This window comes from Pseudomonas sp. B2021 (genome assembly GCF_018135665.1).
In the GTDB taxonomy this organism is placed as follows: domain Bacteria; phylum Pseudomonadota; class Gammaproteobacteria; order Pseudomonadales; family Pseudomonadaceae; genus Aquipseudomonas; species Aquipseudomonas lactis.
The window spans coordinates 910,376-954,426 of record NZ_SMOF01000001.1 but is presented as its reverse complement, the minus strand read 5'-3'; the positions used below and the strand labels follow the sequence as shown (position 1 = coordinate 954,426).

General features: G+C 61.7%; 41 protein-coding genes. 27 read left to right on the top strand and 14 right to left on the bottom strand.

What is annotated here, in order from left to right:
- Positions 1-167 precede the first annotated feature (167 nt).
- Both E1K68_RS04165 and E1K68_RS04160 read right to left on the bottom strand, forming a co-directional pair.
- A complete protein-coding gene (locus tag E1K68_RS04165) occupies positions 168-1,661 on the bottom strand; it encodes a CoA-acylating methylmalonate-semialdehyde dehydrogenase (protein WP_003188273.1) in 1,494 nt (497 codons plus the stop codon).
- A 39-nt stretch (positions 1,662-1,700) separates the two neighbouring features.
- Complete coding sequence (locus E1K68_RS04160; RefSeq protein ID WP_003188272.1) at positions 1,701-3,050, bottom strand: aspartate aminotransferase family protein; 1,350 nt, start codon at positions 3,048-3,050, stop codon at positions 1,701-1,703.
- Between the two features lie 126 nt (positions 3,051-3,176).
- Between E1K68_RS04160 and E1K68_RS04155 the strand changes: the two genes are divergently transcribed.
- From E1K68_RS04155 to E1K68_RS04130, 6 genes are all read left to right on the top strand, one after another.
- Entirely contained in the window at positions 3,177-4,097 is a 921-nt protein-coding gene (locus tag E1K68_RS04155; protein ID WP_003188270.1) for a LysR family transcriptional regulator, read from the top strand.
- 88 nt (positions 4,098-4,185) lie between these two features.
- Positions 4,186-5,580, top strand: coding sequence for a nucleobase:cation symporter-2 family protein (locus E1K68_RS04150; protein ID WP_212613815.1), 1,395 nt, complete (start codon positions 4,186-4,188; stop codon positions 5,578-5,580).
- Positions 5,581-5,667: 87 nt separating this feature from the next.
- Entirely contained in the window at positions 5,668-6,327 is a 660-nt protein-coding gene (locus E1K68_RS04145) for a TetR/AcrR family transcriptional regulator (protein WP_003188268.1), read from the top strand.
- Positions 6,328-6,339: 12 nt separating this feature from the next.
- On the top strand, positions 6,340-6,921 hold the full coding sequence (locus tag E1K68_RS04140; RefSeq protein WP_003188267.1) for a YigZ family protein: 582 nt from the start codon (positions 6,340-6,342) through the stop codon (positions 6,919-6,921).
- A gap of 56 nt (positions 6,922-6,977) precedes the next feature.
- Positions 6,978-7,664, top strand: coding sequence for an SDR family oxidoreductase (locus tag E1K68_RS04135; RefSeq protein ID WP_003188266.1), 687 nt, complete (start codon positions 6,978-6,980; stop codon positions 7,662-7,664).
- Positions 7,665-7,874: 210 nt separating this feature from the next.
- Positions 7,875-9,233, top strand: coding sequence for an 8-oxoguanine deaminase (locus E1K68_RS04130; protein ID WP_192002931.1), 1,359 nt, complete (start codon positions 7,875-7,877; stop codon positions 9,231-9,233).
- 74 nt (positions 9,234-9,307) lie between these two features.
- On the opposite strand, the gene E1K68_RS04125 is transcribed toward E1K68_RS04130, so the two are convergent.
- Positions 9,308-10,399 (bottom strand): calcium:proton antiporter, encoded by a 1,092-nt coding sequence (locus E1K68_RS04125; protein ID WP_003188263.1) that lies wholly within the window; start codon positions 10,397-10,399, stop codon positions 9,308-9,310.
- A 193-nt stretch (positions 10,400-10,592) separates the two neighbouring features.
- Here E1K68_RS04125 and E1K68_RS04120 point away from each other — a divergent pair, with 193 nt between their 5' ends.
- The gene (locus E1K68_RS04120) at positions 10,593-11,546 is read left to right on the top strand and encodes an adenosine deaminase (protein WP_014716772.1); all 954 of its coding nucleotides are present in this window, start codon (positions 10,593-10,595) and stop codon (positions 11,544-11,546) included.
- 127 nt (positions 11,547-11,673) lie between these two features.
- Here E1K68_RS04120 and E1K68_RS04115 read toward each other — a convergent pair whose 3' ends face one another.
- The 3 genes from E1K68_RS04115 to E1K68_RS04105 form a co-directional block, all read right to left on the bottom strand.
- On the bottom strand, positions 11,674-13,044 hold the full coding sequence (locus tag E1K68_RS04115; protein ID WP_212613814.1) for an MFS transporter: 1,371 nt from the start codon (positions 13,042-13,044) through the stop codon (positions 11,674-11,676).
- 200 nt (positions 13,045-13,244) lie between these two features.
- The gene (locus tag E1K68_RS04110; protein ID WP_034134632.1) at positions 13,245-13,931 is read right to left on the bottom strand and encodes a helix-turn-helix transcriptional regulator; all 687 of its coding nucleotides are present in this window, start codon (positions 13,929-13,931) and stop codon (positions 13,245-13,247) included.
- A 153-nt stretch (positions 13,932-14,084) separates the two neighbouring features.
- Positions 14,085-14,996 (bottom strand): LysR family transcriptional regulator, encoded by a 912-nt coding sequence (locus E1K68_RS04105; RefSeq protein ID WP_003188255.1) that lies wholly within the window; start codon positions 14,994-14,996, stop codon positions 14,085-14,087.
- 117 nt (positions 14,997-15,113) lie between these two features.
- On the opposite strand from E1K68_RS04105, the gene E1K68_RS04100 reads away from it, so the two are divergent.
- The 3 genes from E1K68_RS04100 to E1K68_RS04090 all read left to right on the top strand — a co-directional run bounded on the left by E1K68_RS04100 (position 15,114) and on the right by E1K68_RS04090 (position 16,885).
- Positions 15,114-15,407 (top strand): putative quinol monooxygenase, encoded by a 294-nt coding sequence (locus E1K68_RS04100; RefSeq protein ID WP_003188253.1) that lies wholly within the window; start codon positions 15,114-15,116, stop codon positions 15,405-15,407.
- A gap of 138 nt (positions 15,408-15,545) precedes the next feature.
- Complete coding sequence (locus tag E1K68_RS04095; RefSeq protein WP_212613813.1) at positions 15,546-16,559, top strand: zinc-binding alcohol dehydrogenase family protein; 1,014 nt, start codon at positions 15,546-15,548, stop codon at positions 16,557-16,559.
- A gap of 146 nt (positions 16,560-16,705) precedes the next feature.
- Positions 16,706-16,885, top strand: a complete 180-nt coding sequence (locus E1K68_RS04090) for a hypothetical protein (RefSeq protein ID WP_003188250.1) — start codon at positions 16,706-16,708, stop codon at positions 16,883-16,885.
- Positions 16,886-16,893: 8 nt separating this feature from the next.
- Here the strand turns inward: E1K68_RS04090 and E1K68_RS04085 are convergent, their stop codons facing one another.
- Both E1K68_RS04085 and E1K68_RS04080 read right to left on the bottom strand, forming a co-directional pair.
- Positions 16,894-18,087, bottom strand: coding sequence for a multidrug effflux MFS transporter (locus E1K68_RS04085; RefSeq protein ID WP_003188248.1), 1,194 nt, complete (start codon positions 18,085-18,087; stop codon positions 16,894-16,896).
- A gap of 87 nt (positions 18,088-18,174) precedes the next feature.
- Positions 18,175-18,372 (bottom strand): cation transporter, encoded by a 198-nt coding sequence (locus E1K68_RS04080; RefSeq protein WP_003188247.1) that lies wholly within the window; start codon positions 18,370-18,372, stop codon positions 18,175-18,177.
- 147 nt (positions 18,373-18,519) lie between these two features.
- Here E1K68_RS04080 and E1K68_RS04075 point away from each other — a divergent pair, with 147 nt between their 5' ends.
- The 3 genes from E1K68_RS04075 (at position 18,520) to cueR (ending at position 21,704) form a co-directional block, all read left to right on the top strand.
- A complete protein-coding gene (locus tag E1K68_RS04075) occupies positions 18,520-18,900 on the top strand; it encodes a hypothetical protein (RefSeq protein WP_094775235.1) in 381 nt (126 codons plus the stop codon).
- A 204-nt stretch (positions 18,901-19,104) separates the two neighbouring features.
- On the top strand, positions 19,105-21,306 hold the full coding sequence (locus E1K68_RS04070; RefSeq protein WP_094775234.1) for a heavy metal translocating P-type ATPase: 2,202 nt from the start codon (positions 19,105-19,107) through the stop codon (positions 21,304-21,306).
- Positions 21,303-21,704, top strand: coding sequence for a Cu(I)-responsive transcriptional regulator (gene cueR, locus E1K68_RS04065; RefSeq protein ID WP_003188242.1), 402 nt, complete (start codon positions 21,303-21,305; stop codon positions 21,702-21,704). The genes E1K68_RS04070 and cueR overlap by 4 nt, the downstream gene beginning before the upstream one ends.
- Positions 21,705-21,854: 150 nt before the next feature.
- Here the strand turns inward: cueR and E1K68_RS04060 are convergent, their stop codons facing one another.
- Together E1K68_RS04060 and E1K68_RS04055 are read right to left on the bottom strand one after the other, a co-directional pair.
- Entirely contained in the window at positions 21,855-22,754 is a 900-nt protein-coding gene (locus E1K68_RS04060) for a PA4780 family RIO1-like protein kinase (protein ID WP_003188241.1), read from the bottom strand.
- 134 nt (positions 22,755-22,888) lie between these two features.
- On the bottom strand, positions 22,889-24,166 hold the full coding sequence (locus tag E1K68_RS04055; RefSeq protein ID WP_212613812.1) for an acetyl-CoA C-acetyltransferase: 1,278 nt from the start codon (positions 24,164-24,166) through the stop codon (positions 22,889-22,891).
- A 113-nt stretch (positions 24,167-24,279) separates the two neighbouring features.
- On the opposite strand from E1K68_RS04055, the gene E1K68_RS04050 reads away from it, so the two are divergent.
- The 4 genes from E1K68_RS04050 to E1K68_RS04035 all read left to right on the top strand — a co-directional run bounded on the left by E1K68_RS04050 (position 24,280) and on the right by E1K68_RS04035 (position 30,462).
- Positions 24,280-25,632, top strand: coding sequence for a 3-oxoacyl-ACP reductase (locus E1K68_RS04050; protein ID WP_212613811.1), 1,353 nt, complete (start codon positions 24,280-24,282; stop codon positions 25,630-25,632).
- A gap of 2 nt (positions 25,633-25,634) precedes the next feature.
- The gene (locus E1K68_RS04045) at positions 25,635-26,483 is read left to right on the top strand and encodes a MaoC/PaaZ C-terminal domain-containing protein (protein ID WP_212613810.1); all 849 of its coding nucleotides are present in this window, start codon (positions 25,635-25,637) and stop codon (positions 26,481-26,483) included.
- A gap of 301 nt (positions 26,484-26,784) precedes the next feature.
- The gene (locus E1K68_RS04040; RefSeq protein ID WP_212613809.1) at positions 26,785-28,593 is read left to right on the top strand and encodes a collagen-like triple helix repeat-containing protein; all 1,809 of its coding nucleotides are present in this window, start codon (positions 26,785-26,787) and stop codon (positions 28,591-28,593) included.
- Between the two features lie 186 nt (positions 28,594-28,779).
- Positions 28,780-30,462, top strand: coding sequence for a POTRA domain-containing protein (locus tag E1K68_RS04035; RefSeq protein WP_057709649.1), 1,683 nt, complete (start codon positions 28,780-28,782; stop codon positions 30,460-30,462).
- A gap of 131 nt (positions 30,463-30,593) precedes the next feature.
- On the opposite strand, the gene E1K68_RS04030 is transcribed toward E1K68_RS04035, so the two are convergent.
- Positions 30,594-30,998 (bottom strand): response regulator, encoded by a 405-nt coding sequence (locus E1K68_RS04030; protein WP_212613808.1) that lies wholly within the window; start codon positions 30,996-30,998, stop codon positions 30,594-30,596.
- A gap of 52 nt (positions 30,999-31,050) precedes the next feature.
- Positions 31,051-31,245 carry a Flp family type IVb pilin gene (locus tag E1K68_RS04025; protein ID WP_020302460.1) on the bottom strand — a complete coding sequence of 65 codons (195 nt, stop codon included), beginning with the start codon at positions 31,243-31,245 and terminating at the stop codon, positions 31,051-31,053.
- 336 nt (positions 31,246-31,581) lie between these two features.
- Between E1K68_RS04025 and cpaB the strand changes: the two genes are divergently transcribed.
- From cpaB to E1K68_RS03985, 8 genes are read left to right on the top strand one after another with little or no spacing between them, the layout of a single operon-like run.
- The gene (gene cpaB, locus E1K68_RS04020) at positions 31,582-32,526 is read left to right on the top strand and encodes a Flp pilus assembly protein CpaB (RefSeq protein WP_212613807.1); all 945 of its coding nucleotides are present in this window, start codon (positions 31,582-31,584) and stop codon (positions 32,524-32,526) included.
- 19 nt (positions 32,527-32,545) lie between these two features.
- The gene (locus tag E1K68_RS04015; RefSeq protein ID WP_212613806.1) at positions 32,546-33,751 is read left to right on the top strand and encodes a type II and III secretion system protein family protein; all 1,206 of its coding nucleotides are present in this window, start codon (positions 32,546-32,548) and stop codon (positions 33,749-33,751) included.
- A complete protein-coding gene (locus E1K68_RS04010) occupies positions 33,748-34,941 on the top strand; it encodes a pilus assembly protein (protein ID WP_034134625.1) in 1,194 nt (397 codons plus the stop codon). The genes E1K68_RS04015 and E1K68_RS04010 overlap by 4 nt, the downstream gene beginning before the upstream one ends.
- On the top strand, positions 34,938-36,209 hold the full coding sequence (locus E1K68_RS04005) for a CpaF family protein (RefSeq protein WP_003188227.1): 1,272 nt from the start codon (positions 34,938-34,940) through the stop codon (positions 36,207-36,209). The genes E1K68_RS04010 and E1K68_RS04005 overlap by 4 nt, the downstream gene beginning before the upstream one ends.
- Before the next feature lie 9 nt (positions 36,210-36,218).
- Entirely contained in the window at positions 36,219-37,100 is an 882-nt protein-coding gene (locus E1K68_RS04000) for a type II secretion system F family protein (RefSeq protein WP_212613805.1), read from the top strand.
- Position 37,101: 1 nt separating this feature from the next.
- Positions 37,102-37,989, top strand: coding sequence for a type II secretion system F family protein (locus E1K68_RS03995; RefSeq protein WP_003188224.1), 888 nt, complete (start codon positions 37,102-37,104; stop codon positions 37,987-37,989).
- Positions 37,990-37,999: 10 nt separating this feature from the next.
- Positions 38,000-38,725: a tetratricopeptide repeat protein gene (locus tag E1K68_RS03990; protein WP_003188222.1), complete on the top strand. Its 726-nt coding sequence runs from the start codon at positions 38,000-38,002 to the stop codon at positions 38,723-38,725.
- Between the two features lie 10 nt (positions 38,726-38,735).
- A complete protein-coding gene (locus E1K68_RS03985) occupies positions 38,736-39,005 on the top strand; it encodes a DUF3613 domain-containing protein (RefSeq protein ID WP_003188221.1) in 270 nt (89 codons plus the stop codon).
- A 119-nt stretch (positions 39,006-39,124) separates the two neighbouring features.
- On the opposite strand, the gene E1K68_RS03980 is transcribed toward E1K68_RS03985, so the two are convergent.
- Positions 39,125-39,910: a response regulator transcription factor gene (locus E1K68_RS03980; protein ID WP_003188220.1), complete on the bottom strand. Its 786-nt coding sequence runs from the start codon at positions 39,908-39,910 to the stop codon at positions 39,125-39,127.
- A gap of 71 nt (positions 39,911-39,981) precedes the next feature.
- Positions 39,982-40,485, bottom strand: coding sequence for a prepilin peptidase (locus E1K68_RS03975; RefSeq protein WP_003188219.1), 504 nt, complete (start codon positions 40,483-40,485; stop codon positions 39,982-39,984).
- Positions 40,486-40,556: 71 nt separating this feature from the next.
- On the opposite strand from E1K68_RS03975, the gene E1K68_RS03970 reads away from it, so the two are divergent.
- Together E1K68_RS03970 and E1K68_RS03965 are read left to right on the top strand one after the other, a co-directional pair.
- Positions 40,557-40,994, top strand: a complete 438-nt coding sequence (locus tag E1K68_RS03970) for a TadE family protein (RefSeq protein WP_003188217.1) — start codon at positions 40,557-40,559, stop codon at positions 40,992-40,994.
- Positions 40,991-43,732, top strand: coding sequence for a PAS domain-containing sensor histidine kinase (locus E1K68_RS03965; RefSeq protein WP_003188216.1), 2,742 nt, complete (start codon positions 40,991-40,993; stop codon positions 43,730-43,732). Before E1K68_RS03970 ends, E1K68_RS03965 begins: the two co-directional genes overlap by 4 nt.
- Positions 43,733-44,051 lie beyond the last annotated feature (319 nt).

Here is a 44,051-nt window from a genome sequence, read left to right as displayed (position 1 = left end):
TTGTTTACCAAGGAGTTTTCCGTTTCGACTGCGCCGGAAGTGGGGCGAATTATAGGCTTCCAGAATCTGCCGTCAACCTTCTTTTTCACATTTCTGTCATATAGGTCAAAAAAGCCCCAATGACGCAAAGGCCGGCCCCAAGGGGCCGGCCTTCTACCTACCGAGCCTTACAGACTAGGAAAGGCGAATTGCGACGCTTCATGGCTGGCCCGTTGCGGCCAACGCTGGGTGATCGCCTTGCGACGGGTATAGAAACGAACCCCGTCCGGACCATAGGCATGCAAATCGCCAAACAGCGAACGTTTCCACCCGCCAAAGCTGTGATACGCAACCGGCACTGGCAGCGGCACGTTAACGCCCACCATGCCGACTTCAATCTCATCACAGAACAGACGCGCCGCTTCACCGTCACGGGTGAAGATGCAAGTACCGTTGCCGTATTCATGCTCGTTGATCAGCTGCATCGCCGCTTCCAGGCTATCCACCCGCACTACGCATAGCACCGGCCCAAAGATCTCTTCTTTATAGATACGCATCTGCGGGGTGACGCGGTCAAACAAGCTACCGCCAAGGAAGAATCCTTGCTCATGCCCGGCAACACTCAAGCCACGGCCATCAACCACCAACTCGGCACCCGCCGACACACCGTCTTCTATATAACCACTGACTTTATCCCGCGCCTGCCCCGTCACCAACGGGCCCATATCCAGCCCGCAAGAAGTGCCCGCACCAATCTTCAACGCCTTGACCTGCGGCACCAGCTTGGCGATCAACGCATCCGCCACCTGATCGCCCACGCACACCGCCACCGAGATCGCCATGCAACGCTCACCGCAGGAACCATAAGCTGCGCCCATCAGGGCACTCACCGCGTTATCCAGGTCTGCATCCGGCATCAGCACCGCGTGATTCTTCGCCCCGCCCAGCGCCTGCACACGCTTGCCACGTTTGGTCGCTTCGGAATAGATGTACTCGGCAATCGGCGTAGAGCCTACAAAACTCAAGGCTTTGACTTCCGGCGCTTCGATCAGCGCATCCACCGCGCCCTTGTCGCCATGCACCACACTGAGCACGCCTTTAGGCAGCCCGGCTTCCTGCAACAGCTGCGCGATCAACAACGTCGAACTCGGGTCGCGCTCTGAAGGTTTAAGGATGAAACAGTTACCGCAGACGATCGCCAGCGGGTACATCCACAACGGCACCATCGCCGGGAAGTTGAACGGGGTGATACCCGCCACCACGCCCAACGGCTGGAAATCCGACCACGCATCGATGTTCGGCCCTACGTTGCGGCTGTATTCACCCTTGAGAATCTCCGGTGCCGAGCACGCGTATTCCACGTTCTCGATCCCACGCTTGAGCTCACCCGCTGCGTCTTCCAAGGTCTTGCCATGTTCTTCGCTGATCAACTGCGAGATCCGTGCTTCGTTCTGCTCCAGCAATTGCTTGAAACGGAACATCACTTGGGCACGCTTGGCTGGCGGCGTATTGCGCCAGGCCGGAAACGCAGCCTTGGCCGAATCAATCGCCTGTTGAATGGTTTCACGACTGGCCAACGGCACCTGGTGAATCACCTGGCCGGTAGACGGGTTATAGACGTCGGCACTACGACCGCTGTCGTTGACCAGTTCACCGTTGATCAAATGCTGGATAAGGCTCATGCAGGGCTCCTGAAAAATTGTTCTATATAGAAGGAGAAATCAGTCGATCTTGTTCAGCACTTCGCCGACCGCGTCAAACAGACGGTCCAGGTCCTGCGGCTTGCTGTTGAAGGTTGGGCCGAACTGCAGGGTGTCACCGCCAAAACGCACATAGAAACCGGCCTTCCACAACGCCATGCCGGCCTCGAATGGGCGCACGATGGCATCCCCATCGCGCGGGGCAATCTGGATCGCACCGGCCAGGCCGTAGTTGCGAATGTCGATCACATTCTTGCTGCCTTTCAAACCGTGCAGCGCATTCTCAAAGTGCGGCGCGACTTCAGCGACGCTCTGCACTAGGTTTTCTTTCTGCAACAGGTCCAATGCCGCCAATCCCGCCGCGCAAGCCACCGGGTGCGCCGAGTAGGTGTAGCCGTGGGGGAATTCCACGGCGTATTCCGGCGTCGCCTGGTTCATGAAGGTCTGGTAGATCTCGCTGCTGGCAATCACCGCGCCCATCGGGATAGCGCCGTTGGTGACTTGCTTGGCGATGCACATCAGGTCCGGGGTCACGCCGAAGCTGTCGGCACCGAACATCGAGCCGGTGCGGCCAAAGCCTGTGATCACTTCGTCAAACACCAACAGGATATTGTGCTGGTCGCAAATTTCGCGCAGGCGCTTGAGATAACCCTGCGGTGGCACCAATACTCCAGCGGAACCGGCCATCGGCTCGACAAACACGGCGGCGATGTTCGACGCGTCATGCAGCTCGATCAGCTTGAGCAACTCATCGGCCAAGGCAATACCACCCTGCTCCGGCATACCCCGGGAGAAGGCATTGCTGGCCAGCAAGGTGTGAGGCAGATGGTCAACATCCATCATCGCCTGGCCAAACAGCTTACGGTTACCGTTCACACCGCCCAGGCTGGTACCGGCGATGTTCACGCCGTGGTAACCCCGGGCGCGACCAATCATCTTGGTCTTGGTGGCCTGGCCTTTCAGGCGCCAGTAGGCCCGCACCATTTTCACCGCTGTATCGGCGCATTCAGAGCCCGAATCGGTAAAGAACACATGATTGAGGTTGCCTGGGGTCAGGTCGGTGATCTTTTCCGCCAACTGGAAGGACAACGGATGACCGTACTGAAAGCCTGGGGAGTAGTCCAAGGTGCCCAATTGCTTGGCGACCGCTTCCTGGATTTCCTTGCGCGTATGCCCGGCGCCACAGGTCCACAGGCCCGACAACGAATCATAGACCTTGCGCCCCTTGTCATCGGTCAACCAGCTACCTTCAGCGGCCACGATCAGGCGAGGATCACGCTGGAAGTTGCGGTTGGCGGTGTAAGGCATCCAGTGCGCATCCAGCTTCAATTGGCTGGCCAGGGACGATGGGGCGTTTTCGGGCATGTTCATCAGCAAAACCTCGCAGGGCAAAAGGCAGCGTCGGGATTGAAAAAGCGTTGTTGCAGCTAAATTGCCACGGGGATAAAGTCGGTGAAATCCAACTCTTCTAACCTTCAGTCAGGACTTCACTAAACTATGAGCAGCCGTCGTCCCGACCCTTTGGCACAAGTCAGTGACTTCGATATTCGCCTGCTGCGCATCTTTCGCAGCGTGGTGGAGTGCGGCGGCTTCTCGGCAGCGGAAACCGTCCTTGGCATCGGGCGCTCGGCCATCAGCCAGCAGATGAGCGACCTTGAGCAACGGCTCGGGCTGAGGCTCTGCCAACGTGGCCGTGCCGGGTTTTCCCTGACGGAAGAAGGCCGCGAGGTTTATCAATCTGCCCTGCAACTGCTGAGTGCCCTGGAAAGTTTTCGCACCGAGGTCAACGGCCTGCACCAACATTTGCGCGGAGAGTTGATCATTGGCCTCACCGACAACCTGGTGACCCTGCCCCATATGCGCATCACCCACGCATTGGCGCAGCTGAAGGAACGCGGCCCGGACGTGCAGATCCAGATCCGCATGATCGCCCCCAATGAAGTGGAGCAAGGCGTACTCGACGGTCGCCTGCACGTCGGTGTGGTGCCCCAGGCCAGCGCACTGTCGGGCCTGGAATACCAGCCGCTGTACAGCGAACGCTCCTTGCTCTATTGCGCGGTCGGTCACCCGCTGTTTTACGCCGATAACAAGCAACTCGACGACGAACGCATCGATAGCCAGGACGCCATCGCCCCCACCTTCCGCTTGCCCGCGGAGATCCAGGCCCATTACCAGGCGCTCAACTGCACCGCCAGCGCCTCAGACCGTGAAGGCATGGCGTTCCTGATTCTCACCGGGCGCTATATCGGCTACTTGCCCGATCATTACGCCAGCCTGTGGGTACAACAAGGCCGACTGCGTGCGCTGAAACCGGCTACACGTTTTTACGATTTGAGCCTGGCATCGGTCACGCGCAAGGGCCGTCGCCCTCATTTGGTGCTGGAAAGTTTCCTCGAAAGCCTGGCCGCCACCCGCTAAATCGGGCGCTACACAAAAAGCTGAGCACCTGGACAGCTTTTTGCAAGGGCTCAAGGACCTTGAACCGTCCGCCTTGAGTTAACCCGCCATGCCTCCAGAATCCTCCAGCCCCAGCGACCTGATCTACGGCCTCAATGACCGCCCGAAACCACTGCCTGCTCTACTCGCGGCCTTGCAACATGTACTGGCGGCATTCGTCGGCATCATCACGCCGCCGCTGATCATCGGCTCCACCCTCGGCCTCACCGCTCACTTGCCCTACCTGATCAGCATGGCGTTGATGGTTTCCGGCGTAGGCACCTTCATCCAGGCACGCAGGCCGTTTGACATCGGTGCCGGTATGATCTGCCTGCAAGGCACCAGCTTTGCGTTTCTCGGCGCGGTGTTGTCAGCAGGCTTTCTGGTCAAGCAACGCGGTGGCAGCCCGGAAGACATTCTGGCGATGATCTTCGGCGTGTGCTTCTTCGGCGCGGCAGTGCAGATCGTATTGAGCCGCTTTATCGGCCAGCTGCGCCGCGTGATCACACCGCTGGTGACCGGCATTGTGATTACGCTGATCGGCATCAGCCTGATCAAAGTGGGCATCACCGACCTCGGCGGCGGTTTCAATGCACCGGACTTCGGCGCCCCCGCCAACCTGGCGCTGGGCCTGTTCGTGGTACTGACGATCATCCTGCTCAACCGCTCGAACACGCCCTGGGTACGTTTGTCGGCCATCATCATCGGCCTGGCCCTGGGCAGCCTGGCGGCGTGGTTCAGCGGCAAACTGATTCCCCAGGCGTTGCCTGACTTGCCATTGGTCAGCCTGCCTACACCATTCCGCTTTGGTTTCAACTTCGACTGGAGCGCCTTCCTGCCGATTGCGTTGATTTATCTGATCAGCAGCATCGAAACCGTCGGCGATCTCACCGCCAATTGCATGATTGCCCGCCAGCCCATCAGCGGCCCTTCTTATATAAGCCGGCTCAAGGGCGGCGTGCTCGGCGATGGGGTGAGCTGCATGATCGCCGCCACTTTCAGCGCCTTCCCCAACACCACGTTTGCCCAGAACAATGGCGTGATCCAACTCACCGGCGTGGCCAGCCGTTATGTCGGTTTATACATCGGCGTGTTGCTGTTCTGTCTGGGCCTGTTTCCGCTGATCGGCGCTGTACTGCAGCAGATCCCCAAGCCGGTACTGGGCGGCGCCACCCTCGTGATGTTCGGCAGCGTGGCCGCGGCAGGCGTGCGCATCCTCGCCCAGGCGCCGCTGGACCGACGCAGCATGCTGATCATCGCCACCTCGTTCGGCGTTGGCCTGGGTATCGCCGCGCAACCCAACCTGCTGCACCTGATGCCGACTCTGGTGCAGAACCTGTTCGACTCCGCCATCACCAGCGGCGGCATCACCGCCATTGTGTTGTGCCTGTTACTGCCGGAGGCCAAGGCAAGTACCGCCGCCGCAAACCACAACCCGGAACGCGACAGCCTGGAACCGCTTTGACGGTTTTATTGCATCAGGACTTGTCTGAGGCTTGAGGGTGGGTTATCTGTGCACACGTCGTCTCTATCGATCAGCACGGAAACCTCCATGAGCCTCGAAGTTCCTGCCCACAGCAACCACGCCGGTAAACCCGCCAGCCGCATTCGGCAAAAGAACGAACAAGCGATTCTCCAGGCTGCTGAAGATGAATTCGCGCGTCATGGCTACAAAGGCACCAGCATGAACACCATCGCTGCCAGTGCCGGGCTGCCCAAGGCCAACTTGCACTACTATTTCACCAACAAGCTGGGCCTGTACGTCGCGGTGCTGAGCAATATCCTCGAACTGTGGGACAGCACCTTCAACGCGCTGACCGCCGAAGATGACCCGGCCGTGGCGCTCGCTCGTTACATCCGCACCAAGATGGAATTCTCGCGCCGCCAGCCCCAGGCCTCGCGGATCTTCGCCATGGAGATCATCAGCGGCGGCCAATGCCTCACTGAATATTTCGGCCAGGACTATCGGGCCTGGTTCAGTGGCCGTGCCGCGGTGTTCCAGGCCTGGATCGACGCTGGCAAAATGGACCCCGTCGACCCCGTGCACCTGATCTTCCTGCTGTGGGGCAGCACCCAGCACTACGCTGACTTCGCCACCCAGATCTGCCGTGTTACCGGTCGCACCAAGCTGACCAAGCAGGACATGGAAGATGCTGGCACCAACCTGATCCATATCATTCTCAAAGGCTGCGGCATCAAGCCAGCCCTATAAACGAAGCAATTTATGTCTTTTACGCTCACCGGCTTTTGCGAGTTTCGTGAAGAAATACGCAAAAGTCGCTTTATCACCTTGGCGGCGCCGATTACCAGCCCGCAAGACGCCCAGGCGTTTTTCGAGCAGCACAGCGACCTCAACGCCACGCACAACTGCTGGGCCTGGAAGCTGGGCGATCAATACCGCAGCAGCGATGACGGCGAACCCGGAGGCACCGCCGGGCGCCCGATTCTTGCGGCCATCGAGGCCCAGGGCTTTGATCAGGTGACCGTCTTGGTGATCCGCTGGTACGGCGGCATTCAACTGGGCACGGGTGGATTGGCCCGGGCCTATGGCGGCGGGGCCAATAAATGCCTGCAGAATGCCGAACGCATCGAGCTGATCAGCCGCGTCCCCCTGCGTTGCGCCTGCGGGTTCTCTGAACTGAACCTGGTGAAGCTGCGTGTCGCTGAACTCGGCGGGCTTGTGGTGGAAGAAACCTTCACCGCCAACGGCGTAGAGCTGCAGCTCGCCCTGGGGGAGGCGCACATCGACACCCTGCAAACCCAGCTCGCCGACCTGAGCCGTGGGCGCATCCTGCTCGAACGCTGAAACTGCTACTGTTATGCGCTGAACTCCCTGAACCGCGATTTCAAAGGAAGCCTTTCATGTCTACGCCAAAAACCGCACTGATCATCGGCGCCTCGCGCGGGCTGGGCCTTGGCCTGGTCAAGCAACTGCTCCAGGACGGCTGGGACGTGACCGCGACCGTGCGCGACCCGAACAAGGCCGATGCCCTGAAAGCCGTGGGGCCGGTGCAGATCGAGAAGTTGGATATGGACGATCAGCAAGCCGTGATCGCCCTGGCCCAACGCCTGAAAGATCGTACCTTCGACCTGCTGTTCGTCAACGCCGGCGTCAAGGGCCCGGCCAACCAGGAACCCGGCCACGCGACCCTGGCGGAAGTCGGCCAGTTGTTCTTCACCAACGCCGTGGCGCCGATCAACCTGGCCCAGCGTTTTGTCGGGCAGATCCGCAAAGACACCGGCGTGCTGGCCTTCATGAGTTCGGTACTGGGCAGCGTGACCATTCCCGACGGCTCGGACCTGGCGCTGTACAAGGCCAGCAAAGCCGCGCTCAATTCGATGACCAATAGCTTTATCACGCAACTGGGCGAGCCCAAGCCGACGGTGCTGTCGCTGCATCCGGGCTGGGTGAAGACCGACATGGGCGGCGAAAACGCCCACATCGACGTCGAGACCAGCGTGCGCGGCCTGGTGGACCAGGTAAATGCCTACACCGGCAAAGGCGGCCACCACTTCGTCGACTACAAAGGCGACACCATCGCCTGGTAATCCCCAAACTGTAGGAGCGAGCTTGCTCGCGAAGAACGCCCAGGCAACGCGTTAAACCAGACTGCCCGCGTCATCGTTGACGATTTTCGCGAGCAAGCTCGCTCCCACAGAGGTAAACTGCCCACCTCGCCCTTCCCGGCGACCCTGGATCAGCAGACAGGGCAACACTGAGCTGGCAAACCTGAACCCATCATTCAGAGGAGCCGGCCAATGCCTGCGACCCGTATCTGGTTAAAAAACCCCCTCGCGATTTTCACTGCCAATGGCCTCGATGCCCGTGGCGGCCTGGTGCTGCAAGACGGTGTCATCACCGAAGTGCTGGCCCAAGGGCAAGCGCCTGCACAACCCTGCGCGCAGGTGTTCGATGCCCGCGAGCATGTGGTGCTGCCTGGGCTGATCAATACACACCACCACTTCTATCAAACCCTGACCCGCGCCTGGGGCCCGGTGGTCAACCAGCCGCTGTTTCCCTGGCTGAAAACCCTGTACCCGGTATGGGCGCGGCTCACGCCGGAAAAACTCGCCCTGGCCAGCAAAGTCGCCTTGGCTGAACTGCTGCTCTCGGGCTGCACCACGGCGGCCGATCACCACTACCTGTTCCCCGATGGTTTGGAAAACGCCATTGATGTGCAGGTCGAGACCGTGCGCGAACTGGGCATGCGCGCCATGCTCACCCGCGGTTCCATGAGCCTGGGCGAAGCCGATGGCGGCCTGCCGCCGCAGCAAACCGTGCAGCAAGGCCAAGTGATCCTCGACGACAGCCAGCGCCTGATCCGCGAATATCACCAGCGCGGTGACGGCGCGCAGATCCAGATCGCCCTGGCGCCGTGCTCGCCGTTTTCCGTCACCCCCGAAATCATGCAAGCCAGTGCCGAGCTGGCCAACCAGTTGGACGTGCGCCTGCACACCCACTTGGCGGAAACCCTCGATGAGGAAGATTTCTGCCTGCAACGCTTCGGGCTGCGTACCGTGGATTACCTCGACAGCGTCGGCTGGCTTGGCCCGCGCACCTGGCTGGCCCACGGCATTCACTTCAACCCGGACGAAATCGAGCGCCTGGGCGCCGCCGGCACCGGCATCTGCCATTGCCCAAGCTCGAATATGCGCCTGGCCTCCGGCATCTGCCCTACCCTGGACCTGCTTGCCGCCGGCGCCCCCATCGGCTTGGGTGTGGACGGCTCGGCCTCCAACGACGCCTCGAACATGATCCTTGAAGCGCGTCAGGCCCTGTACATCCAGCGCCTACGTTATGGCGCGGAAAAGATCACCCCCGAAGGCGTATTGGGCTGGGCCACCAAGGGCTCGGCACAGTTGCTGGGGCGCACGGACATTGGCGAGTTGGCCGTCGGCAAGCAGGCGGACCTGGCACTGTTCAAACTCGATGAACTGCGCTTCTCCGGCAGCCATGCCCCCATTTCCGCGCTGCTGCTGTGCGGCGCGGACCGGGCAGACCGAGTGATGATTGGTGGCAAGTGGCGGGTGATCAACGGCCAAGTCGAAGGCCTTGACCTCAAGGGCTTGATCGCCGATCACAGCCAGGCGGCGCGGCAGTTGATCGCGGGCACCTAAGCCAGGCGCCAACCAAAATGTGGGAGCGAGCAAGCCCGCTCCCACCTTGGAACTGCGGCACCTTTCAAATCGGGTTAAAGCCCCAACAGCGACAGCATGATAAAAGTCGCAAACAACACAAAATGCGTCATCCCTTCTATCGCATTGGTTTCACCATCGTTGAGGTTGATCGCGCTGACGATCAGGGTGATAAACACCATCACCGTTTGCACCGGCGTCATCGCCATCTGGAACGGCTGCCCGGTATAGAGCGCCATGGCTTCCATCACCGGCACCGTCAGAATCACCGTAGACAACGAAGCCCCCAGCGCGATGTTGACCACCGACTGCATGCGGTTGGCCAACGCGGCGCGCAGTGCCGTGAGGATTTCCGGCGCGGCCGAAATAGCCGCCACCACAATCGCGGTAATCACCGGCGGTGCGCCTGTGCCTTCCAGGCCCAGGTCGAGGGTCTTTGACATCACCTCGGCCAACGCGCCAATCACGATCACCCCAAACACCAGGGTCGCAATGGAAAACGTCAGGCTGACAGACGGCGCGTGCTCGTCTTCAGGCTGTTTCTTGCGGCGTTTTTCCGGGTAGCTGTAGCTGAAGAAATAACTGTGCGGCCCCACCTGCATGCGCAAAAACAAGGTGTAAAGCACCACCATCGCGCCAATGGTGAAGGCCGAGTAAATTTTCCAGTCGGCTTCGGGGATAAATTCCGGCACCACCATCGACACACCCATGGCGGTAAGGATCATCACGCTGTAGGTGCGCGCCGAGTCATCGTTGTAGGACTGTTCGCCATGCTTGATACCGCCCATCAGCGCAGCCAGGCCGAGGATGCCGTTGATATCCAGCATCACCGCCGAGTAAATGGTGTCGCGCACCAAAGTGGGGGATGGCTCGTTGCTCATCATGATCGCCAGGATCACCACTTCCACCAATACGGCGGCGAGGGTCAGGATCATGGTGCCGTAGGGGTCGCCGACTTTTTCCGCCAACTGCTCGGCGTGATGGGCCACGCGCATCGATGCCATCACGATAAACGCGATCAGCGCAAAGCCGGCCAGCAGCGCAACCAGTTGGCCGCTGTGGAGCATCCAGTGTTCCAGCGGGTAGGCGGCGATGGCGGCAATCAGCGCCAGCAGCATGAATTTTTCTTGCTTGAGGGATGTGAGCATTCCGGGCCTTTTCGTACAACAAATCAGTCTTTGATGGGGTACAGACTGCGCCGAGCCGCTAACGTTTCGTTACACCTTAGTTCAGGCCGCCCTTGCGTGAGTGACAGAAATACTCTCCTGCTGGTCAGGTTTTGCCGATTATTTCAGCCATGGCCTGTAGAATGCCGCCATTGCACCTGATGAGATTTTAAAAATGTACGATTGGCTCAACGCCCTGCCCAAGGCTGAATTGCACCTGCACCTGGAAGGCTCGCTGGAGCCTGAGCTGCTGTTCGCCCTGGCCGAGCGCAACAAGATTGCGCTGCCATGGAACGACGTCGAAACCCTGCGCAAGGCCTACGCCTTCAACAACCTGCAAGAGTTTCTCGACCTGTATTACAAGGGCGCCGATGTACTGCGCACATCCCAGGACTTCTACGACCTGACCTGGGCCTACCTGCTGCGCTGCAAAGCCCAGAACGTGATCCACACCGAACCCTTCTTCGACCCGCAAACCCACACCGACCGTGGCGTGCCGTTCGAAGTGGTGCTCAACGGCATCGCCGCTGCACTCAAAGACGGCGAGCAGCAACTGGGCATCACCAGCGGTTTGATCCTCAGCTTCCTGCGCCACCTGAGCGAAGACGAAGCGCAGAAAACCCTCGACCAGGCGCTGCCGTTCCGTGACGCGTTCGTGGCCGTGGGCCTGGACAGTTCGGAAATGGGCCACCCACCGAGCAAGTTCCAGCGCGTGTTCGACCGTGCCCGTCACGAAGGCTTTTTGACCGTGGCCCACGCCGGTGAAGAAGGCCCGCCCGAGTACATCTGGGAAGCCATCGACCTGCTGAAAATCCAGCGCATCGACCATGGCGTGCGCGCCATCGAAGATGAGCGCTTGATGCAGCGCATCATCGACGAGCAGATCCCGTTGACCGTGTGCCCGCTGTCCAACACCAAGCTCTGCGTGTTCGACGACATGGCCCAGCACAACATCCTCGACATGCTCGAACGTGGCGTGAAGGTTACAGTGAACTCGGATGACCCGGCGTACTTCGGCGGTTACGTCACCGAGAACTTCCATGCGCTGCACACCAGCCTGGGCATGACCCAGGACCAGGCCAAACGCCTGGCACAGAACAGCCTGGATGCGCGGCTCGTGAAGCCATAACTGAATAGACCTGGACTCAAACTGTGGGAGCTGGCTTGCCTGCGATAGCGGTGTATCAGCCAGCCTCTTATTACCTGACCTACCGCTATCGCGGGCAAGCCCGGCTCCCACATTGACCCCATCAGCTTCAAGCCTGTGTGAGTTCTTCCAGGGTCTTGCCCTTGGTCTCCATCCCAAACAGCCACACCACCAGCGCCGCCACCGCAAAGCACAGCGCGCCCAAGGCAAATACCCCGCCCTGCCCGGTTATCGGGAACACCAACCCGGTCACCAACGGCCCCAGCAACGAGCCAACCCGCCCAATCGCCGACGCAAACCCCGAGCCGGTCGCACGTGCCGAGGTGGGATACAACTCCGGTGTGTAGGTGTACAGCACCGCCCACATGCCAAACAGGAAGAACTGCATCAACAACCCCGAGGTGATCAGCAGGCCCACGTTGCCGCCAAACACTGCGCTCTGCCCATACAGGAACGCCATCACCCCGCCGCCCAATAAGGTGACCACGCACACGGGCTTGCGTCCCCAGCGCTCGACCAACCACGCGGCCATCAAAAAGCCTGGAATTCCGCCCAGGGAAATGATCACCGTGTAATACACCGACTGGGTCACGGCAAAACCCGATTGCTGCAACAACGCACTCAACCACGACGTCAGCCCGTAGAACCCAAGCAGGGCGAAGAACCACACACTCCAGATCATCATCGTGCGCTGGCGGTATTGCGCCGACCACAGCTGCTGGAACGCGGAGAAAAACGTCCCCGGTGCACTCTCCACCCGTGGCAGGGCAATCGGCTCCGGCAAGTCGGCGCGGCCCAGGGAATCGCGCACCTTCTGCTCGATACCCAGCAAGACCTTGTTCGCCGCCTCATGGCGCCCCGCCTGTTCCAGCCAACGCGGCGACTCCGGGATAAAGAAACGGATGGCCAGCACAAACACCGCCGGTATCGCCAACACCAGGAAGATGTCGCGCCAGCCAATCACCGGCAACAAGAAGTAAGACAACACGCCCGCCGCCACAAAACCCAATGGCCAGAAACCATCCATCAAGGCGATGTAACGTCCACGTCGCTTGGCCGGTATCAGCTCCGACAGCATCGACTGGGCAATGGGAAACTCCATGCCCATGCCAATGCCCAGCAAAATCCGAAACAACGTCAGCGTCTCCACCGTTTGCGCCGTGGAGCACAAGTAGCTCGCCAGGCCCCAGAGTACGATGCTCCACTGGAACACCGGTTTACGCCCAAAGCGATCAGCAAGCATCCCGGACAGCGAAGCGCCCACCACCATGCCGAAAAAACTCGAACTGGCCAGCAACCCGGCCTGGGCCGTGCTCAGGCCAAACTCGGTTTTGATCGAGCCCAACAGGAAGGTCATCATCGCCAGGTCCATGGAGTCGAAAAAAAACGCCAGGGCGATGATGATGAAAATGATTCGGTGGTAACCGCTGATGGGCAACCGTTCCAGGCGTTCCGCCGCGCTATAACCCTGCCTACCCATGCTGCACCCCTCGTATGAAAAATCCCCCTTACGAGTGTGCGACATCGTTTGCGCCGGCTATTGCTGGATGCGACCTGACAACACCTGAGAACGACGCCAACTCCTGTAGGAGCGAGCTCGCTCGCGAAGATCGTCAACGATAACGCGGGGCATCTGCATAAAACGCGGCGCACTCACGTTTTTCGCGAGCACGCTCGCTCCTACAGTTTGGCGATGCGGGTTATGTGCTCAAGCCCTACATCAGTGACAGACAAGGCCCGAGATTCGTTGATCACGCTGATCCAGTTCGCCTGCAAAAACAGCTGCATCAAGCCCGCCCCCAACGCACCGCCCAGGTGGGGTTGTTGCTGGCTCCAGTCGAAGCAGTCGCAGGCCAGCGGCGTTGCCAGTGCCTGAGTGAAAATGCCCAGTTCCGCCAACGCCTGCACACCCTTGGGCGTCACTTCGGTACGCGGCTCATGGCGCTCGATCCATCCGGCCTCCAGCATCCGTTGATACAGCTGCGCCGCCAGCTCGCCGCCGAGGTGGCCGTGGCACCAGCGGGCGCGGCGCAGCAACGGCGGTGCCCGCAGCGCCGGCGGCAACACATCCGGAGTGCTGCGGGCCGCGCTGGCCATGGTGGTGCTGGCCAACGCGTCGATGGCGGCACTGACATCGGCGGCCGCTACCCGAAACAGGCGCTGGCCCCGCCGCGCTTCGATCCGCAACAGGCCGCTGCCGGTCAGCCGCGCCAAATGCGCATTGGCTGACGCTGGCGACAACTCGGCCAGAGCCGCCAGTTCTTCTGAAGACTTCGCCGAACCGTCCATCAAGGCCCAGAGCATGGCCGTGCGTTTAGGCTCGGCGAGCAAGCTGGCGATCTGACTGATGCAAGGTGCTGCTCCCATGTATTCACTCCCTGTTAAACCATTTTTTCTGCTGCGGTTGACGCCCAAGTATAGGTGCGCAGGCCATAGGCTCCGCGGCGTCTGACAATGCAGATCAGGACAGGATATGAGTGAAACTTCCGAGCGTGGCGCAGGCTATTGCCGAGAACCCATTCACCCCGGTCGCTGCGCGGTCAATGTCGCACAACGGGACACGAGCATGTCCCGCAGCAGATTGATGGGTTTACTCAATTGCGCACGGTGGGCGCACAGCAAGTTGAGCGGGGTGCGCTCGCCCTGCAGTTCCGGCAGGATCAAACGCAAGCGCCCGGCCAACACATCGGTGCTCACATCCAGCCACGACTTGTAGGCGATGCCCATGCCCGCCACCGCCCAGCGGCGCACCACATCAGCGTCATCGCTGAAGCGATCGCCGCTGACCGTCAGGCTTACGTGGCGCTTGCCATCGTAAAAACCCCAGTGGTCGTGGACGCGGCTGCCGAGCATGTACAGCAGGCAATTGTGCTGGGCCAATTGTTCCAGATGCCGCGGCTCGCCATGCCGGGCGAGGTAACTGGGCGCAGCGCAGAGCACGCGAATATTGTCCGGGGCGATGGGCAGCGCAATCAGGCTGGAGTCTTCGGGTTCGCCGTAGCGCAGGGCAATGTCCACGGGCTGGCGGAACAGGTCGGCGATGCGATCACCAAGCAACAGGCGCACGTTCAGTTGCGGATGCTCCTGCTGGAACGCATCCAGCCACGGCAACAGTTGGTTGCGACCAAAATCCGAGGGTGCGGACAATTGCAGCACACCACTGACGTGATCCTGGCCACTGGCCAATAGGCGCCGCCCTTCATCCAGCGCGCTCAGTGACGCCCGCGCATACTCCAGGAAGCCCTCGCCTTCGGCCGTCAGGCGCAGGCTGCGGGTGGAACGTGCCAGCAAGCGCGTACCCAGTTGCTGTTCGATCCGCTTGAGCGCGGCGCTGGCCACCGCCGGCGACAGGTCCATGACCCGCGCCGCGGCCGACAGGCTGCCCAAGTCCGCCGCCCGCACAAACAACTGTAAATCATCAAAACGCAGCATGCATTCCTGTCCATTATCAATATTTGGTTGAAACAGCCTGCTGTTTTAGCCGCTTTTATCGGCGTGGGAAATAGCCAATCATCTGCCCATCCCGTTAGCCCGTGCCAGGAGTCGACTATGTCCACCGCTTTTAATGTCATCGCCACGCTGATCGCCAAACCCGGCCAGCACGCCACCCTGGAAACCCTGCTGCGCGGCCTGCTGGAACCGACCCGCCTGGAAGCCGGTTGCGAGCAGTACGACCTGCACCAGGACCTGCAACACCCCGAGACCTTCTACATGCTCGAGCGCTGGAGCGATGACGCGGCGCTGGCCGACCACGACCAGAGCGCGCATATCCAGAGCTTTCGCGCCAAGGCCGCCGATGTGATCGAACACTTCGAACTCAAGCGCCTGAAATTTCTCGCCTGATCCCACTTTTTTCTGTAGGAGCGAGCTTGCTCGCGAAAACCTAAAGACCGACGCGTTAAACCAGAAACACCGCGTCATCGTTAACGCTTTTCGCGAGCAAGCTCGCTCCTACCTTGACCGTATTCACTTGGAGTCATCATGAAAGCCATCGCCTACTACGCCTCACTGCCGATCAACGATCCAAAATCCCTGCAAGACATCGAACTACCAGCCCCCGAGGCCGGCCCCCGTGACCTGTTGGTGGAAGTCAAAGCCATCTCGGTCAACCCGGTGGACACCAAAGTGCGCCAGAACGTCGCCCCGGAAAATGGCGCCGCCAAAGTGCTGGGTTGGGACGTGGCGGGTGTGGTCAAGGCGGTCGGCAGTGACGTGACGTTGTTCAAGGCCGGCGACAAGGTGTACTACGCCGGTTCCCTGGTACGCCCAGGCGGCAACAGCGAACTGCACACCGTGGATGAACGCATCGTCGGCCATATGCCCAAGAGCCTGGGGTTTGCCGAAGCGGCCGCATTGCCGCTGACCGCCATCACCGCGTGGGAGCTGTTGTTCGAACGTTTGCAGGTGCCTGAAGGCAAAGACGATCAAGGCCAGAGCCTGCTGATCGTCGGCGCTGCCGGTGGTGTGGGGTCGATCCTGACTCAACTGGCTAACCAGCTCACGGCGCTGAAGGTCATCGGCACCGCCTCACGCCCCGAGACCCAGGCATGGGCCAAGGCCCTGGGCGCACACCTGGTGATCGACCACAGCCAGCCGCTGAGCGAAGCGTTGAAACAGGCCGGGCACGGGCATGTCACCCACGTTGCCAGCCTGACCCAGACCGAGCATCACCTGGACCAACTGGTCGAAGCGCTGCAACCCCAAGGCAAGCTGGCGTTGATCGACGATCCCAAGGCCCTGGATGTGAGCAAGCTCAAGCGCAAGAGCCTGTCGCTGCACTGGGAGTTCATGTACACCCGTTCGATGTTCGAGACGCCAGACATGATCGAGCAGCACAACCTGCTCAACCGCGTGGCCGAACTGATCGACGCCGGCATCCTGAAAACCACGGTAGGCGAGCACTTCGGCGTGATCAATGCGGCGAACCTGCGCCGCGCCCACGCCCTGCTGGAAAGCGGCAAGGCCAAGGGCAAGATCGTGCTGGAAGGGTTCTGAAAAAACGGCTGTCAGCGTCGTCCGTTATCTACGTAGGTAATGGACGACACCATTAGTCCGAGAGTTGATCCTTGTCATCTTTATGAGCCCGTTCAGGTTTATATTGGCCGCCTTTGCCACGATTCTTTTACGTGAGGAAGTCAGCAATGAAAATCCTGATAAAAGCGTTAGCAAAATCCCCAGGCAGCCAATGGCAAGTTCGTCTCGACGGCGAGGCCATCAACTTTCGCAGTGAGGCCGAGGCCCGCGCTTTTGCCGACACGCTGCAAGCCCGGATCCAGGCGCCCCATCGCTTCCCTCTCAACCAGCAACGTTCCGCTGGCTGAGACCAACTTCAGACCTGCGCCTGTACGGCCCTTGCCCGTTGCAGGCGCTGGGTCGCCATGGCAATGGTCACCGCCAGCACACCGCATAGGCTGATGACCATGGCCATCGGCATCGCCGTGCCGTCGTGCAACACGCCGACCAACGACGCCGCGCCTGCCGCCACACCGAACTGAATGCAACCGAGCAACGCCGACGCGCTGCCGGCCCGAGCGCCCTGCCCGCTCATGGCACAGGCCGAGGTATTCGGCAAAATACAGCCCAGGCTGGCGATACAGATAAACAGCGGCACCAACAACGGCCATAGCGCCTCGGTACGCAACGCGGCAATCCCCAACAGCGTCAACGCCGCCGCCACGTACACCCACACAGTGCGCGACAGCAAAAACGCCGGGCCGCGCTTGGCCAGCAAGCGTGCGTTCAGTTGCGCCACCAGGATAAAGCCCGCGGCGTTGGAGCCGAACAACCAGCCGTAATGCTCGGCCGGCACGCCGTAGAGCTTGATAAACACGAAGGGGGAACCGGCGATGTAGGCAAACATCCCGGCAATCGAGATACCGCCGGTCAAGGCATAGCCCAGGTACACCCGGTCTGACAGTAGCGAGCCGTAGCGGCGCAACGAGCCCGACAACGGCTGGCGCGGCTGATCGGCAGGGAAGGTTTCCGGCAACCCGACCGCCACCGCGATGGCCGCCATCACGCTGAACAACGACAACGCCAGGAAAATCGACTGCCAGCCCCACACGCCGACCATCAGGCCACCGGCCAATGGCGCCAGGATCGGGGCCAGGCCGGTCACCAGCATCAGTTGCGAATACACCTTGGCCGACCCCACGGCATCGCATTTGTCACTGACCACCGCCCGGGAAATCACCATGCCCGCACACCCGCCAAGGGCCTGCACGAAGCGCGCGCCAATCAGCCATTCCAGGGACGGCGCATACGCACAAGCGAAAGACGCGAGGGTAAACAGGGTGACGCCGCTGAGCAGCGGCACACGCCGGCCAAAGCGGTCGGCCAACGGCCCGTAGATCAATTGACCAATGGCCAGGCCGGCGAAATACACGGCCAGGGTCAGCTGGATATGTTTTTCGTCAGTGGCGAAGGCCGTGGCCATTGCCGGAAAGCCCGGCAGGTAAAAATCGATCGCCAACGGCGCGAAGGCGCTCAAGGCGCCCAGAATCAGGATTATGCGAAGGTTCATCAGACACCCAAGTGAGTCGGCAGCTCAACAGTCTAGCCGCGCTTGGGTGCCATGAACATTACGTTAGGTGGCTAACGATCAGAAAAATCACGCCAGCTTGGCGCTGTAGCCTTCCTCGGTAATCAGGTCGATCACTTTGTCCGAGGACAGACCGCTTGCCACCCGCACTTCTTTGGCCTTCAAATCGACTTCCACACTCGCCGCCGGATCCTGGCTCTGTACCGCCTGGGTCACCGCTTTAACACAATGGCCGCAGGTCATTCCTTCAACGCTGAATATTTGCATGACATGACTCCTTTGATGAGGTTGAGCCCAGTGTCGAGCTTGCCATGATGGCAAGGTCAAGTTCTCAGTATTTCTGCCGGGCTGGTATTCGGCGGCGACGTCGGCCAAGCTTCAACCTTCCTAGCTGTGAACCACGGAGCATTCGCCATGCGCTGGTTGTTTTTTGCCCTTGCCGGCCTGATGAGCTTGCCTGCCGCTGCGCCCCAGGCCCTCGCTGCTGAAGATTATGCAGTGCTGATTATTTCCCGCGAACGCCTGGAAGTGCCGACCTACTGCGAGATCGGCCTGTATATCCAGGACCAACTCGCCGGGCGTCTGTTCCAGGAACAGGCCACTTCATTCAATCTTCCCCCCGGCGATACGTCGCTGCGCCTGAAGCTTTTGCCGGGCCAAGCTGCAGGCTGTCTGCCGGGCCTACTCGCGCCACCTGCGCAGAACATCACCTTGAAAGCCGGTGATGTACGCAAATTACGCATTGCCCTGGGCCCGGACGGCATGTACCTCAAAGCTGCGGCATTGGAATACTGAGTAACCCCACGATCGTTCCCACGCTCTGCGTGGGAACGCCTCATCGGACGCTCCGCGTCCCGGGTACAAGGCACTACTTCAACGCCAGGGTGACGCGGAGCGTCACGGGCTGCATTCCCACGCAGAGCGTGGGAACGATCGGGCTTGACCTTCCCCACAGGTTAAGGTTGATCCTAGTGGCAACTTCTCTTGGAGGACTGCCCCATGAATGGATCCACCACCTTTGACCTGCCCATCGGCGGCATGACCTGTGCCAGCTGTGCCGGGCGGGTCGAGCGCGCGCTGGGCAAGGTGCCGGGCGTGCAACGTGTCAGCGTCAACCTGGCCAATGAACGCGCGCACATCGAAGTACAGGGCCAGATGGACCCCAGCGTGCTGATCGCCGCCGTCGACAAGGCCGGCTACACCGCCACCCTGCCCCAAAGCGAAACCGCCACCGACGCCGATCAGGCCCGGCGTCTGCGCCGCGAGCGCTGGTCGCTGGTGGCGGGCATTCTGCTGGCGTTGCCCTTGGTGCTGCCGATGCTGGTAGAACCCTTCGGCCTGCACTGGATGCTCCCCGCCTGGATACAGTTTGCCCTGGCCACGCCAGTGCAATTCATCCTGGGTGCGCGCTTCTATGTCGCCGCCTGGAAAGCCGTGCGCGCCGGCGCCGGCAATATGGACCTGCTGGTGGCGATCGGCACCAGTGCCGGCTACGGCCTGAGTATCTATGAATGGCTCACCGCCGCCCCAGGCGTGACGCCGCACCTGTACTTCGAAGCCTCGGCGGTGGTAATCGCCTTGGTACTGCTGGGCAAATACCTGGAAAGCCGCGCCAAGCGCCAGACCGCCAGCGCCATCCGCGCCCTTGAAGCCTTGCGTCCGGAACGGGCGATCCGCGTGCAGGACGGCCGCGAAGAAGACGTCGCCATCAGCGCGTTGAAGCACGGTGACCTGGTGCTGGTCAAACCCGGCGAACGCTTCCCGGTGGACGGTGAGGTGGTAGAAGGCCAGAGCCATGCCGATGAGGCGCTGATCAGTGGCGAAAGCCTGCCGGTGCCCAAACAACCCGGCGACGCGGTCACCGGTGGCGCCATCAACGGTGAAGGCCGTTTGCTGGTGCGCACCCTGGCCCTGGGCGCAGAAAGCGTGCTGGCGCGCATCATCCGCCTGGTCGAAGACGCCCAGGCCGCCAAGGCACCGATTCAGAAACTGGTGGATAAAGTCAGCCAGGTGTTCGTGCCGGCCGTGCTGGTATTGGCGCTGATTACCGTGGTGGGCTGGTGGCTGTACGGCGCCTCCCTGGAAACCGCCATCATCAATGCGGTCGCCGTATTGGTGATCGCCTGCCCTTGTGCCTTGGGCCTGGCCACGCCGACCGCGATCATGGCTGGCACCGGCGTCGCCGCACGCCACGGCATCCTGATCAAGGACGCCGAAGCCCTGGAGCGCGCCCATGCCGTGAGCGCCGTGGTGTTCGACAAAACCGGCACCCTCACCTCCGGCGCGCCCAACATTGCCCACTTGGCGGCCGTGGATGGCAACGAAGCCCTGTTGTTGCAACAGGCCGGCGCCTTGCAACGCGGCAGTGAGCACCCACTGGCCAAGGCAGTGCTGGATGCTTGCCGCGAACGAGGCTTGGACGTGGCCGATGTGAGCGCCAGCCAATCCCTGACCGGGCGCGGCATTGCAGGTACGCTCGACGGTCGTCCATTGGCGCTGGGCAATCGCCGCTTGCTGGAAGAGACCGGCCTGGACGCAGGCGATTTAGGCCCGCGTGCCAAGGAATGGGAAGCCGAAGGCCGCACCTTGTCCTGGCTGATCGAGCAAGGCGCGCAACCCCGCGTGCTGGGGCTGTTTGCCTTTGGCGACACGCTCAAGCCCGGCGCGTTGCAGGCCGTGCAGCAACTCAAGGCGCAGCACATCAGCAGCCACTTGATCACCGGCGATAACCACGGCAGTGCACGGGTGGTGGCCGAGGCCTTGGGCATCGACGATGTGCATGCCGAAGTACTGCCTGCCTATAAAGCCGCTGCCGTGGCCGAGCTGAAAAAAACCGGCGTGGTGGCCATGGTCGGCGACGGTATCAACGATGCGCCCGCCCTGGCCGCTGCCGATATCGGCATCGCCATGGGCGGCGGCACCGACGTAGCCATGCACGCCGCCGGCATTACCTTGATGCGTGGCGACCCGCGCCTGGTGCCGGCCGCCCTGGAGATCAGCCGCAAGACCTACGCGAAAATTCGACAGAATCTGTTCTGGGCCTTTGTGTATAACTTGATCGGCATTCCCCTGGCCGCCTTCGGCCTGCTCAACCCGGTACTGGCTGGCGCCGCCATGGCCTTATCCAGCGTCAGCGTGGTGAGTAACGCCCTGTTGTTGAAAACCTGGAAACCCAAGGACTTGGAGGATCAACGCCCATGAACATCGGCCAAGCCGCCCGCACCAGCGGGCTAAGCGCGAAGATGATTCGCTACTACGAATCCATTGGCCTGCTGAAAACCGCCCACCGCACCGACAGCGGCTACCGCGTGTACGGCCACGATGACCTGCACACCCTGACGTTCATCAAGCGCTCGCGGGACCTGGGGTTTTCACTGGAAGAAGTCGGCAAGTTGCTGACCCTGTGGGAAGACCGCCAGCGAGCCAGCGCCGACGTAAAAGCCTTGGCGCGCCAGCACATCGACGAGCTCAATCACAAGATTCGCGAGCTGGGGCAACTGCGCGATACCTTGCAGGACCTGATGGAGCACTGCCAGGGCGATCATCGGCCCGATTGCCCGATCCTCAAGGAATTAGCAGCGGGTAACTGCTGCGCCTGACAGACAGCACAATGATCGTTCCCACGCTCCGCGTGGGAATGCCGCTTTCGACGCTCCGCGTCACGCTTTAGGACGCAGAGCGTCCAGGGATGCATTCCCACGCAGAGCGTGGGAACGATCAATGTGGGAGCTGGCACGCGCCGTTGTAAGTTACTGCATCCAAGGCGGTGGCGGTGGCTCGTCCGGTACTTTGCTCGGTGGCGCATCATCCGCTGCGCGAATCGCCTGGCGACGCTCTTCGTCCAGCCGCGCCGCTTCGATTTCGCGGATCACACCGCCCACATCCGCCAGTTCTTCCGGTTCGTCGAACTCACCGGTCAACACACTGGCCGGGTGCAAGGTGCCGGCTTCATACAGCGCCCACATTTCCTTGGCGTACTTGGTCTTCTTCAACTCCGGGGCAAAACGCCCGAAGTAGGAAGCCATGTTGCCGACGTCGCGCTCCAGCATGTTGAAGGCGTGGTTGTTGCCCGCCGCATCCACCGCCTGGGGCAGGTCGATGATCACCGGGCCCGTAGGCGTGAGCAGTACGTTGAACTCGGACAGGTCACCGTGCACCAGGCCGGTGCACAGCATCAGCACGATCTGGGAGATCAGGAAGGCGTGGTATTCGCGCGCCTGGTCCGGGTCCAGCACGACGTCATTCAGACGCGGCGCCGCATCGCCGTATTCGTCGGCCACCAGTTCCATCAACAGCACGCCTTCAAGAAAGTCGTACGGCTTGGGCACGCGAACGCCCGCACCGGCCAGGCGGAACAGCGCCGCCACTTCAGCGTTCTGCCAGGCATCTTCGGTTTCTTTCTTGCCGAACTTGGAGCCCTTGGCCATGGCTCGCGCCTGGCGGCTGTTACGGACCTTACGGCCTTCCTGGTATTCGGATGCCTGACGAAAACTTCGTTTATTCGCCTCCTTGTAAACCTTGGCGCAACGCAATTCATTGCCGCAGCGCACCACATAAACAGCTGCTTCTTTACCACTCATCAGAGGGCGCAGCACTTCGTCGACCAGACCGTCTTCGATCAGGGGTTCAATGCGTTTAGGAGTCTTCATCAGCTTTTATTGTGGGTCCTGTATTACCAAACACGCGTGTGGAACTCGTTATACGGCAATCGGCTCGCCGGGGGGAGAGGCTACTGACCTCTGACCCCTTGGGAATGCATTCAATGGGCCAATTTTATCGGCAATCAGCGTTCGATTATCGCCGTCACGCCTTGACCACCGGCGGCACAAATGGAAATCAGCCCACGGCCCTTGCCCGCCGCATCCAATAATTTAGCCAGGTTAGCGACGATACGCCCACCGGTAGCGGCAAACGGATGCCCCGCCGCCAGGGAACTGCCCTTGACGTTGAGCCGGCTGCGGTCGATCGACCCCAGCGGCGCGTCCAGGCCCAGGCGGCTCTTGCAATAGTCGGCGTCTTCCCAGGCCTTGAGCGTGCACAGCACTTGGGCGGCGAAGGCTTCGTGGATTTCGTAGTAATCAAAGTCCTGCAAGGTCAGGCCGTTGCGCGCCAGCAAGCGTGGCACCGCATAAACCGGCGCCATCAACAGGCCCTCGGCGCCGTGGACAAAATCCACCGCCGCTGCTTCGCCATCACGCAGGTAAGCCAGGATTGGTAGCCCACGCTCCTTGGCCCACGCCTCGCTGCCCAGCAGCACCAGAGAGGCACCATCGGTCAGCGGTGTGGAGTTGCCCGCGGTGAGCGTGCCCTTTTCGCTGCGCTCGAAGGCCGGCTTGAGGCTGGCGAGTTTTTCCAGGGTCAGGTCGGGGCGTAGGTTGTTGTCGCGGGTGAGGCCGAGAAAGGGCGTAAGCAAATCGTTGTGCCAGCCTTCGGCGTAGGCCGCCGCCATCTTCTGATGGCTCTCCAACGCCAGTTGGTCCTGCTCGGCGCGGGGGATCTGCCAAGTCTGGGCCATCAGCTCGCAGTGCTGGCCCATGGACAAACCCGTGCGCGGTTCGCCGTTGCGCGGCAGCTCCGGCTTGAGGTGCTGGGGACGAAGTTGTAACAGAACCTTTAATTTGTCCGCCATGGATTTACTGCGGTTGGCTTTGAGCAGCAACTTGCGCAGCCCTTCATTCACACCAATCGGCGCGTCCGAGGTGGTGTCCACCCCGCCGGCAATGCCGCATTCGATCTGGCCCAGGGCAATTTTATTGGCCACCAGCAGCGCCGCCTCAAGCCCCGTGCCGCAGGCTTGCTGGATGTCGTACGCAGGGGTTTGCGGTGACAGGCGCGAGCCGAGCACGCATTCACGCGTCAGGTTGAAATCACGGGAATGCTTGAGCACCGCGCCGGCGGCCACCTCGCCCATGCGCAGGCCGTGCAGGTTGTAGCGCTCGATCAGGCCCTCCAGCGCGGCGGTCAGCATCGCCTGGTTACTCGCCGTGGCGTAGGGGCCATTGGAACGGGCGAAAGGAATGCGGTTACCGCCAATGATCGCTACACGGCGCAATTGAGTCATGGAAAGCTCCCTTGTGGTAGTGGGTGGAATCATCAAGCCTAGCCTAGGCTCAATCGAACGACTGCCACCCCAGGGTGGTCAACCTTTGAACCCCAGCCTTCGGAGAGCGTTCCATGTCTGACCGTTATATCGACTTCGCCAACTCAAGCCTCGGCCATCGCCTGGTCGCCGCCATTGGCCTGCCGTCACCGGTACGCCTGGAACGCTGGCAAGCCGGACGCCTGCGCCCGGTCGAAGGCGCACTGCTGCTGGGCGGTGGCGCATTGGCAACCCAGGTGCTGGCGTTTGCCAACCGACTCACCGACGCCGTCTACAGCTACGGCGCCGAAGCCTCGATAGCGCCCGCGTGGATTCCAGGGCACGGCCCCAAGCTCAAGGCGGTGGTGTTCGACGCCAGCAGTTTGCAGCAAGCCGACCAGCTCAAGCAGCTGCGCGAATTCTTCCAACCACTGCTTAAAAACCTCGACCACAGTGCCCACTTGGTGATCCTTGGCCGGGCGCCGGAAAGCCTCAGCGATCCGTTCGCCGCCAGCGCCCAGCGCGCCCTGGAAGGGTTCAGCCGTTCCCTGGCCAAGGAGCTGCGCAGCGGTGGCGTGCTGCAGTTGCTCTACGTGGGCGACGGCGCTGAAGACCAGTTGGAAGGCGCGCTGCGGTTTTTCCTCTCGCCCAAGAGCGCTTACATCTCGGGCCAGGTCATTCGCCTGGCAGCTTGCGATACCCCGGTGCAAGACTGGACGCGCCCGCTGGCCGGGCGCAAGGCATTGGTTACCGGCGCCGCTCGAGGCATCGGTGCCTCCATCGCCGAAACCCTGGCCCGCGACGGCGCCGAGGTCATTCTGCTCGATGTGCCCCAGGCCAAGGCTGACCTCGAAGCCCTGGCCGCACGCCTGAATGCGCGCACGGTGGTGCTGGACATCTGCGCCGAAGATGCCGCACGCCAACTGATCGAACACCTGCCAGACGGGCTCGACATCCTGGTGCACAACGCCGGCATCACCCGCGACAAAACCCTGGCCAACATGACCCCGGAATACTGGGACGCAGTGCTGGCGGTCAACCTCAAGGCTGCGCAAGTGCTGACCAAGGCCCTGCTCGACAGCGGCACCCTGCAAAACAACGCACGGGTGGTGTTGCTGGCCTCCATCAGTGGCATCGCCGGCAACCGTGGGCAAACCAACTATGCCGCGAGCAAGGCCGGGCTCATCGGCCTGGCTCAAGCCTGGGCGCCGCTGCTCAAGGAACGTGGGATCAGCATTAACGCCGTCGCGCCTGGGTTTATCGAAACCCAGATGACCGCGCATATTCCCTTCGCCCTGCGCGAGGCCGGGCGCCGCATGAGCTCCCTGGGCCAAGGTGGCTTGCCCCAGGACGTGGCCGAAGCCGTCGCCTGGCTGAGCCAGCCGGGCTCCGGTGCGGTCAGCGGCCAGGCGCTGCGGGTGTGTGGGCAAAGTCTTCTGGGAGCGTAAGCATGCAATGGCAAACCTTGGACAGCACCCCACCTCTACTGCCGCTGTATTGGCGTGCGGCGCTCAAGCGCAAGATCACCGGCAGCACACTGCCCGAACGTGCGTTGCGCTGCCGGATGAATGTCAATCCCGGCGCCGTTGCGGCGTACCGCAAGGTGTGCGGTTTTGCTGACAGCCCGATGCTGCCGGCGACTTATCCGCATATCCTCGCGTTCGGCCTGCAACTGCAATTGCTGACGGACAAGACGTTTCCGTTTCCACTGCTGGGGTTGATCCACCTGCGCAATCGCATCCGTATTCATCGGCCTCTAGGTGGAGTGGGTGACGTGAGTGTCGGCGTTTACGCACGCAATCTCAGCCCCCATCCCAAGGGGGCCACCTTTGACATCGTCACCGTTGTGGAGGATGCCCTTGGGCTCCTGTGGGAAGCCGAAAGCCAGATGTTATGTCGGGGCGTGAAGCTTGAAGGCGAAGCTGCGGACAGCGGATTGCAGACTCAGGGCACGCTCACCGAACTGACGCGCTGGAAAGCACCCACTGACATAGGCCGCCGCTACGCCCGCGTGTCCGGCGACTACAACCCCATCCACCTCAGTGCGCCAACCGCCAAGCTGTTCGGTTTTCCCCAGGCCATCGCCCACGGGTTGTGGAACAAGGCGCGCACCCTCGCGGCGCTGGCAGAACACTTGCCGGCCGCCAATATTGAAATTGACGTCGAGTTCATGAAGCCGGTGCGCCTGCCCAGTGAAGTGATATTGATGAGCAGCGCGGCCGGTTCCAGCGGGGCGTTGGAACTCAAAGGCGCTGGGGATATACAACATATGCTGGGGAAGTGGCAGCCGATTGCGTGAGAAACTCTGATTAATTGTATATATACACCCTAAGTTATAGCGGACCTTACGAGGTCCGCCTTTATTTACAACACTTTGATTTTAATCATCTAAATATCCTGCAACATCCATCCATTACACCTTTGGTATTAGTCATTAAGCCGACTGTGGCCGGGTGTATATAAATCGTTAATACCAAGTTGAGCATTGCGTGAAAGAGTGCCTTGGCCTGAGATAGCCACACGGACAAACCTATCGTTATCCAAAGAAATAACGAGGGTTTGAAACAACCAAGGTTGTACCAGGTGCAAGGAACTCAATCATGAAAACTCAAGTCGTGTTTTGGAAAGCAAGTACCGCGCTGGCCCTCGTTCTGGCAATGAGCCTGGGCGGCTGCAGCAGCGGTGGTGGCGGGCATAAATCCAGCGTGGCGGCGTCATCGCCGGATGCGGGTGCAGGCGCCGGGAGCGGTGATGGCGGTACGGGCGGCGGCACGGGTGGGACTGGTGGTGGCACTGGCGGCACTGACGGCGGCACGGGCGGCGGCACGGACGGAACCGGCGGTGGCACTGGTGGCACTGACGGCGGCACAGGCGGGACTGGTGGCGGCACTGGCGGCACTGACGGTGGCACTGGCGGAACGGACGGCGGCACTGGCGGTGGCACGGGCGGAACCGGCGGTGGCACTGGCGGGACCGGCGGTGGCACGGGCGGGACCGGCGGCGGCACGGGCGGGACCGGCGGTGGCACGGGCGGGACCGGCGGCGGCACGGGCGGAACCGGCGGTGGCACTGGCGGGACTGGTGGCGGAACAGGTTCGACCACTACCCCGCTGATCACTGGGCAGATCGCCGGCACCCTCGGCACCACCGTAGGCAATGTAGGCGCAGCAGTGGGTGATCTCGGAGGCGCCCTGACCCCTGTTCCAATCGTCGGCACCACAGCAGGCGGCCTGGTCACCTCGGTCGGCACCGCGGTCACCACCGTCGGCACCGGCGTCACAGCAGGCTTGGGTTCTTTGGGGACTAACAGCAACTCGCTGGGCATTACGGTTGCTGGTGTCGGCGGCGGCGTCGCTGACTTGGGCGACGGCCTGTCGACTACCGGCCAATCGTTGTCGACAACCCTCGGCGGTGTCCCTGTCGTGGGCGGCCTCACAGGCGGTGTAGGCACGGCAGTAGGTGGCGTCGTGGATAAAGTCGGTACCGCCGTGACCATGCTCGGCGATACCCTCAGCACAGCCAGCACCACCGGCCCGCTGGGTTCATTGACCAACACCCTGGGCGGCCAAGTGTTGGTGCCTGTAGTGTCGCTGGTGGAAAACACCACCGGCAACCTCGGCACGGCAACCGGCCTGGGCACGCCAGTCAGTGGTGTGCTGGATAAAGTTGGCACCACCGTCGCGAGCCTGGGCACTCAAGTCACTACCGCGGGTGGTGCAAGCAACCCTGTGACCAATGTCGTTGGCGGCGTGCTGACTGGCGTCGGTGGTGCGCTCGATACGTCCGGCGGTTATGTCGCGCCAACCGGCGGTACCGCAGCTGCCGGCCTACCCGAGCTGATCGGCGGCGTGGTAGCCAACGTAGGCACCGGTTTGAATGCCGGCAGCACCAACGGCACGGTCAGTGCAGCCGGTGTAACCGGCGGCGCATTGGGCGGCACCATTGCATCGGTGGGTACCGTTCTCGGTGGCACGGGTGTCGCCAACACTGGCGCCACCGCACCGCTCGCCACTGTATCCACCGCTGTCGGCGCAGCCTTGAACCCTGTGACCACCGGCGTCACTACGCTGACGCAGAACGTAGGTACCACCACCGGTATCGGTACCCCGGTCGATGGCCTGGTGACTCAAGTCGGCGGCGCAGTCAGCAGCTTGGGCACCAACCTGACAGCAGCCAATGCCAACCCGATCACCAACGCGGTGGGCACCACCGTCACAGCGGTCGGCGGCACCGTCGCCTCGGTGGGTGGCCTGGTAACCGGCGGCACCACTGGCGGCACCAGCGGTGGCTTGCTCGGCGGCCTGAATATCGGCACTACCGCCACAACAACCGGCACGGCCACAACCACAGGCGGCACTACAGCCACAGGCGGTCTGGGCGGTTTGTTGAACGGCCTGACCGGCAAATAGAAATGCACCTGGCCGATTAGACGGCCTCCCCTACAGCGCCTACGCTTGGTTGAGACGAGAGACCTTTAATAAGTCTCTCGTCTTTTTTATGGGCGGCGACACGTTTTATCAATCGCCGCCCTCCCGAACCGAGTCCCAGAACCCGGCGGGCCCGAAGCGCTGCTGCAGTTGACCATGGAGTGTCCTATGCGCGTGTTGACGCCGTTGTTATTGCTCACCCTCAGTGCCTACGCCCAGGCCGAGACCCTTCCCAGCTTTCTTAACAGCAACGACACTGTCCGCACCCTGCCGGTGCCCAACCTGCCCGCTGATGCCTACCGACCACCCACGTCGAAAACCCAGGTACCTGAAGCGCCGCCGACTGCCGGCCAACCGCTGTTGATGGACACCAAGGTCACTATTCGAAAGTTGCAGATCGAAGGCGGAACGGTCTACCCGCTCGCCGAGACGGCACAGGTGTATGCGCCGTTGATTGGACGAGAAACCAACCTCGCCCAACTGATTGAAGCGACCCGTGGGATCACCCGCCGTTACCAGGAGGATGGCTACCTGCTGTCCTACGCGTTCCTGCCGCAACAGAATTTCGAAAACGGCCTGGTCCGCGTGGTACTGGTGGAGGGCTACATCAAGGACTATCAACAAACCGGCGACATCGGTTCGGTGTCGGCCTACGTCGATAAACTCGCGCAGAAGCTCCTGGCTGAGCGCCCGCTGACCCGCAAGACTTTCGAGCGCTACACCACGCTGATGAGCCGCATCCCCGGCCTCAGCGTACAGGCGCAAGTACCGCCACCGGGCACCACTGATGGCGCCACGCACATGCAGATCCAGGCCAGCCGCAAACCTTTCACCACCAGCATGAGCCTGGTGCAAAAAAGCCGTGGCGGCACGCAAGCGTTGCTGAGCGCCACCAGCAATTCCCAGACGTCCATGGGCGAGCAGCTCAGCGTCAGCGGCCTTTTCCCACCCGGCGAGGACAAAGAACACTACTACCGTGTGGACTACAACCAGTTCATCAACGCCGAGGGCACCCAACTGGCGCTCGCCGCCGAACGCTATCGCGCCGACCCCAACAGCAGCGTGCAACTGGATGGCGGTTTCGAACTCAAGCCGCACCAGTCCATCGACCGCTACTCCATTGGCCTGAGCCATCCGTTCATCGCCTCCCCCACCGAGTCGCTCACCCTGGGCACGCGCCTGTACGCGGTCGACCAGACCACGCGCTATAAACTGGTGGGCTACCCGCTGCGTTTCGACATCGAATCCAACCTGCGCGCCCTGGCCTTCGAAGGCGATTGGCGCAAAGCCGACGCGCAACGCCTGCGCATCATCAGTGGTGGCCTGTACCAGGGCATCGACGGTCTGGGCGCCAAGGCCCGCAGTGACCTGGGCGTGGCCAAACCCGACCTCGACTTCTTCCGCCTGCGCCTTTCCGGCGTGCAAAGCGACAAGTTCTTCGACAACTGGCAAGGCGTGCTCTCCGGTGCGCTGTACTGGAGCGACAACACCCTGCCCGACAGCGAACGCGTGACCTTCGGCGGGCAGAATTTCGGCCGTGGCTACCCGGACGACCAAGGCTCGGGCGACAAAGGCTGGGGGGTGGCGTACGAGGTCAACTACAGCTTCAACCGCACCGGCAACTGGGTGAAGATCCTGCAACCCTACGTCGTAGTCGACCGCGCCAAATCCTGGTTCAACGACCTGCCAGTCAAGGCCAACGACATGTCCTCGGCGGCGGTGGGTCTACGCTTTGGCGACAAGAAGTACTACAACATCGCGCTGGAGGCGGCCAAACCAATGTCGGATATCGCCCTGGACAGCTTCAACCGCAGACCGCGGTATACGCTGAGTTTCAGTTATCAACTGTGAAGCTGTTGCGAGGGAGCTTATGTGGGAGCGGGCTTGCTCGCGAAGGCGGTGTGTCAGTCAATGAATCTTTAACTGAACCACCGCTATCGCAGGCAAGCCAGCTCCCACATTTAATAAGCGGTGCCGGTCCGTTACCGACCAGGTTTAGAGAGGGGAAACAGGTTGTTGAGGGTATCGAGCAAGCGCACCAGGTAGATAGGCTTGCGAAACAGATCCAGCACCTGCAAACGCAGCATATCGCTGACATCGTCCATTTCTGCATGGCCAGACATCACGATCACAGGCAAATGCGAGCGTGAGGTATGTTCGCGCAGGCGCTTGATCAAGGAGATACCGCTTTCCTCAGGCATGCGCAGATCGGTGATGACCAGGGCGATATCGGGGTTAAGTGTCAATTCTTGCAAAGCGAAGGTGACGGAGGTCGCGGTAAAACAGACGAATCCCTCGTTTTCGAGGGATTCGGCCAACTCGACCAGCGCATCCTCCTCGTCATCCACCAATAGGATTTGTTGGCGGGATGACGAAAGGTGGGTCATGGGCGGTACCTGATAAAATAATTACCGGAACAATAACCTGTAGCAATGACTATTACGCGGCTGGCAGCGCATCAGACACTTGCTGAAAAATGGCTTTTATTTTATCGCCAAGCCCACCACCAAAGCTGATGATACCTAATGCAACTATCGCCACAATAATCACATATTCAATGGCCGACGCCCCGTCTCTACGGCGCAGGAATAACTGAGCGTGAATGTAAAATTTCAAGAACAGGTCAAGGATCATAGGAGATCTCCCTCATGCGCCACAAAGCGCCGATACAGCTGGCCCACACAATGATTGCCGTGTGCCACTAGAGCATTGTCAACAAATTTAACACTCACAACTGTAAGAACGAATTAATCATAAAGTATTAGTCGCCGCGCCAGCCCCACAAATCCGTTATTTACAGCCCTCGCTTTAACCGCGCAGATAAATTTTTCATTCAGTAATGGCAATTTGTCCTAGCTGGGCTACCTTCAAATAGCCAAATCGTTAGTTGTTCATCACAGCCCAGTTGCGAATTTAGCTCGTTTGGATAAACGGGAATAAAAGCAGTGCAACAGGATAGGGAGCGCCGTCATGAACAGTCGTATCAGCATGGTCCTGGCTGGCTTGCTGCTTATCGGAGCCCTGGTTGCAGGGTATTGGGGCCTGGTGCTGAGTCGTCCACCGGCACCCTCCGTAGCGCCCTCGCCAGAACCTGTCATTTCCGTTGAAAAAACCGTTGCCGTCGTGGAAGACCAAACCCGCCAGCCGGTCGTGGTGCTGGTGCATGCGGTTGCGCCTTTTGTGCCCCTCACGGCTGCCGATGTCGCCGTGGAAAAACTGCGCACCGTGCCGGCTGGCAGCCTGACCAGCGTTGACCAGGCCATCGGCCGCACGCCCTTGCGGGCCCTGGGTGCCGGCACCTGGCTCAATGATGAGAGCTTCACCGCCGGCGGCCCCCTGGCCCGCATGATTCGTACAAACGAACGAGCGCTGGCCGTCGCCGTCGATGAGGTCATCGGTGCCGGTGGCCAGTTGAGCCCCGGCGATTACGTGGATGTCTTGCTGTTCTTGCGCCAGGACAATGCCAATGCCGAGCAGTCGGCGCAGGTGGTCATCCCGGCAATTCGCCTGCTCAGCGTCGGTGATCAGTTGGGCTTGGCCAACGACGGCACCCCGGCCGTACCGCCACCCGCCACCGCCGAAGAACGCGCCCAGGCTGCCCAACGCCGCACTGCCGCGCGCAGTGTGGTGCTGGCGGTGCCCGAACCCTTGCTGAGCCGGCTGATGCTCGCCTCCCAAGCCGGCACGCTGCGCCTGGCCGTGCGCAGTGCCGACGAACAACTGCTCAGCCGCTACTGGGCCGGCGAAAGCGACACCCCGGACAAGGTGCAAAGCGCCAACCGCGACCTCTACCAATTCACCCAATTGGCCCTCAGCGGCCCGCCAAAAAAAATCACCCCCGCGGTGGCCGACACCGGCCAGCGTCGGGGCGTCGAAGTGATTCGCGGCGCGGCGGCGGCACAACCTACCCCCTGATTGAACAAGGATGCCTTGAATGAGCCAACGCTACGCTCAATTGGCCTTGGCCTTGATGCTGCCGTGCCTGCCCCTGGGCATGGCGATGGGCGCATCGGGCAACTGCAACACCCTGGGCCAACTGCCCGCTGCGATCGAGGTGGGCGAAGGCTTGCAGACCGAGCTGCAATCGCCGGTAGCGATTACGCGCCTGGCTATCGGCGATCCGAAAATCGCCGACGTGCGGGTCAACGGCGACCGCCACTTTCTGCTCACCGGTGTCGGCAGCGGTGCCACCAGCCTGATGGTGTGGACAGGCTGCTCGACCACCCCGCGCCAGAGCATGGTGTTCGTCAAAGGCAAGGCCACCTCGGCGCTGACCAGCCAATCGCTGTCGCCCTCCGAAGACCCGACGCTGCCCAGCCAGGTGCAGACCGATATCCGCTTCGTCGAAGTCAGCCGAACCAAGCTCAAGGAGGCCAGCACCAAGATCCTCGGCATGGGCAACAATTTCTTCCTCGGCAGCCCGAGCTTGCTGTCCCCTTCAGAGGGCATCTTCAAATTGCCGGTGAACGCCGAAAACTTCAACATCGGGTTTGGCGGTGGCCGAGTCAAGGCACTGATCAACGCCCTGGAAAGCAGCGGCTTCGCCTATACCCTGGCACGCCCGAGCCTGGTGGCCATGAGCGGCCAGAGCGCGACCTTCCTGGCCGGCGGCGAAGTGCCAATTCCGGTGCCCAGTGCCGGCAGCGATACCATCACCATCGAGTACAAGGAATTCGGCATTCGCCTGACGCTGACGCCGACGGTCATCGACCACAACCGCATCGCCTTGAAAGTCGCCCCGGAAGTCAGCGAGCTGGATTACAACAACGCGATCCGGATCCAGGGCATCCAGGTACCCGCCCTGACCGTCCGGCGCACCGACACCAGCGTGTCGTTAGCCGACGGTGAAAGCTTCGTGATCAGCGGCCTGATCAGCAGCACCAACCGCTCCACGATCGCCAAGCTGCCAGGCCTGGGCGACATCCCGATCATTGGTGCTTTCTTCCGCGACTCCACTATAAACAGCGAAGAAAAAGAACTGCTGATGATCGTCACGCCGCATCTGGTACAGCCACTGGCCGCCAATGCGCAGTTGCCGTCGCTGCCCGGCGAGAAACTGCGCACCTACGACCCGAATTGGTTCCGCCTGTTCTTCCTGGAAAACGGCAACTTCGACCGTCGCAGTGGACTTTCCCAATGAGCGATAGCCTGAGCCAGACCTTCCTGGCAATCACCCGCAACAGCACCGACCTGGAATGGCTCCAGGGCGCGCTGGCGCCCCTTGGCCAAGTGATCAGCGTGGGCGGCGGCAGCCTCGATGAATTGCTGGCACTGGTGGACGTGACCTTCGCCAACCTGGTGTTCGTAGGCCTGGACCGTGAACACCTGGTGGCCCAGAGTGCCTTGATCGAAGGCGCCCTGGAAGCCAAGCCGATGTTGGCAGTAGTGGCCTTGGGCGACGGCATGGACAACCAGCTTGTCTTGAATGCCATGCGTGCCGGCGCCCGGGATTTTGTCGCCTATGGCTCGCGCTCCAGCGAAGTGGCCGGGCTGGTGCGGCGCCTGAGCAAGCGCTTGCCGCCCACCGCGCCGAACGCCCACCTCGGCGGCCTCACCGTGCTCTACGGTGCCCAGGGCAACACCGATGGCGCCTTGCTGGCAAGCCACTTGGCGATGGTGGTGCAAAAAAGCGGCCAGCAGACGCTGATGCTCGACCTCGGCCTGCCCAGGGGCGACAGCCTGGCGCTGCTGGGCCTGGACAGCACCTTCAATTTCGGCGACGCCTTGCGCCACCTGCGCCGCCTGGACGCCACGCTCATCAACAGCGCCTTCACCAGCACCGACGACGGCCTGCGGATCCTTGCCTACGCCGCCAGCGATGAGCCCCTGGAAATAACCAGCGCCGCCGAGCTGTACATGTTGCTCAGCGCCTTGCGCCAGCACTTCCAGCACATCGTGGTCAACCTCACCGGGCAAGCGGACAGCGAAGCCCTGCGTACCTTTGTCAGCCACTGCGACAAGTTGCTGTGGTGCACCGACCAGGGCGTGCTCGACTGTCGGCGTAACCTGGCGGTGCTGAACCTGTGGCGCGAAAAAGGCATGAAGCTCGACCATGCCAAGCTGCTCGTCGATCGCTACATCAAAGGCTGTGCCCCCGACACCGAAGCCCTGGAAAAAAGCTTCGGCCTGGAGTGCATCGCCGTGCTGCCCCTGAGCCCCGAAGTGCGCCTGAACGCCAAAAACCAGGGGCAAAGCCTGTTCACCCTGGCCCCACGCGAAGCTTTGACCCAAGCCCTGCGCCACCTGGGCGAGCGCCTGGCCAAACGCACCGAAGGCTTGGATAAACCTTCGACACGCTGGTTCGAACGCCTGCTGGGGACGAGTCGATGAACAGCGAAAAACTCTTCGGCGCCCCGGCCCGTGGGGCAGCCGCGCACAACGACCACGATGGCCTGAAACTGGTGCTGCATCGTTACATCATCGATGCCATCGAAGAATCCGGCCAGAACCTGCTGGAAGGCTCGCGCCAATCCCTGGCGCAATTTGTCATCGACAAAGTGGCCGAGTACATCACGCGCATGCACCTGGCGATCTCGCGTTATGAGATGGAGCGTCTGGCTGAGGAAATCGTCGATGAGCTGACCGGCTTCGGCCCGCTGGAAGTGCTGCTGCGCGATGTGTCGATCACCGAGATCCTGGTCAACGGCCCGCACCGGGTGTTTATCGAGCGTGACGGGGTGCTCCACCAGAGCGACCTGCGTTTTATCGATGCGCACCATGTAGAACGTGTGATGCAGCGCATTCTCGCGCCCCTCGGAAGGCGCCTGGATGAGTCGTCGCCGATGGTCGATGCGCGCTTGCCCGATGGCAGCCGGGTCAATGCGATCATCCCGCCAATTGCCCTGGACGGCCCCTGCCTGTCGATCCGTAAGTTTCGCAAGGACATGCTCAAGAGCAGCGACCTGGTGGCGATGCAAACCATCGACCACAACATCTTCGAGTTCTTCCAGGAGGCGGTGGGCAAACGCTGCAATATCCTCATCAGTGGCGGCACCGGCACCGGCAAGACCACGCTGCTCAATATCCTCAGCCAATTGATCAACCCCCACGAACGCCTGGTCACCATCGAAGACGTGGCCGAGTTGCAACTGGGCCACCCCCATGTGGTGCGCCTGGAAACCCGCCCGCCCAATGCCGAGGGGCATGGCGAGGTCAAGGCCAGCGACCTGATCCGCAACGCCCTGCGGATGCGCCCGGACCGCATCATCCTTGGCGAGATCCGTGGCGTCGAAGTGCTCGACGTGATGACCGCCATGAACACCGGCCATGACGGTTCCATGAGCACCGTGCACGCCAACAATGCCCAGGACGCGCTGCTGCGCCTGGAAACCCTGGTGGGCCTGACCGGCCGTGTGGTGGCGGAGAAAACCCTGCGGCAGATGATCTGCGCTGCACTGGATGTGGTGATTCAACTGACGCGCCTGCCCGATGGGCGCCGTTGCGTCAGCGAGGTGGTGGAAGTGGTGGGCGTGCGCGACGACGTGTATGTCACCAACACCCTGTTCCGCCTCGACCGCCGTACCGGTTTTGGCTTCCTGCGCGAAGCGCTCAACCCGGCCGGCGACAAGCTGCGGCGTGAATCGGCATTGCCGTTGTAGAGAGGGCTCATGACCGGACTTGTCTTGCTGCTCATTTGTATCCTGCTGATCAGCCTGTCCGTCTGGCTGTTCCAGCGAGGGCTGCGCCAGGCCGGTACCGATCGGGTGTTGGAGCGCCTCTCCGATGGCCAGCCGGTAGCCCAGGAGCCGAACGGCAGCTGGGTCGCGCTGGAGCGCATGTTCCAGCGCGCCGGCCTGGGCAAGCCCACCGATCGCCTGGGGTTGTGGCTGAGTACCTGGGCGGTGGGCATGTTGCTGGGTTACTTGCTGGCCGGCGGGCTGGGCCTGTTGGTGATGCTGATCATGCCGCCGCTGCTGCTGCGTGTGTTTATCGCCTGGCGCTACCAACGGCGAGTGCAGCGCATGATCGAACAATTACCCCAACTACTGGACCACAGCGTGCGCAGCCTCAAGTCCGGGCGCACCCTGGCAGACGCCGTGCTGGGTGCGATCGACAGCACCGAAGCGCCGCTCAAACAGGCCATGAGCCGCATCCAGCGTAACGTGCAAATGGGCGTGAGCCTGCCGGAGTCGGTCAGCGACTTTGCCGAGTTTTACGAGCGCGATGAGTTCCGCCTGTTTGCCCTGGGCCTGAAGGTCAACCACCGCTACGGCGGCAACGCCAGCGAGCTGCTGGAAAACCTGATCAAGATGATCCGCGAGCGCGAACAGGGTGCACGCCAACTCAAGGCCATGACGGGCGAAACGCGCATGACCGCGTACGTCTTGGCAGGCTTGCCCATCGCCATGGTCGGCTACTTTTTGATGGTCAACCCGGGCTACCTGATGAGCATGTGGAATGACGGAACCGGGCGCTACCTGCTGCTGGCCGCGGCGGCGCTCGACATCACGGGCACCTTCGTCATGTGGCGCATGTTGCGGAGTATTTGAGATGGCCATCCTGATCTGCATCCTGTTGTCGCTCGCCGCCGTCGCCTTGATCGTCGGCAACCTGCTGGAGCAACGGCGCCGTCAACGCCTGGTCAGCCAACGCCTGCAAGGCCAACTGACCCGCGAGGACAAACTCGGCAGCCTGATGCGCCAATTGGGCGCCAGCGCCGTGGCCCAGCGCTCGGTCAGCCTGGACAACGAAACCCAGACCCTGCTCAACCGCGTCGGCTGGCGCAAAGCCAACCAGCGCTCCATGTTCGCCGCCTTCCAGATCGGCGTGCCCATCGTGCTGCTGGGCTTGACCCTGCTCGGCCAGCAACTGCTGTTTCCTCACGCCGGCTCGCCCTGGATTGCCCCGGCAATTGCCCTGGGCATCGGTTACCTGCTGCCCAAGCGCATCCTGGCCCTCAGCGCGAAATACCGCCAGGAGCGTATCGCGCGGGAAATTTCCACGTTCATTCCGTTACTGCGCATCCTGTTCGAATCCGGCATGGCAGTTGAACAATCGCTGCGGGTGTTGAGCACCGAAGCCCAGCGCTTGCTCCCCGATCTGACCCATGAACTGCGCCTGATCCTGGTAAGGGTCGACTCCGGCCTGGAGCTGTCCGAAGAGTTGGGCAAGACCGCACGCCTGCTGGCCGTGGATGAATTCACCGACACCTGCATCATCCTTCAGCAGTTGATCCACCAGGGCGGCGGCGCGATGAAATCCTTGCTGGCCCTCAAGCAGTTGCTCGACGACCGCCGCCTGACCCGCCTGCAGGAATACATCTCGAAGATGTCCGCGAAGATGTCCGTGGTGATGATGGTGTTTCTGTTTCCCGCCTTGCTGATCGTGCTTGGGGGGCCGGCGATGATCGCCATCTCCCGAGCCTTGAATAACTTTTGAGGAGCCTGCCATGAAACCACTGATCGTCGCCTTGAGCCTGCTGATGCTGGGCGGTTGTGCCAGCAATGGCCAGGTTCCGTGGGCCGGGTTGCTGGCACCGGGCAGTTGCCCCAAGCCCAGCGCCGACCAGGAGCTGTCGTTGAACCTGGCCGATGACATGGCCAACGAAGGCAAACTGCACGCCAGCCTCGCCAACCTGCAGAACCTGCCCAGCGCCCTGCCCCAGGTTCGTCAACGCCAAGCCCGCGCCTATCGCTTGCTCGGCCGCCCAGACGCCGAGCCGTTGTACCGCAGCCTGCTGGGCACCTGCCTGGCCGCCGACGGTGAGCACGGCCTGGGGCAACTTGCGTCGGCCAAGGGCGACAACGGCCAGGCCATGGCTCACCTGCAACGTGCGGCACGGCTGGCGCCCACCGACGAAAAAATCCGCAATGACCTGGGCGTGGTCTACCTCGACCAACGGCGCCTGGAAGACGCACGCTTTGAATTCATGACCGCCATCGAGCTCAAGCAGAGCGATCAACTGGCGGCGGTGAACCTGGTGACTTTGCTGATCTACCAAGACAACTGGGAGCAAGCCGCGAAAGTGGTCGGCCAACTCGGCTTGAGCCCCGATCAGGTGACCCGGGCCCAGGCACGCGCGCAACACCTCAAGGACGCTGGCACGGCACCGCAGCGTCCAGTCAAGGATCAGGTAGCGGCGGTCAGCGACACGCTGCCGGCCTCTGTGAAATAGGGAGTCAATGATGAAATTCCACCACCTCGCCGGCCTTGCCTGCCTGGCCCTGCCCCTCCTCGCTTCGGCCATCGAAGCGGGGCCGTCTTCACCCCGGCAGGCAGAAACGGAAAACTGGATGGCGCTGCAACTGAGCGGGCGCGCCGCCTCGGCCAATCCGCAAAAAACCACGCCGGCAGAACGCGAGCAGGCGCTCAAGCGCTGGCTGGACAGCAACAAGCACCCGATTCCGGAGTTTTTTGATCAGAAAGTAGGCGGCACTGCGCAGGGCAGCAAATAACCCCTCCCTGTAGGAGCGAGCTTGCTCGCGAAAAACGTCAACGATAACGCGTGCATCTTGGGTAACCGCGTTGTCTAGGTGTTTTTCGCGAGCAAGCTCGCTCCTACAGTAGGGCGGTGCTAGTGCGCCGTCACCCGCTGGCGCATCGCCGAGTTGTTCGGTGACAACGCCAGCGCCAACTGCGTGCGGTTGTGCATATGGGTCAGGCGCAATACCTGGGACACATACAGCTTGACCGTGTTCTCGGTGATCCCCAGCTCACAGGCAATCTGATAGTTGGTCTGCCCCTTGCCCACCAGGCGGGCCACATCCAATTGGCGCGGTGACAGTTGATTGAAGATCGCCGGGATCTCCACCGGCCCGGCTTCATCGGCCGATGGGTCCCCGTCATGGTCCTGGGGCGTCGGGTTGCGGCGCACCTTGTCCAAGTCCATATACAAGTCGTTGATGGATTCGGACAGGTACTGCAACTTCTGGTTGAGCGTGCCCAACTGCAGGTCTTTCTGCCGCTCCTCCAATGCCGCTTCCTGGCGCTTGAGGCCCTCGAGCAATTCATCGAGGTTGATCGGCTTCTGGTAGTAATCGGCGATACCTGCACGCAGGGCCTTGATCACATCCTGCTTGTCGGCGCGACCGGTAAGCATGATCGCTTCGAACGCGCGATGCTTGCCGGCGATCCGTTGCAGCGCCTGCACCAGCTCGATGCCGTCCATGTCCGGCATATGCAGGTCACACAGCACCAAACCGATCTGAAGGTCTTCCTTGAAACGCTGGACAGCTTGCTCACTGGACTCACACGGGACACAACGGTACCCGCTGCTTTCAAGAAATTCACAGAGCTCCTCTACGATTAAGGGTTGATCGTCGACTACGAGCACTTTTACTGCGGACGTAAGCTTGTTCACGCGCTACTCCATGCCTGGCAAGCCAAATGATGACCTATCCTTTCTGACGAAAATTCCTACACAACTCCTGATTAAACGTAGACGTACTTTCCGACTATGTACATAGCATTAATCAACTCGCGCGACTGATGGATCCAAAACCAGCTGCCGGCAAAACCTGTCAAAACGAAGGGCGCAAAAGGCTGTTTTGTTGACGCGGGCCCTGCCCGCTTAACGCGGTTTGAGCTAAGCCCTTGATGCATAAGTGTCCAGGCCACCATAGCGATGCCCGCACCGATCAGCGACCCCAGCAGGTACTCGATATTGGAGGCCAGCCCCAGGGCGGCGAGCAACTTCACATCCCCTGCGCCAAAGCGGCCCAACGCATAGCCCGGCAAGGTCAGCACCAGCGCCAAAGCCAGGGCCAGGCCGCCCTCGCTGCGGGGCGCGCCCAGCCACGTCGACCCCGCCCACAGCAGGTAGATCAACGCCAACAGCCCGACGCCCAGGGTCAGCGTATTGGCAATTTGGCGCTGGCGAATATCCTGCACGGCACATACGCCCAACCACAGCACAATCACTAGCGTCTGGATCACGTAAAAAACATCCCTTTTGGCTGAATGATTCTATGCTGATATCAAGTACTCGCCTCAGGGTAGACGCAGTCATGAAATCGAGCCTCCCGAGAAAGCAAAAAGGTGCTGCGGCGATCGAGTTTGCCTTGGTCTTCGTGATTTTCTTTGCGGTGTTCTACGGCATGCTCAGCTACAGCTTGCCGCTGCTGTTGATGCAGTCATTTCACCAAGCGGCCGCCGAAGGGGTACGCCGCAGTGTGTCCCTGGACCCCAGCACCGCCGGCTATTCGGCCCTGGTTGTGCAACGCGCCAAGGATGCAGCCCAGGCCCAGTTGAACTGGATCCCCGGCTCATTGAAGTTCTTGCCCGGCTATATCACCGCCACCTACACCAATAATTTGCTGACGGTGAAGATCACCTACCCCTCGGCCAATATCAAAGCGGTCTTGCCGGCCCTGGTGTTGCCTGGGGTGGGTACCGTACCCAACCTGCCCACCAACCTCACCGCCACCTCGAGCCTTCAGTTTTGACGACAGGGGATAAATTGTTCGCACGCCTGCGCGGGCTTACCAGCGCCCTGGCTCTGGACGCGCCAACGACGCCCGCGCCGGGCCTGCAAGTGCAACTGGACAACCTGGGCCGGGTGCTGAGCATCACGGGCGCCTTGAGGCCTTTGCTTGCCCAGCATCTTGCCAATGCGCCCAACCCACCCTTGCAGACCTTGCTGTGTGCCGACAGCGCGCTGAGTGTCGAGGGCACGCCGCAGCAGTGGCAACGACACGGCCTGGATCTAGACTTCCAGGGCGCCGCCGGCCAGGTCCTGCATACCCGCGGCTGGATCGAGCCGGAGGGCGACGCCTGGGCCCTGCACCTGCTGGACATCACTGACCTGCTGGCTGACCGGGCACGGGTGCAGCAACGCGAACAGAACCACCAACTCGCCGCCCTGATGAGCGAACAGCTGCGCGTGTGCAGCCTCAACCGCTTGCCTCAGGTGTTCAGCGAACACCTGCGCAGCGTGGCCCAGCGCTGGCGCATCCCCTGCGTCGCCATGGCACTGCTCGACGAAGATGACCAGGGCTGGCGCATCTACAGCCAATACACCGCCCACGACGCCCCGGCCTTATGGCAAACCGGGCAGCACCTGGGCACCAGCCTGGACAGCATCAACGGCAACACGCCACTGAGCCTGGACGTTGCCCAGGGCCGCAGCGACAACCCGCGCTTGCACAGTGTATTTGGCAATGCCGACGGTTTCCTGGTGCCGTACCGCGACAGCCATGGCGCCGCCGCGTGGCTGCTGTGTGGTTTCTATAACGGCCAGGCATACCACACCGGCGAGCGTGACTGGCTGAACCTGTGCGCAGCACTCGCCGCGCCGCTGCTGGGCCGCCTGCGCGAACAGCGTCACCACCAGCAACTGGAACGGGTAGAAGCCCTGCAAGGCCTGCTCGGCACTGGCTGGTGGGAACTGTTGCCCGCTACCCAGGAGATCCAGCTGGCGCCGCAACTATTGCGCAACCTGAGCCTGGACGAAGGCCCCACCCGCCAGCCCCTCGGCACTTGGCTCGAACTCATCCACCCCGCCGACCGCCAGGCCCTCAACAGCCGCCTGCAAGACCTGCAAGCCCTGGGCAAGCCACTGCTTACCAGCGTGCGCTTGCAACGCACCGACGCTGAACAGTCGCCCCTGTGGTACCGCATACAGGGCCAAGTACTGGGCGCCGGCAATGAACGACGCTGGATCGGCTTCATGCTCGACATCAGCGACATCCAGAACCAGCAACTGCAAGCCGCCGCCGCCCATGCGCGCCTGGACAACCTGATCGCCAGCTCACCGGCCGTCATCTACGTGCAGCGCTACGTCAACGGCGCGCTGCACCCGGCGTTTTTCAGCGCCAGCCTGTTGCCGCTGCTGGGCTGGACCTTGGCCGATTGCAACCACGACACCCTGGCAGCGCTGATCCACCCCGACGACCGTGAACACTACTTCGAACGCACCCGCCAACTGCTGCGCGAAGGCAACGTGCGCAGCCGCTACCGCCTGCGCGACAAACAAGGCAACTACCATTGGCTGCTCGACGAAGCCAAGCTGCTGCGCGACGACCTCGGCCTGCCGGTGGAAGCCGTAGGCCTGTGGCTGGACGTCACCGAGGCGACCCTGGCCGCCGAGCAGGTGCGCCAGAGCGAGGAGCGCTACCGCATCCTGGTGGAAGACTCACCCGCGATGATCTGCCGCTACCGCCCCGACCTGATCCTCACCTTCGGCAACACGCCGCTGGCCAATTACCTGGAATGCCGGCCCGAACAATTGCCAGGCATCAACCTGGGCCAGTGGCTGTCGGATGAACAACGCGCCGCCTTTGTGCAGCGCATCCAGCAACTGACCCCGGAATTCCCGGTGAGCACCGCGGAAATCAGCCTGCAACTGCCGGGGCGCGAACATGCCTGGTGGGTGTGGTCGGACCGCGGCGTCTTCGATGAACAAGGCGCCCTGATCGAAGTGCAAGCCGTGGGCCGCGACAACACCGAAGTGCGCCGCTCCCAGCAACAACTGACCCAAAGCGCAAAAATGGCTACCCTCGGCGAAATGGCCACCGGCCTGGCCCATGAGATCAACCAGCCGCTGAACGTGATGCGCATGGCCATCGCCAATGTGCTCAAGCGCCTGGGCAATGGCGATGTGCAAATCGACTACCTCACGGAAAAACTGCAACGCATCGACGCCCAGGTACAACGCGCCGCACGAGTGGTCGACCACATGCGCGTCTTCGGCCGCCGCTCGGAAATCGAGCAGCAACCCTTCGACCCCGCGCAGGCACTGGAGGGCACCCTCTCCCTGCTCAGCGAAGGCCTGCGCGGCAAAGGCGTGGACGTGCGCATCAGCCCTACCGACTTCTCGGTACAGGTCAAAGGCTATGTCGACCAACTAGAACAAGTACTGATCAACCTGATGGTCAACGCCCGCGACGCCCTGCTCAGCCAGCGAGAAAAAGACCCCGCCCTGCGCCCCTGGATTGCCCTGCACAGCGAGCACGACAGCCGCCATGTACGCATCTGGGTCGAAGACAACGCCGGCGGGATAGACCCGCGCTTGCTGGAGCGGATTTTCGAGCCGTTCTTTACCACCAAGCCGATAGGCGTAGGTACCGGGCTGGGCCTCTCGGTGAGCTATGGAATTGTGGAAAACATGGGCGGTCGCCTGAGCGTTACCAACGGCGAGGCCGGCGCGAAATTCTGCATCGAACTCCCCATCGCGCAGAACTAATTCAACGCTAACCACGATGCGAAGCGAGCTGCTCTTGATCTGCTCTTGATCTGCTTTTGATCTTGATCTTAAGCGCCCCGTCAAACCACGCTGGCCGGAATTCGCCAGGGATTTGGGGGGCAAACCGGCAGGGATGCCGGTTTAGCCGCCCCGCGCCATGGATGGCGCGTGGCGGCGGCCCCCCAAATCACTGGCGGATTACGGGCACACCGAGCCTGGGCGAGGTGCCGAGTGGTGGGGCAAGAGCGTTTTGCTTACTTTGCCGCTTTTGCAAAGTGAGCCGCCGTCAGGGCGGAACCCTAAGTGGCCGTTACCTAAA

What these genes read in the sequence shown, in the direction of transcription:
- E1K68_RS04165 (WP_003188273.1), bottom strand. Translation starts at nt 1,661, where the DNA reads ATGAGCCTTATCCAGCATTTGATCAACGGTGAACTGGTCAACGACAGC.
- E1K68_RS04160 (WP_003188272.1), bottom strand. Translation starts at nt 3,050, where the DNA reads ATGAACATGCCCGAAAACGCCCCATCGTCCCTGGCCAGCCAATTGAAG.
- E1K68_RS04155 (WP_003188270.1), top strand. Translation starts at nt 3,177, where the DNA reads ATGAGCAGCCGTCGTCCCGACCCTTTGGCACAAGTCAGTGACTTCGAT.
- E1K68_RS04150 (WP_212613815.1), top strand. Translation starts at nt 4,186, where the DNA reads ATGCCTCCAGAATCCTCCAGCCCCAGCGACCTGATCTACGGCCTCAAT.
- E1K68_RS04145 (WP_003188268.1), top strand. Translation starts at nt 5,668, where the DNA reads ATGAGCCTCGAAGTTCCTGCCCACAGCAACCACGCCGGTAAACCCGCC.
- E1K68_RS04140 (WP_003188267.1), top strand. Translation starts at nt 6,340, where the DNA reads ATGTCTTTTACGCTCACCGGCTTTTGCGAGTTTCGTGAAGAAATACGC.
- E1K68_RS04135 (WP_003188266.1), top strand. Translation starts at nt 6,978, where the DNA reads ATGTCTACGCCAAAAACCGCACTGATCATCGGCGCCTCGCGCGGGCTG.
- E1K68_RS04130 (WP_192002931.1), top strand. Translation starts at nt 7,875, where the DNA reads ATGCCTGCGACCCGTATCTGGTTAAAAAACCCCCTCGCGATTTTCACT.
- E1K68_RS04125 (WP_003188263.1), bottom strand. Translation starts at nt 10,399, where the DNA reads ATGCTCACATCCCTCAAGCAAGAAAAATTCATGCTGCTGGCGCTGATT.
- E1K68_RS04120 (WP_014716772.1), top strand. Translation starts at nt 10,593, where the DNA reads ATGTACGATTGGCTCAACGCCCTGCCCAAGGCTGAATTGCACCTGCAC.
- E1K68_RS04115 (WP_212613814.1), bottom strand. Translation starts at nt 13,044, where the DNA reads ATGGGTAGGCAGGGTTATAGCGCGGCGGAACGCCTGGAACGGTTGCCC.
- E1K68_RS04110 (WP_034134632.1), bottom strand. Translation starts at nt 13,931, where the DNA reads ATGGGAGCAGCACCTTGCATCAGTCAGATCGCCAGCTTGCTCGCCGAG.
- E1K68_RS04105 (WP_003188255.1), bottom strand. Translation starts at nt 14,996, where the DNA reads ATGCTGCGTTTTGATGATTTACAGTTGTTTGTGCGGGCGGCGGACTTG.
- E1K68_RS04100 (WP_003188253.1), top strand. Translation starts at nt 15,114, where the DNA reads ATGTCCACCGCTTTTAATGTCATCGCCACGCTGATCGCCAAACCCGGC.
- E1K68_RS04095 (WP_212613813.1), top strand. Translation starts at nt 15,546, where the DNA reads ATGAAAGCCATCGCCTACTACGCCTCACTGCCGATCAACGATCCAAAA.
- E1K68_RS04090 (WP_003188250.1), top strand. Translation starts at nt 16,706, where the DNA reads ATGAAAATCCTGATAAAAGCGTTAGCAAAATCCCCAGGCAGCCAATGG.
- E1K68_RS04085 (WP_003188248.1), bottom strand. Translation starts at nt 18,087, where the DNA reads ATGAACCTTCGCATAATCCTGATTCTGGGCGCCTTGAGCGCCTTCGCG.
- E1K68_RS04080 (WP_003188247.1), bottom strand. Translation starts at nt 18,372, where the DNA reads ATGCAAATATTCAGCGTTGAAGGAATGACCTGCGGCCATTGTGTTAAA.
- E1K68_RS04075 (WP_094775235.1), top strand. Translation starts at nt 18,520, where the DNA reads ATGCGCTGGTTGTTTTTTGCCCTTGCCGGCCTGATGAGCTTGCCTGCC.
- E1K68_RS04070 (WP_094775234.1), top strand. Translation starts at nt 19,105, where the DNA reads ATGAATGGATCCACCACCTTTGACCTGCCCATCGGCGGCATGACCTGT.
- cueR (WP_003188242.1), top strand. Translation starts at nt 21,303, where the DNA reads ATGAACATCGGCCAAGCCGCCCGCACCAGCGGGCTAAGCGCGAAGATG.
- E1K68_RS04060 (WP_003188241.1), bottom strand. Translation starts at nt 22,754, where the DNA reads ATGAAGACTCCTAAACGCATTGAACCCCTGATCGAAGACGGTCTGGTC.
- E1K68_RS04055 (WP_212613812.1), bottom strand. Translation starts at nt 24,166, where the DNA reads ATGACTCAATTGCGCCGTGTAGCGATCATTGGCGGTAACCGCATTCCT.
- E1K68_RS04050 (WP_212613811.1), top strand. Translation starts at nt 24,280, where the DNA reads ATGTCTGACCGTTATATCGACTTCGCCAACTCAAGCCTCGGCCATCGC.
- E1K68_RS04045 (WP_212613810.1), top strand. Translation starts at nt 25,635, where the DNA reads ATGCAATGGCAAACCTTGGACAGCACCCCACCTCTACTGCCGCTGTAT.
- E1K68_RS04040 (WP_212613809.1), top strand. Translation starts at nt 26,785, where the DNA reads ATGAAAACTCAAGTCGTGTTTTGGAAAGCAAGTACCGCGCTGGCCCTC.
- E1K68_RS04035 (WP_057709649.1), top strand. Translation starts at nt 28,780, where the DNA reads ATGCGCGTGTTGACGCCGTTGTTATTGCTCACCCTCAGTGCCTACGCC.
- E1K68_RS04030 (WP_212613808.1), bottom strand. Translation starts at nt 30,998, where the DNA reads ATGACCCACCTTTCGTCATCCCGCCAACAAATCCTATTGGTGGATGAC.
- E1K68_RS04025 (WP_020302460.1), bottom strand. Translation starts at nt 31,245, where the DNA reads ATGATCCTTGACCTGTTCTTGAAATTTTACATTCACGCTCAGTTATTC.
- cpaB (WP_212613807.1), top strand. Translation starts at nt 31,582, where the DNA reads ATGAACAGTCGTATCAGCATGGTCCTGGCTGGCTTGCTGCTTATCGGA.
- E1K68_RS04015 (WP_212613806.1), top strand. Translation starts at nt 32,546, where the DNA reads ATGAGCCAACGCTACGCTCAATTGGCCTTGGCCTTGATGCTGCCGTGC.
- E1K68_RS04010 (WP_034134625.1), top strand. Translation starts at nt 33,748, where the DNA reads ATGAGCGATAGCCTGAGCCAGACCTTCCTGGCAATCACCCGCAACAGC.
- E1K68_RS04005 (WP_003188227.1), top strand. Translation starts at nt 34,938, where the DNA reads ATGAACAGCGAAAAACTCTTCGGCGCCCCGGCCCGTGGGGCAGCCGCG.
- E1K68_RS04000 (WP_212613805.1), top strand. Translation starts at nt 36,219, where the DNA reads ATGACCGGACTTGTCTTGCTGCTCATTTGTATCCTGCTGATCAGCCTG.
- E1K68_RS03995 (WP_003188224.1), top strand. Translation starts at nt 37,102, where the DNA reads ATGGCCATCCTGATCTGCATCCTGTTGTCGCTCGCCGCCGTCGCCTTG.
- E1K68_RS03990 (WP_003188222.1), top strand. Translation starts at nt 38,000, where the DNA reads ATGAAACCACTGATCGTCGCCTTGAGCCTGCTGATGCTGGGCGGTTGT.
- E1K68_RS03985 (WP_003188221.1), top strand. Translation starts at nt 38,736, where the DNA reads ATGAAATTCCACCACCTCGCCGGCCTTGCCTGCCTGGCCCTGCCCCTC.
- E1K68_RS03970 (WP_003188217.1), top strand. Translation starts at nt 40,557, where the DNA reads ATGAAATCGAGCCTCCCGAGAAAGCAAAAAGGTGCTGCGGCGATCGAG.